Source organism: Camelimonas abortus (assembly GCF_042432745.1).
GTDB classification, from domain to species: domain Bacteria; phylum Pseudomonadota; class Alphaproteobacteria; order Rhizobiales; family Beijerinckiaceae; genus Camelimonas; species Camelimonas abortus.
Genome location: NZ_JBHLWR010000006.1, coordinates 2,564,121 through 2,621,791, shown reverse-complemented (window position 1 = coordinate 2,621,791; position 57,671 = coordinate 2,564,121). Strand labels below are relative to the sequence as shown.

Below are 57,671 nucleotides of genomic sequence, written 5' to 3'. Positions count from 1 at the left end.
CGCACCATGCGCCCGGCGCCGCCGCCCCGGGCCGGGGCCCCGTGGAGCGCCCGGCTGGCGGCGATCCAGCCGCCGCCGCACGCCGGCGCCGTCACCCGCGCCGGGCGCTTCCTGCGCCGCAGCCGGCTGGACGAACTGCCGCAGCTGTTCAACGTGCTGGCCGGCGACATGTCGCTGGTCGGCCCGCGGCCGCACATGTACGAGCTCGACGCCCTGTTCGCGGCCGAGCTGCCGCATATCGTCCTGCGCCGGGCCGCGCTTCCGGGCCTCACCGGCCTCGCCCAGATCCGCGGGCGCATCGGCCCGACCCCGGACGCGCGGGCCATGGCGGCGCGTCTCGACGACGATCTCGATTACATCCGCCGCCGCTCGCTGCTGCTGGACGTCGGCATACTGCTGGCCACGCCGCTGGCGCTGCTGCGCGCCCCCGGCCGCGGACGCGCCCCCTTCGCCCTATCCATCGGCCGCCATCCCCGGTAAGAAAAGGCGGCGCGCCCGCCCCGGACGGCTCCGGAGCGGCGCGCGACGGCCGCTGTCCGCCCGGCCATGGGGCGTGCGCGGACCGCCAGACGGCCGCCTGGCCACGGATCAGCCGGACCGGGCGCAGAGCGCGACATTCTTACGGAGCATCCATGCGCGTGGCGATGATCGGAACCGGCTATGTCGGGCTGGTGTCCGGAACGTGTTTTGCAGATTTCGGCCACTCCGTCGTCTGCGTGGACAATGACGCCGGCAAGATCGCGGGTCTGCGCGACGGCAGGCTGCCGATCTACGAACCGGGTCTCGCCCAGCTGGTCACCAGCAACGTCCGCCAGGGCCGGCTCAGCTTCACTACCGATCTCGCCGGCGCGGTCGCCGACGCGGAAGTGGCGTTCATCGCCGTCGGAACGCCCTCGCGCCGCGGCGACGGCCACGCCGACCTGACCTATGTGCGCCAGGCCGCCGCCGAAATCGCCCGCGCCATCCGCGGCTATACGGTGGTGGTCAACAAGTCGACCGTGCCCGTGGGCACGGGCGACGAGGTGGAGCGGATCATCCGCGAAACCCGGCCGGAGGCGGAGTTTTCCGTCGTCTCCAATCCCGAATTCCTGCGCGAGGGCGCGGCGATCGAGGACTTCAAGCGGCCGGACCGCATCGTCATCGGCGTTGAGGACGAGCGCGCCGCGGAGGTGATGCGCGACCTTTACCGGCCGCTGTTCCTCAACCAGGCCCCGCTGGTGATGACCGGCCGGCGCACCGCCGAGCTGACAAAATACGCCGCCAACGCCTTCCTCGCCATGAAGATCACCTTCATCAACGAGGTGGCGGACCTGTGCGAGAAGGTGGGCGCCAACGTGCAGGACGTCGCCCGCGGCATCGGCCTCGACCGGCGCATCGGCGCCAAGTTCCTGCACGCCGGGCCGGGCTACGGCGGCTCGTGCTTTCCCAAGGACACGCTGGCCATGGTCCGCACGGCGCAGGAATATGGCAGCCCGCTGCGCCTGGTGGAGACGACGGTGGCGGTCAACGACGCGCGCAAGCGCGCCATGGCCGGGCGGATCATCGCCGCCTGCGGCGGCGACGTCGCCGGCAGGCGCATCGCCGTTCTTGGCCTGACCTTCAAGCCCAACACCGACGACATGCGCGACGCGCCCTCCATCGTCATCATCGACGAGCTGCAGAAGGCCGGCGCCAGCATCGTCGCCCATGATCCGGAAGGCATGGAGCAGGCGCGGCAGATCCTGCGCGACGTCGCATACGCCCCAGACCCCTATTCCTGCGCCGACGGCGCCGACGCGCTGGTGATCGTCACCGAATGGGACGCATTCCGCGCCCTCGACCTGCGCGAGCTGCGGCGGCGCCTGCGCCAGCCGGTTCTGGTGGACCTGCGCAACATCTATCCGCCGGAGGACGCCGCCGAAGCGGGCCTGCTGTACTCGAGCGTCGGGCGCCCCTGACGCCGGCGCCGCGCCCGCGCCAGGCGGCCGGACGTGACTTCGCCGGCCGCGCGCCGTCCGCGCTTGCCGGAACGTGACATTTGCACCATTGTCCCTGCCCCAGAACAGCAACATCAGGACCGGACTCCGATGAAAGGCATTATCCTGGCGGGCGGCGCCGGCACCCGGCTGCATCCGCTGACGCTCGTCACGTCCAAGCAGCTGATGCCGGTTTATGACAAGCCAATGATCTATTACCCGCTCAGCGTGCTGATGCTGGCGGGCATCCGCGAGATCCTGATCATCTCGACGCCGCACGACCTGCCGCAGTTCCAGCGGCTGCTGGGCGACGGCGAGCGCTGGGGCGTGTCGTTCTCCTACGCCGAGCAGCCCAGCCCGGACGGGCTGGCGCAGGCCTATGTCATCGGCGCGGATTTCGTCCGTGGCAGCAATTCGGCTCTGATTCTGGGCGACAACATTTTCTACGGCCACGGCCTGACCGGGCTGCTGGACAACGCGGCGGCGCAGGAGGAAGGCGCCACGGTGTTCGCCTACAACGTCACCGATCCGGAGCGTTACGGGATCGTCGAGTTCGACGGGCAGGGCCGGGCGCTGAGCATTGAGGAGAAACCGGAGCGGCCGCGCTCGAACTGGGCGGTGACCGGCCTCTATTTCTACGACCGCCAGGTGGTGGACATCGCCGCCAGTCTCAGGCCGTCCGCCCGCGGCGAGCTGGAGATCACCGACGTCAACCGCGCCTATCTGGAGCAGGGCAAGCTCAGCGTGCAGAAAATGGGCCGCGGCTTCGCCTGGCTCGACACCGGCACCCATGACAGCCTCGTCGACGCCGCCAACTTCGTGCGCACGCTGGAGAAGCGCCAGGGCCAGCGCATCGCCTGCCCGGAGGAAGTGGCCTTCGAGAAGGGCTTCATCGACGCCGCGCAGCTGGAGCGGCTCGGCGCCGCGCTCGGCAAGAGCGGCTACGGCCAGTATCTGATCCGCCGCGCGCGCGAAGGCCGTTCGCCGGCGCAGGGCTGACCCGGGCGGCCACCGGCGGCGGCTTTTTCGCAGGACGCGGGCCCGTGGCCGCCGGCATGGGCGCCCCGGGCGCCTTTTCCGCCCGCCGCGCGCCGCCGCCGACATGCAGCGACAGGAGCTGATCCGTGGCGTTCCGTTTCGTGCATGCCGCAGACATCCATCTCGACTCGCCGCTGCGTTCGCTGGCGCTGCGCGACCCGGCGGCCGCCGCCCTGGTGGGCGACGCCACGCGCGAGGCGCTGCGGCGGATCGTCGACCTGTGCCTCGAGGAGCAGGCGGACGCGCTGGTCCTCGCCGGCGACCTCTATGACGGCGCCCAGACCTCCATGAAGACGGCGCTGTTTCTGGCCGGCGAGCTGCGCCGGCTCGATGAGGCCGGGGTGCGGGTCTATCTCATCCGCGGCAACCATGACGCCGCCTCGCGCATCACCCGCGAGCTGAGCCTGCCGCCCAACGTGCACGTGTTCGACGGCCGCGCCACGCCGGTGGAGGCGCCGCGCCCGCCCGGAGCGACGCCGGTTTTCATTCACGGCGTCAGCTTCGCGCAGCCGCACGCCCCGGAATCGCTGCTGCCGAAGTTCCGTCCGCCGGTTCACGGGGCCATCAACATCGGCGTCATGCACACCAGCCTCGGCGGCGCCGAGGGGCATGACGCATACGCTCCCTGCGCGCTCGCCGATCTCGACGCCCACGGCTTCGACTACTGGGCCCTCGGCCACATCCACAAACGCTCCGTGCACCGGGGCCGCTCGGTCATCGTCATGCCGGGCAATCCGCAGGGCCGCGACATCAACGAGCCGGGGCCGCGTTCGGTCACGCTGGTCGCCATCGGCGACGACCGCTCCGTGACCCTGGAGGAGCGGGTGACGAGCGTGGCGGAGTTCGCCCGCGCCGAGGTGGATCTCACTGGCGTCGACAGCCGCGCCGGGGTCAACGCCCGCCTGCACGAGGCCCTGGCCGCCCTGCGCGCCGGCGTCGCCAGCCCGTATCTGCTGGCGCGGCTGCGGCTCGGCGGGGCCACGCCCCTCGCCGGCTGGGCGCGACGCGACGCCGACCGCCTGCTCGGCGAGGCCATGGAGGCGGCGCAGCGGCTGGAAGGCTGCTTCATCGACCGGCTGGAGATCAGCCCGCAGCTGCGCGAGCCCGCCGCGCCCGCCGGCGATGGCGCTGATCCGCGCCATGAGCTCGCCGCCATCGTGGAGTCGCAGGTGCTGGCGTCGCCGGCCTTCGCCAATGTCGCGCGCGGGCTGCTGGACGCCATCGTCCCGCAGCTGCCGGCGGAGCTGCGCGACGCCTTTGATCCTGGCGCGGAGGAGGGACGCGCCGCCCTGCTGGCGGAGCTGGCCCGCGAGGGCGCGGCCGAGACCCTGGCGCATCTGGCGGCCGAAGACGAAGGAGCCGGCGACTGATGCGCATCGAACGGCTTGAGCTCACGCGCTACGGCAGGTTCACCGGCCAGACGCTGGATTTCGGTCCGCCGCGTCCGGGCCAGCCGGACCTGCACGTCGTCTATGGCCCGAACGAGGCCGGCAAGACGACCCTCCTCAACGCCTGGCTCGACCTGCTCTACGGCATGGCGCCGAACACGCCCTTCGCCTTCCAGCACGGCTACGACGCCATGCGCATCGGCGCCCGCCTCGCCCTGGCCGGCGGCGCGCAGGACTTCGTGCGCGTGAAGCGCGCCAGGAACAGCCTGCTCGACGCCGCCGGCCATCCGCTGCCGGAGGAAACGCTGCTCGCCGCCATGGGCGGGCTCAGCCGCGCCGCCTACGCCAACATGTTCTCTCTCGACGCCGCGGCGCTGGAGGCGGGCGGCCGCGAGGCGGCGGAAAGCCGCGGCCAGCTCGGCGAAATGCTGTTCGCGGCCAGCGCCGGCCTTGGCGCGCTCTCCCGCCGGCTGGCGGCCCTGCGCGAGGAGGCGGACGCGTTCTGGCGCCCGCGGGCGCGCAAGTCCGCCCTGGCGCAGCTCAGGGCGGAGCTGCTGGAGCTGCGCCAGCAGCGCGACGCCATCGACACGATCGCCTCCCGCCATGCGGCGCTGAACGCCGAGCTGCAGCGCTGCGTCGCCGGCCATGACGAGGCCGGCCGCACCCTCGCCCGGCTGAAACAGCGCGCCGGGACGGTGCGCGACATGCTCGCCGCCCTGGCGCTGGCGCCGCGGCTGGCGGCGCTGCGTCAGGAACGGGCGACCCTGCCCGCCTTTCCGCCCGCGCCGCCGGAATGGAGCGGACGCGCCGCCGCCCTGCGCGAAGCCGACGCCCGCGCCCGGGCCCTCATGCAGACGCTGCGCGAGCGCGAGCAGGAGCTCACGCGCCGGCTCGACGAACGCCCTGACGACGACGCCGGCTGCACCCTCGCTCCCGAGCTGGAGCAGCTGGCGGAGCTGCACAGCCGCCACGCCACCGCCATCCTCGACATTCCCCGGCTGGGGCACGACCTGGAGGCCAGCGACCTGCGCCTGCAGGAGCTGGTGCGCCAGCTGGGGCGCGCCGCCGGCGAGGACGCCGCCAGCCTGCTGCTGCCGGCGCACCAGAGCCAGGCGCTGCGCGAGCTGATTGACCGGCGGGTCTCGCTGGACGCCCGGCTGCACGAGGCCCGGCGCGAATGCGCCGAAGCGCACGCGGCCGCCGAAGCGTGCGCCGCCGCCGTCAGCGCGGACGGCGGGCAGGACACGGACGGCGCCGACGACGCCGCATGGCTCGCCCGGCTGGACGCCATAACCGAAGCCATCCGCCAGGAAGCGCCGGACCAGCGGGTCAGCGCCGCCCGCCGCGCCGTTGCTGCGGCGGAGGAGACGCTGGAGCAGCGCATGCAGCTGCTGGCGCCATGGCGGGGCGACGCCGCGACCCTCGCCGCCCTGGTCACGCCGGCGGCGGCCGCCGTCGACGCCCTCGCCAGCGAGCGCGCCGAAGCCGGCCGCGGCCGCGACCTGCTGCGCGAGCGCATCGATACGGTCCGCGAAGACGCGGAGCGGCTCGCAGCCGAACTCGCCGGCCTCGCCGCCATCGCCGGCGAGGCCGGCGACACCGCCGCCGCCGAAGCGCGCGCCCGGCGCGAACAGGCCTGGGCCGCCCATCGCCGCGCCCTCGACGAAGCCACCGCGGACGCCTTCGAGGCGGCCATGCGCCACGACGACATGGTGGCCGAAAAGCGCCTCACCCGGCAGAAGGAGCTGGCGCGGGCGGCGCAGCTGCGCCAGGACCTGGCGACGCGCCGGCATCTGCTGGCGCAGCTGGAGGCGCGCCTGCGTGAGGCGGAGGCGCGCATCGACGCGGCCAGCCGCGCGACGCGGGAGCTGGCGGCCGGCGTTTCGCCGCTGCTGGCCGGCGTTGACGCCCCGGAAGCGCTCGCGGCCTGGCTGCAGCGGCGCGAGGCGGCGCTGGCGGCGCGCGAGCCGCTGCTGGCGGCCCGCCAGCAGCTGGAGGAGGCGCTGGCGCGGCGCGACGAGGCGGCGGCGGAGCTGCGGCGGCTGCTTGGCGCCAGCGCGCCGGATGACCTGCCCGCCCTCATGGAGACCGCCAGCCGCATGCGCCGCGCGGCGGCCGCGCAGCGGCTGCGTCGCGAGGAGCTGGCCCGCGCCCGCCGCAATCTGGAGCAGCGCCGGCGGGCGCTGCAGGCGCTGGAGGCGGAGGAAGCGGCGTGGCTGGCGGAATGGCGGAGCGCCTGCGGCGCCTGCTGGCTGGGGGAAAACGGCGAGGCGCCGCCGGTGACGGCGGCGCGCGCGGCGCTCGAGCTGCTGGCGCGGCTGGAGGCGGAGCTGGCGAAACGGCGGGACCTGGCGACGCGCATCAGCAAGATGCAGCGCGACCAGCAGCGGTTCACCGCCGCCATCGCGGCGCTTGTGGCCCGCGTCGCCCCGGAGGAGGCCGCGCCGGAGCTGACGCCGGACGCCGCCTCGGCCGGGTTCCGCCGTCTGGAGGCGCGCGCCGCCGCCGCCCGGGAGACCCGCCGCCTGCGCGCGGCGCTGGAGCAGGAGCTGGAGCAGACCCGCGACAGGCTGCGCGAAGCCGCCGGCGAGCGGCTGCAGCTGGACGGCGAGATCGCCGCCATGGCCGCCCACTTTGGCGTCGAAACCCTTGCGGAGGTGGAGAACGCGATCGCCGCCGCCGCCCGCCGGGCCAGCCTTGACGAGCAGATCGGCCAGCTGGAGCAGCAGATGCTGGCCCTCACCGGCGCGGCCACGGTCGCCGCCGCCGACCACATGCTGGCCGGCGCCGACCGCGCCGCCCTGACGGCCGAGGCCGCCGCCATCGAGACGGAGCTGGCCGACGCCCAGCAGCGCCTGCAGGAGACCTACGCCCGACGGCGGGAGGCGGAGAAGGCGCTGGCGGCGATCGGCTCGGACTCCTCCGCCGCCCGGCTGGAGACGCGCCGCCAGACGCTGCTGCTGGACATCGCCGGGAAGACCCGCGCCTGGCTGCGGCTGCGGCTTGGCGTCGCCGCGGCGGAAATGGCCCTCGCCGCATGGCGCGACAGCCACCGCAGCAGCCTGCTGCGCCAGGCCTCCGAGGCCTTCCGGCGCATGAGCTGCGGCCGCTGGGCCGGCCTGACGGCGGAGCCCGGCCCCAACGGCGAAATGCTGATGGCGGTGGCCCCGGACGGGGCGCTGAAGGCGACGCCGGACCTCTCCAAGGGCGCGCGCTTCCAGCTGTATCTGGCGCTGCGCGTCGCCGCCTATCACGAATTCGCCGGGGAACGCACGCCGCCGCCCTTCGTCGCCGACGACGTCATGGAGTCCTTCGACGACGACCGCGCCGGCGCGGCGCTGGAGCTGCTGGCCGAAATGGCCGGCAAGGGGCAGGTGATCTATCTCACCCACCACAGCCACCTCTGCGACATTGCGCGCCAGCGCTGCCCGGAGGCGCTGATCCACCGGCTTCCTGACTGAGCGCGCCGCGCCGGCCCCGGCGCGGGCGGCGCATTCCCCCGGAATTTCCGGGGTTTCGCCGGCGGCCGCCCCCAGCCGGGCCGGCACGATCCATAATCAAAACGGAATGTTTGCGGAAAAATCTGCGATTGGACCTCGCCGCGCCCGGCATGCCATAACCGCGTCCAGACGGGGAGAAAATGAACAGGACGGCTGCCCGCGGGCGCTGGCGTGAGCATAAGGTCTCGCGATAGAACGGGATCCATGACCGCCGGCGCCCCGGGCCTTCCCCCGGCCGCCGCGCGCGGCCCCGCCGCGACGCCCCCTTCCCTTGCCCCCGAACGGATTTTGCGCAGGCCCGCAACGCCGCCCGCAGCGGCGCGCGGGGCCGCGTCCGCGCCGCCATGCGGCGCCCCCGGCATCCGGCGGCCCGCGCCGCCAAGAGGCCGCGCGCGGCGAACGGGCCGCCGCGCGGCGCAGCAGGCCGCCGCGCCGGCGACAGCCGGCGGCGGCCGCCACAGGAGGACCGAAGGATGGATTTCGAACACAGCCCCAAGGTGCGCGAGCTGATCGCCAGGCTCGAGCGCTTCATGGACGAGCACATCTATCCGAACGAGAAGGCGCACCATGACTGGGTGCGCGATCCCGCCAACCTCTGGAAGCCCTGGCCGAAGATCGAGGAGCTGAAGGAGAAGGCGAAGGCGGAAGGGCTGTGGAACCTGTTCCTGCCGCATGAATACGGGGAGTTCTCGCCCGGCCTCACCAACCTGGAATACGCGCCGCTGGCCGAGATCATGGGCCGCGTGCCGTGGTCGTCGGAGGTGTTCAACTGCTCCGCGCCGGACACCGGCAACATGGAGGTGCTGGCCAAGTACGGCACGAAGGAGCAGCAGGACCAGTGGCTGCGCCCGCTGCTGAACGGCGAGATCCGCTCGGCCTATCTGATGACCGAGCCGCAGGTGGCCTCCTCCGACGCCACCAACATCGAGACCGAAATCCGCGCCGAGGGCGACGAATACGTCATCAACGGCCGCAAGTGGTGGATCTCCGGCATCATGGATCCGCGCTGCAAGGTGCTGCTCCTGATGGGCAAGACCAATCCGGAGAACCCGCGCCACCGCCAGCAGTCCACGGTGATCATCCCGCGCGACACGCCCGGCGTGAACATCGTGCGCACCACCACCGTGTTCGGCAACCTGCACTCGCCGGGCGGCGAGGCGGAGCTGCGCCTTGAGAACGTGCGCATTCCGAAGTCGAACATCATCCTTGGCGAAGGCCGCGGCTTCGAGATCGCCCAGGGCCGCCTTGGCCCGGGCCGCATCCACCACTGCATGCGCTCCATCGGCCAGGCCCAGCGCGCCCTGGAGATCATGGCGCGGCGCGTCGACAGCCGCGTCGCCTTCGGCAGGAAGCTGGCCGACCAGAGCTCGATCCGCCAGGACATCGCCCGCTCGTTCTGCGAGATCGAGATGGCGCGCCTGCTGACGCTCAAGGCCGCCGACGCCATGGACCGCTACGGCAACAAGGAGGCGAAGGACCTGATCGGCGCCATCAAGATCATCGCGCCGCAGATGGCCCAGACGGTGATCGACCGCGCCATCCAGGCCCATGGCGGCATGGGCGTGAGCGACGACACCCCGCTCGCCTATTTCTTCACGCTGAACCGCTTCCTGCGCATCGCCGACGGTCCGGACGAGGTGCACATGTCGCAGCTCGGCAAGCTCAAGATCCAGGAATACGTCAACAATCCGAAGCCCTGAGGCTTGCGCGACCATCTGGAAGCACACTGGAAGGCCGGGACGCCGCAAGGCGCCCGGCCGTTTTTTCGCGCCGGTCTCCGTTCCGCGGGGACAGCGGAGAAGCCATGAACGGCGGGCGCGCCGCTCACGCCGGCAGGCCCCCGCCCGCTCCCGCCGCAGCCGGCGGCGCGGCTATTTGCGGTAGCGGTCGCAGGCGCCAAGCAGCTGGCGCAGGGGCGAAGCCTCGGGCCACTGGTAGATTTCCTCGCGCAGGAAGCGCAGCTCCTCCTCCTCCGCCTCCGCCGGGACCTCGGTCCACCAGGCGCGCGGGCGTCCGTCGGAGCCGTCGTTCCAGCGGTAGCCGCGCGCCTTCAGCTGGTCCTTCATGTCGAAGGGGCTGCGCTCGGCCCAGATGCGCACGCTCATGCGGCGGCTGGAGGCCAGCAGCGCCGCGAACGGCGTGGCCGGACCGTCGCCCGCGGCGGCGGCGGGCGCCGGGCGCAGCAGCACCTCCAGCAGGGCGTGGCAGTCGTCCACGGCGCGGTGGCCGTCGTGGAACAGGCCGGCCTGGCCCACCAGATAGCCGAGCTTCGCGCCCTCAAAGCCGTAGTCGCTCCACGGAATCTCCCGCGCCGAGCATGCCCAGGGCAGGCTGGCGAAAACCGGCGACAGCCCCTCGCAGAACGGCCGGTCGAAGGCGGCGTTATGGGCGATGACCAGATCGGCGCCGCTGGCGATGCGCTCCACCTCGGCCACGTCGATGCGCCGGCCGGCGACCATGGCGTCGGTGATGCCAGTAAGGCGGGTGATTTCAGGCGGGACCGGAACCGCAGGCTGCTGCAGGGCGCCGTAGACCGCAACCACGTCGCCGGCGGCGCCGTCGTCGGCGAAGGTGAAGGCGACGAGGCCGATCTCGATGATCTCGTCGACGCCATGGCGCAGGCCGGTGGTCTCGACGTCCACCACCACGCCGAGGCGCGGATAACGGCTTTCGCGGCGGGGAATCACCGGCCGCGGCCGCAGCCGGCGCAGCACCCGGTAGTCGTGGCTCTGTTCGAGGGCGCGGGCCATGGCCTCAAGGTCCGCCGGCGCGTCCGGCCGCGCCAGCGCGCGCGGCGCGCGGCGGCCGCGCGCCGGGGCTAGCTGCTGCTCCGGCTGCTGCGGCGCGGGCGCGTCAGCGAACAGGTCGAACTGCAACGCGGCGCGGCTCATGACGGAACGGCCCCCGCCTGTCCCGTCCCGTGCGGTTTCCGGAAAATGACGTTCATGCCCGACCTGCCGTTACGGAGCTGACGTCGCGCTCGCGACGGCGCGCGGCCCCTTGCCCGAACGGCATGGTGCATGAGCCGCCGCCGCGCGCAAGCGCCCGGCGGCCGCTTTTCCGGAGCAGGCCGCCGCCGCGCCCGATTTGACGCCTCGCCCCGGCGGCCGGACAATGCGGCGGACCGGCGTCGCCACGGCGGGCGGCTCCCGCCGGCGATGCAAGACAGGAGGCGATCCATGGGCGCCGACAGCCCCCGCATGCGCATTGAAAAGGACGCCCTCGGTCCGGTGGAAGTGCCCGCCGACCGGCTGTGGGGGGCGCAGACGCAACGCTCCCTCAGCAATTTCCCCATCGGCGTCAACCGCTTCCGCTGGGGACGGGAGGTGATCCGCGCCCTCGGCGTGGTGAAGAAAGCCGCCGCCCTGGCCAATGGCGAGCTCGGCGAGCTGCCGCCCGAAAAGGTGAAGCTGATCGTGGCGGCGGCCCAGGAAGTCATCGACGGCCGGCTGGATGACGAATTTCCGCTGGTGGTCTGGCAGACCGGCTCCGGCACCCAGACCAACATGAACGCCAATGAGGTGATCGCCAACCGCGCCATCCAGATGGCCGGCGGCGTGGTGGGCTCCAGGCATCCCGTCAACCCCAATGACGACGTCAACCATTCGCAGTCGTCCAACGACACCTTCCCCACGGTGATGTATGTGGCGGCGGTGGAGACCATCGCCAGCCGCCTGCTGCCGCCGGTGCAGCGGCTGCGCGACGTGCTCGACGCGAAGGCGAAGGCCTACGCCGACGTGGTGATGATCGGCCGCACCCACCTGCAGGACGCCACCCCGCTCACCATGGGGCAGCTGGCGTCAGGATGGGTGGCGCAGCTGGACCACGGCCTCGCCGCGGCGCGCGCCGGCATGGAGGGCATGTACAGTCTCGCCATCGGCGGCACGGCGGTGGGCACCGGCCTCAACGCCCATCCGCGCTTCGGCGCGCTCGCCGCCAGCTTCATCGCCCGCGAGACGGGTTTTCCCTTCGTCGCCGCCGCCAACAAGTTCGCGGCGCTCTCCGCCCATGACGAGATGGTGGCGGCGAGCGGGGCCATGCGCGTGCTCGCCGGAGCGCTGATGAAGATCGCCAATGACGTGCGCCTCTACGCCTGCGGGCCACGGGCGGGCATCGGCGAGCTGCTCATTCCGGAGAACGAGCCGGGCTCCTCGATCATGCCGGGCAAGATCAACCCCACCCAGTGCGAGGCGCTCACCATGGTGTGCGCGCAGGTGTTCGGCAATGATCACGCCGTGGCCTTCGCCGGCTCGCAGGGCAATTTCCAGCTCAACGTCTACAAGCCGGTGATGCTGCACAACGTGCTGGAGTCGGCGACGCTGCTGGGCGAGGCCTGCCAGTCGTTCACCGACCGCTGCGCCTGCGGCATTGCGCCCAACCACGCGCGCATCCGCCAGAATCTCGAGAATTCGCTGATGCTGGTGACGGCGCTCAACCCGCACATCGGCTACGGAAAGGCGGCGGAAATCGCGCTCACCGCCCACCGCGAGGGCCTCACCCTGCGCGAGGCGGCGCTGAGGCTCGGCTATGTCACCGACGAGGAGTTCAGCCGCTGGGTGCGGCCGGAGGACATGGTGGGACCGCTGAAGCCGGCGTAAGCCCGGCCGGGGCGTCCCGGCCGTCGCGCCTCAGGCGGCGACGAGCGCGTCCGCGCCCGCCGGCGCGCGCGCAGCGGCCGCCGGCGCCGCCACGACCTCGCGCCGGGCCTGCATGCTGTGCAGGACGAAGCTCATCAGCGTCTGGTCCACCTGGGGGACGGAGCGGCTGACCTCGATGACCACGCGCAGGCCGTTGTCGGTGACGCCGCCGGCGTCGAGGGTGGTCATCAGCCAGTTGGCGGTTTCGCGGTCCACCTCTCCGGCCGCGGCGGCCACGGAGACGACGAAGGTCACCAGCAGGTCCACGAACACGTCGTCCCACGCCGCCGGGCGGTCGCTCACCAGCCGGTCGAGCGCGGCCAGGGCGTCGGCTTCGGCGCGGCTGCGCACGCCATGGGGCAACACCTCCGCGACGAGGCGGGCGACGTCCTGCGCGCCGAGGCGTCCGTCGTCGAGGGCGGCGTCAATGAAGTCCCGCAGCTCCTGTCCGATCATTGCGTTCTCCAGATCCCGGGAGCCGGCCGGGGCGGACCGCAGGCGCGCCGCCCGCTCCCGCCCGCACCGACAAGGCCCCGGGCGAAGCTTCCTGTCACGGGGCCAGCATTGCCGCCGTCCGTCGCCAGGAAGTTAACGCGTCATGGTGAACAACGGTTCAGGTTAAGCGTTTGTCACCGGGCGCGGCGCGCCGGAAGGCCCGGCGCGCCCCGGCTCCGGCTCAGCCGTCGTAGTGGGTGGCGGCGCCGCCGACGCTCTCCCAGGCGTCGAGATCAGCGAGGAACGCCTGCAGCTTGGCGCGGGCGCGCGGATAGGCCTCCTTGCCCAGCACCAGATGCAGCGGCGGGTTCTCCGCGTCCATGGCCTTCAGGATCACCGCCACCGCCTTGTGCGGGTCGCCGCCCTGGCGGCCGTCGTCAGCGGCGGCGTAGGCGCGGGTGGCGCCGGCGGTCTGCGCGTAGTCCCCGATCACCTTGGCGGCCATGCTGATTGAGCGGCCGAGGAACTCGGTGCGGAACGGCCCGGGCTCGACGACCAGCACGCGCACGCCGAAGGGCGCCATTTCCTGGGCCAGCGCCTCGGAGAAGCCTTCGACCGCGAACTTGCTGGCGTTGTAGTAGCCGAAGCCGGCGCGGCCGACGACGCCGGCGATGGACGACATGTTGACGATGCGCCCGCCGCGCGAGCGGCGCAGCGCCGGCAGGGCGGCGCGGGTGGTCTCGATCAGGCCGAACAGGTTGGTTTCGAACATCGGCCGGTATTCCTCCGGCGTGGCCTCCTCCACCGCGCCGACAAAGCCGAAGCCGGCGTTGTTGACGAGGACGTCGAGCCGGCCGAAGCGCTCCTCGGCCAGGGCCACGGCCGCCGCCGCGTCGCCCGGGCGCGTGACGTCAAGGGCGCAGGTCGCCAGCTGTCCGGGCCGGGCGCGCAGGTCCCCCAGCGTTTCCGGCCGGCGGGCGGTGGCCACGACATTGTCGCCGCGATCGAGCGCGGCCTGGGCGAGGATCTTGCCGAAACCGGTCGAGCAGCCGGTGATCAGCCATGTGCGGGGGGCGGATGTGCTCATGCGGCGTTCTCCCTGTCATTCCAGGCGCATATTGACGTCCGGCGGGCGCGCCGCCAAGCGCCGGGGCGCGCCGTGTCCGCGCGCGCCGCTGAACCGGGATTCTCCCCAGCAAGAGATTGTACATCGTACCTGCGCGTGACATTATCCGGCAATTGACTATCAGATTGCATATGACAATTACTTATAACTTTCGGGATTATTATGGACATCTTTGGAAATATTATTGGCGCCATCAATTCTTTTATCTGGGGCGACCTGCTCGTCTACCTGCTGATCCTCGCAGGCGTGTGGTTCACCTTCCGGCTGCGCGCCATCCAGTTCCGCCATTTCTCCGAGGTGTTCCGCACGCTCATCCGGCCGCGGCAGGATGATCCGGGCGGCATCTCGCCGTTCCAGGCGTTCTGCGCCAGCCTTGCGGCGCGCATCGGCACCGGCAATGTGGCGGGCGTGGCGGTGGCCATCTATCTTGGCGGCCCGGGCGCGGTTTTCTGGATGTGGCTGGTGGCGGCGCTGGGCATGGCCACCGCTTTCGCCGAAAGCACCCTCGCCCAGGCCTACAAGGTGCGAGACTCCCGCGGCCGCTACCGCGGCGGACCGGCGTTCTACATCGCCCGCGGGCTGAAGGCGCCGTGGGCGGCGGTCGCCTTCTCCTTCTTCCTGATCCTCGCCTTCGGCCTCGTGTTCAACGCCGTCCAGGCGAACTCCATCGCCGACGCCATGAACGCCGCCTTCGCCATCCCGCACCTGTGGACGGCGATCGCCGTCACTGTGTGCTCGGCTCTGGTCATCATCGGCGGCATCCGCGGCGTCGCCCGTTTCTCTGAGGTGGTGGTGCCGGTCATGGCCGGGGCCTACCTGCTCGCCGCCATCGCCGCGATCGCGATGAACATCTCCGCCGTGCCGGGGGTCCTCCGGCTCATCGTCACCAGCGCCTTCGGCTTCGGCCCGGCCGCGGGCGGCGTCGCCGGCGGGCTGATGGCCGCCATGATGAACGGCGTGAAGCGGGGCCTGTTCTCCAACGAGGCCGGCATGGGCTCCGCCCCCAATATCGCCGCCACGGCGACGCCCAATCCCCATCATCCCTGCGCCCAGGGCTTCGTGCAGGCGTTCGGGGTGTTCGTCGACACTATCCTGGTGTGCACGGCCACCGCCATGCTGATCCTGCTTTCCGGCGTGCTGCAGCCGGGCTCGGGCGTCACCGGCATCAACCTCACCCAGCAGGCCATGACGGTGCATTTCGGCGCCTGGGGCTCGCCATTCGTCGCCATCGCCATCCTGTTCTTCGCCTTCACCTCGATCGCCGGCAATTACGCCTATGCGGAAGGGGCGATGGCCTACCTGCGCCTCGACGACGGCGTGAGCCTGGCGACGCTGCGGCTGCTGCTGCTGGCGGTGGTGCTGTGGGGCGGGATGTCGCCGGTGACCACCGTGTTCGAGGTCGCCGACCTCGCCATGGGGCTGATGTCCACAATCAACATTGTCTCGATCATGCTGCTGTCGGGGGTGACGGCGCGCCTCGCCCGGGACTACATTGCCCAGCGCAGGGCCGGGCTGGAGCCGCGTTTCGACCCCGCCGCCCATCCGGAGCTGGAAGGCAGGGTCGATCTGACGGTCTGGGCCCCGGAGGCGACGCCGGAGCCGGCGGCGCGGACCGCCTGACCGTCCGCCCCGCGGCCGCAGCGGAAAGGAAAGGAGCGGAATGGACCGTCCGCGCATCGAGATCGAATTCTGCACCCTGTGCCAGTGGATGCTGCGCGCCGCATGGATGGCGCAGGAGCTGATCTCGACCTTCGGACAGGACCTCGGCGAAGTGGCGCTGCAGCCGCGCGCCGGGGGCGTGTTCCGCATCCGCGTCGACGGCGCCGTCGTCTGGGACCGGACCGTCGACGGCGGGTTCCCTGACGCAAAGACGCTCAAGCAGCGCGTACGCGACCGCATTGCCCCCGGACGCAGTCTCGGCCACGCCGACCGCGCCGCCGCGGAACGCAGCACGGAGGGCTGAACCAGCGCGGATCGCGGCCCCGGGAGCCGCGGCCGCGCGCCTGAACCGGGGCGCCGGGGGGCTTCCCACTGGAACAGGAAAACCGCATGTCGCATGGCTCCTGGCCAAGAACCACCCCGTTCCTGCGGCGCAAGAGTCTCGCCGCCGCGGATCCCGCCGTCGCGCCGGCCGGCGGGCACGGCCTCAAACGCTCGCTCGGCGTCTGGCGGCTGGCCCTGATCGGCGTCAGCAGCACCATCGGCACCGGCATTTTCTTCATTTTCAGCGTGGCCACGCCGCTGGCCGGCCCGGCGGTGGTGCTGGCCTTCCTGGTCGCGGGCCTCGCCGCGGCCCTGAGCGCGCTGTGCTATGCGGAGCTGGCCTCCGCCGCGCCCACCGCCGGTTCGGCCTACACCGCGGCCTACGCAGCCTTGGGCGAAGGCCTCGCCTTCGTGCTCGCCGCCTGCCTGCTGCTCGAATATGGCGTCGCCACCGCGGCCATCGCCGTCACCTGGGCGCAGTATCTCAACGAGTTCGGCCGCATCACCCTTGGCACCAGCCTGCCGCACGCCCTGTCGGCGGCGCCTTCGGAGGGCGGCCTCATCAACCTGCCGGCCGTGGCGCTGGTGGCCCTGGTCACGGCCCTGCTGGTGCGCGGCGTGCGCGAATCGGCCACCGCCAACGCCATCATGGTGGCGATCAAGGTCGGCGTGCTGGCGGTGTTCGTGCTGGCGGGCGCAGCCGGCTTCAACGCCGCCAACCTGCATCCTTTCATGCCGAACGGCTTCTCCGGCGTCGGCGCCGCCGCCTCGCTGATCTTCTTCGCCTTCATCGGCATCGACTCGATCGCGACGGCGGGCGAGGAGGCCATCAATCCGCGGCGCACGCTGCCGCTGGCCATACTGCTGGCCTTTCTCATCGTCACCGTGGTGTATCTCTCGGTGGCCATCGTCGCGGTAGGCGCGCAGCCGGCCGAGGCCTTCCGCGGCGCCGGCGGCAACCTCGCCGCCATTCTCGCCGCGGTGACAGGCGCGCGCTGGCCCACGGCGCTGATTTCGGCCGGCGCGGTCGTGTCGATCTTCAGCATCGCCCTCGTGCTGGTTTACAGCCAGACGCGGGTGCTGTTCGCCGTCAGCCGCGACGGCCTGCTTCCCGCCCCGTTCAGCCGGGTCAATCCCCGGACCGGCGCGCCGGTGACGAACACAGTGACGGTGGCCGCCATCGCCGCGGTGATGTCCGGCTTCCTGCCGCTGGGCGTGCTGGCGGAGATGGTGTCGGTGGGCACGCTGGGCGCCTTCATCCTCGTGGCGGTCAGCGTCATCGTGCTGCGGCTCACGCAACCGCCGTCGCCGCAGCAGTTCCGGCTGCCGCTGTTCCCGGTGATCCCGCTGGCCAGCATCGGCCTGTGCCTCTATCTGCTGACCGGTCTCGCCGGGGTGACGCTGTGGATGTTCGCCGGCTGGCTGGCGGCGTCCGTCGCTGTCTACCTGCTGTATGGCGCGAAGCGCTCCCGCCTCGCCCAGGCGCCCTGCGGCTCCGGGGCGGCCGACGCGGGCTGAGCCGCGCGACGCCGGCGCGCCCCCGGGCGCGGAGCGTCCGGAGGCGCGTCAGGTCAGGAGGCTGTCCGGGGGGGCCCGGCGCCGCGTCAGTCGCAGACGCGGACGACGCGGTAACGGATCAGCCGGCCCCAACGGTCGACGACGGGCTCGCGCACGTCGTAGCAGACGGGGGCCGCGTAGGCGGAGGCGGCGAGCGCCCCGAGGGCCAGGCCGCCGATGACGCCGGCGGCGCCGTAACCCCAGCCATGGCGATGGAAGTGGCCATGGTGATGATGATGCCGGTGGCCATGGCCGGGCGCGGCGCTGGCCGGCGCGGCCAGGGAGAGGGCGCCGCCGCCGATGAACAGGGCGGTGAAAGCGGCGAGGCCGGCGCGGCGGGTGAAGTCGCTGATGTTCATGACCGTTCTCCGTGCTTGCTGGCGCCTTCCGTCGGGAGTGGCGGCTCCGGCGCGTTCATGCCTGTAAGTCGCGGCGACGCGGACAGCGGTTCATGCGCGCCCGAAAAAATTTCAGGCCGGGCGCGGCGGCGGCGCCTTGACGGGCCGCGCCGCGCGTTAAACCCTCATGACCGTGACGCCGCCCGCCAGCACGCCGCCCGTCCCCGGACGGCGGCTCCACATCCGCCCTGACCGCGCGCCCGGCGACCCCGGCGCCGACGCGCCATGGCTGCGCGAGCCCCTGCCGGAGCCGTTCGCCGGCTGGTTCCGCCGGCGCGGCTGGTCGGCGCGACCGCACCAGCTGGCGATGCTGCAGCTGGGGCGGGAGGGGCGCCACGCCCTGCTCGTCGCCCCTACCGGCGCCGGCAAGACGCTCGCCGGCTTCCTGCCGTCGCTCGCGGAGCTCGCCGGCGCGCAGCGGCCGGCCCGGGCCGGCCTGCACACCCTGTACGTCTCCCCGCTCAAGGCGCTGGCCGTGGACGTGGCCCGCAACCTGGAGACGCCTGTGGCCGAAATGGCGCTGGACGTGCGGGTGGAGACGCGCACCGGCGACACGCCCCCGCACAGGCGCGCCCGGCAGATGCGCGCCCCGCCGGACGTGCTGATGACCACGCCCGAACAGCTCGCCCTGATGCTGGCGCACCCTGACGCGGAGAAGCTGTTCGCCGGCCTGCGGCGGGTGGTGCTGGACGAGCTGCACGCGCTGGCGCCCTCGCGCCGCGGCGACCTGCTGGCGCTGGATCTGGCGCGACTGCGGCGGCTGGCGCCGGGCGCCGCCGTCACCGGCCTCTCCGCCACGGTGCGCCAGCCCGAGGCGCTGGCGCGCTACGTCGCCGGAACCGGGCCGGACGCCCCGCCGGTGGACATCGTCACGGTCGTGGGCGGCGCGCGGCCGGAGATCGCCATTCTCGCCTGCGACCACGGCCTGCCCATGGCCGGCCACACCGCCGCATGGGCGATGCCGGCGGTGTATGAAGCGATCCGCGCGCACCGCATGACGCTGGTGTTCGTCAACACCCGGCTGCAGGCGGAGTTCGTGTTCCAGGAGCTGTGGCGGCTGAACGACGACGCGCTGCCCGTCGCCCTGCATCACGGCTCGCTGGACGCGACGCGGCGCCGGCGCGTGGAGGCGGCCATGGCCGCAGGGAAACTGAAGGCGGTGGTGTGCACCGCCACCCTGGATCTCGGCGTCGACTGGGGCGACGTGGACCTCGTCATCAATATCGGCGCGCCCAAGGGCGCGAGCCGGCTGATGCAGCGCATCGGCCGCGCCAACCACCGGCTCGACGAGCCTTCCCGCGCCTGGCTCGTGCCGGCCAGCCGCTTCGAGGCGCTGGAATGCGAGGCGGCGGTGGAGCTGGTGGAGGAGGCGGCGCAGGACACGCCAGACCCGCGCGAGGGCGCGCTCGACGTGCTGGCCCAGCATGTGCTGGGCATGGCGGTGGCGGGCCCGTTCAGCGCCGGCGACCTCTATGAAGAGGTGCGCTCCGCCGCCCCTTACGCCGGCCTCTCCCGCGCCGATTTCGACGACGTGCTCGCCTTCGTGGCCACCGGCGGCTACGCCCTGCGCAGCTACGCGCAGTTCGCCCGCATCCGCCAGGACCGCCACGGCCTGTGGCGCGTCGCCACCCCGGCCGACGCCCGGCGTTACCGCCTCAATGCGGGCGTCATCGTGGAGGCCGCGAAAGTGCGGGTGCGGCTGGCGAAACGGCCCCGCGCCCGGCGTCCTGACGGCCGGCCGGGCCTCGCCCCGCAGGGGCGCCGCAACGCCGGCCGTCTCCTCGGCGAAGTGGAGGAAGATTTCATCAGCCAGCTCGCTCCCGGCGACACGTTCATCTTCGCCGGCGAGGTCCTGCGCTTCGAGGGGCTGTCCGCCGACGAGGCGCTCGTGACCCGCGCCGCCGGACAGGATCCGAAAATCCCCGCCTGGGCCGGCGGGCGTTTTCCGCTCTCCACCTTTCTCGCCGCGCGGGTGCGCAGCCTGGCCGCGGATCCGGCGCAATGGCCGGCGCTGCCGCCCGAAACGCGCGCGCTGCTGCAGTGGCAGCGGGCGTTCTCCGCCCTGCCGCCGCCGGACGGGCTGCTGGCGGAGACCTTTCCGCGCGCCGGGCGGTTCTATCTGGCGCTGTGGCCGTTCGAGGGGCGGCTGGCGCACCAGACCCTGGGCGTGCTGCTCGTCCGCCGGCTGGAGCGGGCGCGGCTGCGGCCACTGGGCCATGTGGCCAGTGATTACGGCGTGGCCGTGTGGGCGGCGGAGGACATCGCGGCGGCGCTTTCCGGCGCCGGCGGGCGCGGCCCGCGCCTGTCGCTGGACGCGTTGCTCAGCGAGGACATGCTCGGCGACGATCTGGAGGAATGGCTGGAGGAGACCACGCTCATGCGCCAGGCTTTCCGCCAGTGCGCCGTGGTCTCCGGCCTGGTGGAGCGGCGCCATCCCGGCGCGCCGCAAAAAACCGGCCGGCAGGTGATGTTCTCCACCGACCTCGTGTTCGACGTGCTGCGCCGCCACCAGCCTGATCACGTGCTGCTGCGCGCCGCCCGCCAGGAGGCGGCCGCAAACCTGCTGGACGTGAAGCGCCTCGCCGGCATGCTGGCGCGCATCCGCGGCCGCGTGGTCTGGCGGGCGCTGGAGCGGGTGTCGCCCCTGTCGGTGTCGCTGGTGCTGGAGATCGGCCGCGTGGCGGCGCCGGGCGATCCCGACGCCCTGCTGGCCGAAGCCGAAGCGGCGCTGCTGGCCGAAGCGCTGGGGCAGGACGGCTGAATGGTCCGTTGCGCCGTCCCCGCCGATTCACTTTCGCCGCAAATGGCGTGTACCGGCAGGGCGCTGGTCCGGCGCGTCCGGACGCTGGCCGGGGGGCGAAGGCGGTGACGGCGAAAGCGCTGCAGGCTAAGGACGTGACGGACGGCGGCGGGATGGGGGCGCGAATTGCGCTGGCCGGCGTCGCCTTTCTCGCCGACCCTTCCGGCGCGCTGTTTGATCCCGCCGCCGGGCTGATGCTGGTGGCGGACCTGCACCTTGAGAAGGGCTCCGCCTTCGCCGCCCGCGCCGCGCTGCTGCCGCCTTACGACACCCGCGCCACGCTGCTGCGCCTCGCCGGGGCGGCGGAGCGGCTGCGGCCGCGCGCCATCGCCGCCCTGGGCGACAGCTTCCATGACCGCCGGGGCCCGGCGCGCCTCGCCGGCGACGACCGGCGACTGCTGGCGGAACTGCAGCGCGGCCGCGACTGGCTGTGGATCACCGGCAACCATGACCCGCAGCTGCCGGAATGGCTGGGCGGCGAAGTCCACGCCGAGGCGCGTCATGGCCCCCTGACGTTGCGGCATGTTCCCGGGACGGCGGCGGATGACGGCGCCTGGATCGCCGGGCACCTGCATCCGGCGGCGCGGCTGCGGCTGCGCGGACGCACGCTGCGCCGGCGCTGTTTCGTGTCCGATGGCCGCCGCTGCGTGCTGCCGGCCTTCGGCGCCTACGCCGGCGGGCTCAACGTGCGTGATCCGGCGTTCCGGCCGCTGTTTCCGCAGGGCATGGAGGTGCGGCTCGCCGGCGAGAGGCGGGTGTTCGCGGTGCCTGTCGCCATGCTGGCCCCCGACTGAGCCCCGGCCCCGTTCCAAAGCGCCGCCGCTTCGCTAAGATGCCGGCCAACCAGAACGCACGCCGGAGCGAACGCCTTGTCCATCCCCGCCGTTTCCCGCGAAATCCGCCTCGCCTCCCGCCCCGTGGGCATGCCCGCCCCGGAGAACTTCCAGCTGGCCGAAACGCCGGTGCGCGCCCCGCAGGAGGGCGAGGTGCTGGCGCGCAACCTGTGGATGTCGGTCGACCCGTACATGCGCGGGCTGATGATCGACCAGAAAAGCTACGCCCAGCCGTTCCAGGTGGGCGAGCCGCTCAACGGCCGCGCCGTGGGCGTGGTGGTGGAGTCCCGCCATCCGGACTTCCGCCCCGGCGACCACGTGTTTCACATGCTCGGCTGGCGCGAATACGCCACGGCGCCGGCGCAGGCGTTCGAACTCATCGACGTCACGGCCGCGCCGGCGCAGGCCTATCTCGGCGTTTTGGGCGCGCCGGGGCTCACCGCCTGGGTCGGCCTGACGCGCATCGCCGGGCTGAAGGAGGGCGAGAACGTCTTCGTCTCCGCCGCCGCCGGCGCGGTGGGTTCGGTGGCCTGCCAGCTGGCGAAGGCGCGCGGCTGCCGCGTGGTGGGTTCGGCCGGCTCCGACGGGAAGTGCGCCTGGCTGCGCGACGTGGCGAAGGTGGACGTGGCCATCAACTACCGGACCTGCGGCGACCTCACCGCCGCGGTGGGCGCCGCCTTCCCGGACGGCATTGACGTTTGTTTCGAGAACGTGGGCGGGGCGCATCTTGAAGCGGCGCTCACCCACATGAACGTCTTCGGGCGCATCGCCCTGTGCGGGATGATCTCCGGCTACAACAGCGTGGAGCCGCCGCCGGGGCCGTCCAATCTGGCGCTGGCCATCACCCGCAGCCTGCGGCTGGAGGGGTTCGTGGTGCGCAACCACATGGACCTGCGCCCCCAGTTCCGCGCCGAGGTCAGCGCCCTGATCCGCGAAGGGCGCATGCACTTCCAGGAGACGGTGGAGCACGGCATCGAGCGGGCGCCGGCGGCGTTCCTGAAACTGTTCACCGGCGGGAACGCCGGCAAGATGCTGGTGCGCCTCGCCGGTTGAAAGCAGGCGGCCGCCGGCGGCGGGCCGACAAAGGCCTACGGCTGCGGCCGGATGCCCGGGGCAGGCCCGGGCATGACGCTGGCGGGAGCGGAGCCGGCGGCGCGGCTTTCCGCAGGCGGGCCGGAGCGGACGGAAAGCGCGGTGGGTAACGCGCGATGACGCATGGCCTGGCGTGGGGCGGCCAGCGCGCGCTCCTGCCGTCGCCACGGCGTCGCGGCCTCCCGCGCCAGGGCGCGACAGGCCCCACGCGCAGATTACCGAAATGTAATCTTGCCCCATCCTCCCGGAAATGCGCGCCTTCCCGGATTGTTTTGAATTGATAAAACTTTAAACAACATCAACGCAGTTGACGCCATCACCGCAAGTCTGCACAACACCCGCCAGGTTTAACCGGCCAGAACCAGAACAGGCGTCGCGCGCCCGCGGCGACGCCCCACAGCGCAGGCGTCGCACCTTGTCCATTCCAGCCGACATCGTCAGCCTCGACGACTACGAGCGTCACGCCCGCAGCCGCCTGCCGGAGGCGACGCTGGCCTATGTCGGCGGCGGCGCGGCCGGCGAGACGACGCTGCGGCGCAACCGCGACGCCTTCGCGGCCCGCCGGCTCTACGCCCGCGGCCTCGCCGACTTCCGCAACGCCAGCGCCCGGCTCCGCCTGTTCGGTCTCAGCCTGGAGGCGCCCATCGTCGTCGCCCCCATGGCGCTGCAGCGGCTGGCGCATCCGGAAGGCGAAATCGCCATGGCCACCGGCGCCCGCGCCGCCGGATGCGGGATGACGGTGAGCTGCGAGGCCAGCGTCGATTTCGCCCGCATCGCCGCCGCAGCGCCGGAAAGCCTGTGGCTGCAGCTGTATCTGCAGCCCCGGCGCGCCGACACCCTCACGCTGCTGCGCCGCGCCGAAGACTGCGGGTACCGCGCCGTCGTCCTCACCATTGACGCGCCGGTGAACGGCGTGCGCGACGCTGAACGGCGCGCCGGCTTCACGCCGCCGCCGGGCGTGAGCGCGGTGAACCTCGCCGGCTTCCGCCAGGCGACGGCGGCGCGCGTCGCCCCGGCCCGCAGCCCGGTGTTCCGTGGCCTGCTGGACGGCGCCCCCTGCTGGGACGACGTGGCCTGGCTGCGCGACCAGACCCGCCTGCCGCTGCTGCTCAAGGGCGTGACCCATCCGGACGACGCGGAGCGGGCGCTGGCGCTGGGCGCGGACGGGCTCATCGTCTCCAATCACGGCGGGCGCACGCTCGACATGCAGCCGGCCGCCATTGACCTGCTGCCGGCGATCGCCCGCCGGGTGGCGGGGCGGGTTCCGCTGCTGGCGGACGGCGGCGTGCGGCGCGGAACCGACGCGCTGTGCGCCCTCGCCCTCGGGGCCTCGGCCGTGATGGTGGGCCGGCCCCTGTTCTGGGCGCTGGCCGTGGGCGGCGCGGCGGGCGTGGCCCACGCGCTCGCCCTGCTCGCCACCGAGCTGGAGGCGGCGATGGCCCTCACCGGCCGGCCGACCCTGGCCGACATCGACGACAGCATCTTCGTTCCGGACGCGCCGGCGGACGCCTGCGGGCGCGCCGCAGCCGCGCCCGCAACGCGGACGCGACGACAGCCCGCCGCCGCAGCCCGCGCGCCGCGTCGCCTGAGCCGGCTGGCGCCCATTCCAACCCCGGAGAGCCTGGACCCATGATGATCTCTCGCAAAACCTTCTGCGGCATGCTGCTGGGCCTCGCCGCCTTCGCCGCCACGCCGCTGGCCGCGGCGCCGCTCACCGTGAAGCACGCCTCCGGCGAAACCACGATCAACGGCACGCCGAAGAAGGTGGTGGTGTTCGATCTCGCCGCCCTCGACACGCTTGACGCGCTCGGCGTCGACGTGGCCGCCGTGCCCACCGGCGGCAAGCCGAAGTATCTGGCCAGGTACAATGACGACCGTTACCCCAAGGTCGGCACGCTGTTCGAGCCGGACCTGGAGGCGGTGAACGCCCTGCAGCCGGACCTGATCATCATCGGCGGCCGCTCGCAGCCGAAATATGCGGAGCTGGCGAAGCTCGCCCCGACCATTGACCTCACCCCCGACAACAGCGCGCCGCTGGAGAGCGTCCGCAACGGCGTCCTCCAGCTCGGCCAGATCTTCGGCAAGGAGGACAGGGCGAAGGAGCTCGTGGCGGAGATCGACGCCGGCGTCGCCGCCCTGAAGGAAAAGGCGCAGAAGGTCGGCAAGGGCCTGCTGATCCTCACCGTGGCCAACCGCATGAGCGCCTACGGCCCCGGCTCGCGCTTCGGCATGCTGCACGACGTGTTCGGCGTGCCCGCCGCTGTGCCGGACCTGAAGATCGGCCGTCACGGCCAGCCCGTCACCTTCGAGTTTATCCAGCAGGCCAATCCGGACTGGCTGTTCGTGATTGACCGCGACGCCGCGCTCGGCAAGCCGGACAACGCGCGGAAGATGCTGGACAACGAGCTGGTGGGCCAGACCACCGCGTGGAAGAAGAACCAGGTGGTCTATCTGGATCCGGCCAACTGGTACCTGATCGGCGCCGGCGCCCAGGCGATGAAGCAGAACATCGACCAGCTCAGCAAGGCCTTCGACGCGGCGGGCAAGTAAGCCGCCGCGCCGGCCGTCCGCGCCCGCGCGATCTCCCTTCACCCCGGCAAGGCGTGGCGCGGACGGCGTTTTCCTGATACAGCCTGCGCGGATTTCGCAGGAACATCCCCGCCGCCTGCGGGCGGCGCAGCCGGGCGGGCCCGCGGCGCGGGCGGTGCCCCATGTCCGTTTCGACCTGGCCGCATGTGTTGCGGAAGCGCGCCCGCCGCCCTTCCGCGCCATGCCTGCCCCGGAGCCACACGCACCGACCCATGCGCACGACCGCGGCGGCGCTGGCCGTCTTTCTCCTGCTGTCGCTCGCCAGCCTGTTCACCGGGGCCGGCCCGGTGTCGCCCGGCGCGGTGCTCGCCGGCGACCCGGCCGCGCTGCAGCTGTTGCTGGCCAGCCGCGGGCCGCGCACCATCGCCATCATCCTCGCCGGCGGCTCCATCGCCATCGCCGGGCTGATCATGCAGATGCTGGCGCGCAACCGCTTCGCCGAGCCCTCCACCTCCGGCGCCGTGGACGCCGCCAGCCTGGGCATGCTGTGCGCCACGCTGCTGCTGCCGGAATGGCCGGTGATGGGCAAGATGCTGGTGGCGGCGGGCTTCGCCATGGCCGGCTCGGCGCTGTTCCTGGGCGTGCTCAGCCGCATTCCGCTGTCCTCGCCGCTGGTGGCGCCGCTGGTGGGCATCATGCTCGGCAACGTCATCGGCGCGGCCGCCACCTTCATCGCCTACCGGGAAGACATGATGCAGACCTTCCTGGTGTGGACCAACGGCGATTTCTCCGCCGTGCTGCGCGGCCGCTACGAGCTGCTGTGGGTGGCCTTCGCCATGGCGGCGGCGGCGTGGTTCACCGCCGACAGGCTCACCGTGGCCGGGCTTGGCCATGACTTCAGCGTCAACCTGGGACTCAGCTACCGCGCCACCCTGGCGCTGGGCCTCGCCATCGTCTCGCTGGTCACCGCCATGGTGGTGACCACGGTGGGCATGATCCCCTTCCTCGGGCTGGTGGCGCCCAATCTCGCCAGCCTGATGCTGGGCGACAACATGCGGCGGGCCATACCGCTCACCGCCGCCCTCGGCGCCGGTCTCGCCCTGGCCTGCGACCTGCTCGGCCGCATCATCAACCATCCGTTCGAGATCCCGATCGGCACGATGATGGGGGTGATCGGCAGCGTCGTCTTCCTGTTCCTGCTGTTGCGGAGGCGCGCCCGTGTCGGCTGACGGATCCGCTTGGACGTGGCCGGCGCGGACCGGCGAGAAGCGCGTCGTGCTGCTGCTGCTGGGGCTGGCGCTGGCCGCCTGCGCGGCGTTCATGACCGTCGGCGTCACCGGCGGCTGGGCCTTCGTGCTGCAGCTGCGGGCGGTGAAGCTGGCGGCGCTGGCGCTGGTGGCCTGCGCCATCGCGCTCTCCACGGTGGTGTTCCAGACGGTGACGGCCAACCGCATCCTCACGCCGTCGATCATGGGCTTCGACGCCCTGTACATGCTGATCCAGACGGCCACGGTGTTCGCCATCGGCGCCAGCGACTACAGCCAGCTGGACAGGCGGCTGATGTTCGTGGGACAGGCGGCGGTGATGACCGCCTTCGCGGCGCTGCTCTACCGCTGGCTGTTCACCGGCGCCGTGCGCAGCCTGCACCTGCTGCTGCTGGCGGGCGTGGTGCTGGGCATGCTGTTCCGCTCCATCAGCTCGGTGCTGCAGCGCATGATCGACCCCAATGACTTCGTGGTGCTGCAGGACCGGTTCTTCGCCAGCTTCAACACGGTGGACAGCGCCCTGCTGGGCGTGGCCGCCGCCGTCATCGGCGCCTGCGCCGTCGCCATCTGGCGCATGCGGGCGGAGCTGGACGTGCTGGGGCTGGGCCGCGACACGGCCATCGCCCTCGGCGCGCCCTACCGGCGCGTGACCATGAACTGCCTGCTGCTGGCGGCCGTGCTGACCAGCGCCTCCACGGCGCTGGTGGGCCCGGTGGCGCTGTTCGGCCTGCTGGTGGCCAACATGGCCTATGCGCTGGTCCCCTCGCACCGCCACCGCTGGACGCTGCCGGCGGCGGCGCTCATCGCCGTCATCTGCCTGGTGGGGGGCCAGACCATCCTGGAGCGCGTCTTCGCCTTCAACACCGCCCTGGCCATCATCGTGGAGTTTCTGGGCGGCGTCCTGTTTCTTTACATGCTGGCGCGGGGAGCCGTCCGGTGATCGAGATCCGCAACGTCCGCAAGTCCTATGGCGACACGGTGGTGGTCGACGACGTCAGCCTGACGCTGCCGGGCGGCGGCGTCACCGCGGTGATCGGCCCCAACGGCGCCGGCAAGTCCACGCTGCTCACCATGATCGGCCGCCTGCTGCCCATGGACAGCGGGCAGATCCTGGTGGACGGGCTCGACGTGACCCGCGCGCCCAGCGGCGAGCTGGCCCGGCGCCTTTCCATCCTGCGCCAGGAGAACCACATCGCCGCCCGCCTCACCGTGCGCGACCTGGTGGCCTTCGGCCGCTATCCGCACTCGGGCGGGCGCCTCACGCCGGCGGACCGCGCCCATGTGGAGCGGGCCATGGACTTTCTCGGCGTGACCCATCTCGCCGGGCGCTTCCTGGACGAACTTTCCGGCGGCCAGCGCCAGCGCGTCCATGTGGCCATGGTGGTCTGCCAGGACACCGACTACGTGCTGCTGGACGAGCCGCTCAACAACCTCGACATGAAGCACGCGGTGCAGATGATGCAGCTGATGCGCCGCATGGCCGACGATCTCGGCAAGACCATCGTTGTGGTGCTGCACGACATCAACTTCGCTTCGGTCTACGCCGACCATATCGTGGCCATGCGCCATGGCCGCGTGCTGCGCCAGGGACCGCCGCGCGAGATGATGACGCCGGAGGCCATGCGCGAAATCTATGACATCGACATGCGCATCGAGGAAATCGGCGGCGACCGCATCGGCGTATATTACCGCCAGCCGGCGTAGGGCGGGCGGCGCGGGAGGCGCCGGCAGGGCAAGGCGTTTTCGTGGCGGGCGCGCTCAGCCCCCGCCGGGCTCGCGGGGCCCCACGGCGGGCGCGCCGGCAGTGCCCGGCGTCCGGTGGTGCGGACCGGCGCGGCGCTCCGCCTCCGCCACGCGCTGGCGGGCCTGGCGGGCCAGCGGCGCCAGCTCCGCCATGCCGGACTCCTCCAGCGCCGCGGCCATGGCCCGCCAGAAGTCGGGAAATCCGGCGGCCAGCGCCTTTTCGAACCAGCCGCGGGCGAGCGCCGTCTCGCCCGCCTGCGCCAGCAGCCGGCCGAGGTTGAAGGCGCCCCAGCAGTCGCCGCCCTTCGCCGCGGCGTGGAACAGCTCCGCCGCCGCCTTCAGGTCCGGCGGGCCGAACCGCCCCTCTTCCCGGAACAGGCCCAGCATGTTCAGCGCCTTGGCGTTGCCGCGGCGCGCCGACCGGGCGTAGAGCCCGAAGGCCGCCTCCGGATCCGCCGGCACGCCATGGCCGCGGCAATAAAGGTCGGCGAGGTTGAACATGGCCCAGGCGTCGCCCATGGCCGCGGCGCGGCGGAACCAGTCCGCCGCCATGGCCGGATCGGGCTTCACGCCCCAGCCGCGCTCGTAACACCGGCCGATCATGTTGAACGCGCGGGCGTCGCCGCCGCGCGCCGCGGCGCGAAACCACTCCAGCGCCGCGCGGCCGTCGCCGCGGTCCAGCGCCGACTGGCCAAGGGCCAGCTGCACCTCAACGGTCGTCCTGACGCGCGCGTCGCTCACAGGTCCGCCCAGCGGCGCAGCAGGTTGTGATAGTGGTTGACCAGCGACAGCGTCACCGGACTGTCGTCGCCCAGCTGCTGGCGCGCGCCCATGATGGCCACGTCGAGATCATAGAGCATGGCGCGCTCGGTGTCGTCGCGCACCATGGACTGGGCCCAGAAGAACGAAGCCCAGCGGCTGCCGCGCGTCACCGGCATCACCCGGTGCAGGCTGGAGGCGGGGTAGACCACCATGTGGCCCGCCGGCAGCTTCACCGGATGGGCGCCGTAGGTGTCCTCGATCACCAGTTCGCCGCCGTCATATTCATCCGGGTCCGACAGGAAGATGGTGGTGGAGACGTCGGCGCGCATGCGCGAGCCGTCCGGCAGCATGCGGATGGCGTTGTCGACATGGGCGCCGAAGGTCATGCCCGCGTCATAGCGGTTGAACATGGGCGGCAGCACCCGCAGCGGCAGCGCCGCCGAGGTGTAGACCGGGTTGCGCGCCAGCGCCCGCAGGACCAGCTCGCCCAGTTCGCGCGCCACGGGGCTGTCCGCCGGGATCTGGAGGTTGTTCTTGGCCCGCGCCGCCTGGTCGCCGGCGGTGACGCGCCCGTCCACCCACTGGCTGCGCTCGAGCGTCTCGCGGCAGCGCCGCAACTCCTCGGGTGTCAGAACGTCCGGAACGGTAACCAGCATGGCGTCCTCTCCTCATGCATCTGCGCCGGCGCCGCCCGCCCTGCGCGGCGGCCTGACGCGCGCACGCCCGGACCGGAGGCCCGGGCGCGCGTGTTTTCCGGGCCGGCGCGGCGGCGGCGCGCCAGGGGTCAGAACGAGCTGAACGTGGCCGACACGCTCAGCAGCACCGTGCGGCCGGAAGCCGGAACCGCGCGGGCGGCGTTGAAGGCCGAGGCGTAGTTCACCCGGTCCGTCAGGTTGTAGGCGTTCACCGCGACGCGGAGGTTCTCGTACTTCCAGGCCACCATCGCATCCAGCGAGAAGGTCTGCGGGATCCGGGCGGTGTTGGCGTTGTCGGCCCAGTAGGACGAGGCGTAGAGCAGGCCGCCGCCGATGGTGATGACGCCCGGGATCTTCGTCACCTCCTGGGTCAGGTCATAGCTGGTCCACAGGGAGACGTTGTTGCGCGGGGTGGCCGGAGCTTCGTTGCCGGCGGTGCCGTCGACGGTGCGGGTGACCTTGCCGTGCAGCCAGGCGTAGGCGGCGTTGACCGACCAATTCTCCGTGATCCTGCCGCTGGCGCCCAGCTCGACGCCCTGCACGCGGCGACCCTGGCCGGCCTCGCTGAAGCCGGAGACGATCTCGCCGGTCGCCGGGTCGAAGGTAAAGGAGTTCTTCTTGTCGATGTTGAACGCCGCGGCGGTCAGGCCCAGACGGCCGTCCAGCACGTCGACCTTGGAGCCGATCTCGTAGACGTCCGAGCGCTCCGGCTCAAGGTTGGCGCCGGACTGCGGCACCTCGCTGGCGACGCCGCCGACAGCCACGGCGATGTCCGCCCCCACCGGGCGGTAGGCCCGCGAGAACGAGGCGTAGACCGTCGCGTTGGGCAGCGGCTCCCAGATCACCGCCACCGACGGACTGGTCTTGTAGGAGGTGGCCGTGCCGCCAAAGGTGTAGGGCGCGTTGGTGAACTTGGAGCGGAAGTAATCCCAGCGCACCGCGCCCTGCACCGAAAGGGTCTCGGTCAGCCACAGGCGGTCATTGGCGAACAGGCCGACATTGCTGGAATTGGCGAGGCGGCGGGTCGCGCCATAGGTGGCGAAGGCGCCCGGATAGGCGTAGCGCGGATTGTAGATGGTCTGGTCGTTGAGACGGCCGGTCCACGCGCCGAGCTTGCGCTCGTCGTCCTGGTAGCTGGCGTCGACGCCCATGACCAGACGGTTGCGGAAGCCCCCGACGTTAAAGTCGGCGCGGGCCGTCAGCACGTCCTGGATGGCCCAGCCGTACTGCCTGTAGGTCATGCCGCCGCCGGCGCCATAGGCGAGCTTCGGGTTGAGGCCGCGGAAGAAGTCCCTGCGGCACCACACCTGCGGCGTCGCCGTCGCGTCGTCGATGCAGGCGGCCGGATTGGTTGCCGACCAGTCGCGGTAGAACCAGGTGTAGCGGGTGTCGTTGGTGATGGTCAGCCAGTCGTTGACCTGGTGCTTCAGGTTGGAGGTGACGGCGTGGATGTCGCCCCGGTCGCGGTCGGTGCTGCGCACGTAGGAGGTGTTGCGCGGCACGCCGAATTCGGTGACCGGGCGGAACAGGCCGTCATGGCCCCGCACCAGCGGCACGCCCATGTCCGGCACGTTGTCGTTGTGCTGGTAGCGGTAGTTCAGGCGCCACTCGGTGGGCGAGCCGATGCCGGTGGCGAAATCGAGGGCGAAGCCGGAACGCCGGTTTTTCACATGATCGCGGTCCGCCACGTCCTGATGGTGGTACACGCCGTTGACGCGCACCGCGGTAGTCTCGCCGATGCGGTAGTTGCCGTCGACGGTGGTGCGGGAGAGGAAGCCCGTGCCGACGCCCTGCTCGACGGTGAAGAAATTGCTGAGCTTCGCGCGCTTCGAGGTCTGGTTGATCAGGCCGCCCTGGTTGCCGATGCCGAAGCCCTCGCCGGACGGGCCCTTGATGACCTCGACGCTCTCGGTGTCGAAGGTGTCGCGGACATAGGCGCCGAAGTCGCGCAGGCCGTCGACGTAGATGTCGCCCTTGGCGGAGATGCCGCGGATGCGGAAGCTGTCGCCGTTGACGCCGCCGTTACCCTCCCCGGTGGAGAGGGTGATGCCGGGCACGTTGCGCAGCGCCTGCTCCAGGGTGGTGGCCTGCTGCTGCTCGATCAGCTGCTGGGAGACGACGTTGACCGTCTTGGGCGTCTGGCGCAGCGGCTCGGGCATGCGGGAGACGCCGAGGCTGGCGTTGTTGGCGTTGCCGGAGCCAGCGCCTGCGCCCTGCACGGTGATGGTGTCGAGCGCGACCTCGGCGGAGCCCCCGCCGGATCCGGCGGCGTCTGCGGCGCCCTGGTCGCGGGTCTGGGCCTCGGCGGCTGCGGTGAGACCGGCCACGACGCCCGTTGTCAGCGCAAGACCTGACATCAGCGGCCGCAACGACATGGAAACGCGCTCGGGATTCATCAATCGCTCCTCAGGAAACCGACGGCTGCAGTGCATGCTTCGTACAAGTCGCTGGTTGCTTAGAAATGACGCCGGGCCTTTGCAATTGTCATGTTTCAGAACTGTTCCAGACTGTGTCCGCGCCATGCCCGGGCGGATGCAGGCGCACACAGGCCGCGCAGTTTTGAATGAAGACAGGAAGGCGGGAACGGCGCGCCCGCACAACTGCTTATGCGCGCTTCCATTATTTGAACTGTTCTGAAAAACCTCCGGAAATTCAGTATGTTGCACAAAGGCAACAACAACCGGAAATGTGTCCGGTCCCCGCTAGGGGCGGGCGTCCGGAGCGCGGCGGCGCGGCGGCGGGCCGCTCCCATGTTCATGGCTGTCCTCCTGTCCGGCGCGGGCGTATCCTCTGCGTGTGCAAAGGCGGGATCAGGCACGATGGCATCACAGGGCGACGGCGGCCGGCAGGAGCTCATCACCGTTCTGCTCGTGGAGGACGACGCGCCCACGCGCGAGCGGCTGCGCGACGCGCTGGCCGGCGCGTCCGGCTTCGAGGTGACGGAGGCCGGCGCCGTCGGCGAGGCGCGCGCGGCCCTCGCCCGGGCGACGCCGCGGGTGCTGCTCACCGACCTGAAGCTGCCGGACGGTCATGGCGTGGACCTGATCCGCGAGGTGCGCGCGCGCTGCCCGGAAACGGAGATCATGGTGATCTCCATCCTCGGCGACGAGGAGAGCGTCATCGCCGCCATCGGCGCCGGCGCCACCGGCTATCTGCTCAAGGACGCCTTCCCGGACGACATCGCCGCCACCGTGCGCGACCTGGTGGCCGGGCACTCGCCCATTTCGGCCTCCATCGCCCGCTTCATCGTCCGCCGCGCCCAGCGCCAGGCCGATTCCGCCCAGCCGGCGCCGGTGAACGCCGCCCGCCTCACGCCGCGCGAGATTGACATCCTGTGGGGCATCGCCAAAGGCTTCAGCTATGCGGACATCGCCGCGCACCTTGGCCTCTCGCGCCAGACGGTGCCGGGCCACATCAAGAACATTTACCGCAAGCTGGAGGTGAACACCCGGGGGGAAGCCGTGTTTGAAGCGGTGCAACAGGGGCTGATCCGGCTTTGACCGGCGCGGCGCTCACCCGGCCGGCCGCGCGGCGCCGGTTCGTCACGCCAGCGCTGGTGCAGCTGGCCGCCGCCCTGCTCTGCCTGCTGTTCGTCGCCGCCCCCCCGCCCGATCCGCCCGCCCGCTACGCCGTCACCGAAGGTTTCGTCACCGGCCCTGACGGCGGGCAGGCTCCGGTGTCGCTGCCGGCGCGTTTCTCCGCCGGCGCCGCGCCCCATGTGGAGGAGATCTCCGCCACCTTCCGGCGTGACGCCGGCGCGGACGGGGAATGGTCCGTCATGCTGCCGCGCTTCATCAACGCCGCCCAGGCGCTGGTGAACGGCGTGGTCGTGCTCGACACCCGGCGCGACGTCCGCAACAGCCGCGCCGGCCGCAACCTGCCGGACATCGCCGTCATTCCCGAAACGCTGCTGCGCCCGGGCATCAACCAGCTCACCGTCCGCCTTTACGTCTGGGGCCCGGTGAGCGGCTATCTGGACCGGCCCTTTGTGGGTCCGGACAGCGCCCTGCGCCCGGCCTACGAGGCGCGCATCGCCCTGTTCGACACCATGCCGCTGGTGCTCTCCTCCTGGCAGATGGCGCTGGCGCTGGTGCTCGGCATCATGTGGCTGAAGCGGCGGCAGGAGAAAACCTACGGGCTGGTGGCGCTGGCGCTGGCCATTGGCGCGGCGCACATCTTCCAGCTTCCGCCGGAGCCGGACAGCTGGCTGCCCGGCCTGCGCGCGGCGCTGGTGGGCACGGCGCCGCTGGAGGTGGGCCTGCTGCTCATGTTCGCCATACTGTTCACCGGCGGGCGGCTGACGCCGCTGGCCACGACGGTGGCGCTGGCGCCTGGAGCGGCGGTGTTCGTCGCCGGCGTCATGGCCGGACCGCACGCGGCGCGGCTGGTTTTCCTGGTCGTCGGCATGCCGGCGGTGGCTGCGTTTCTCGCCGTCATATGGCGGTGGGCCAGCCAGGCGGCGCTGGCGGCGCCGACGCCGATGAACGTGCTGTTCTCCGGCGCGGCGACGGTGCTGTGCGTGTGCTTCATGTGGGACATCGCCACGCTGGCCGGGCTCAATGGCGGCGGCAGCATCTTCGTGTCGCGCATCGCCTGGGCGCTGACCCTGGCGGTGACCGGCGCCTGCCTGACCTGGCGGTTCGCCAGCGCGCTCAACGAAGTGGACAGTTTCGCCGTGCGGCTGGTGGGCCAGGTGCGCGAGGCCGAAGAAAAGCTGCGCGCCAGTTTCGCGCTTGAGGAGCAGCGCAAGCGCGCGGCGGCGCTGGCTGCCGACCGGGCCCGGCTGACGCGCGACCTGCACGACGGCCTCGGCGGCCAGCTGGTGAGCATCGTCGCCCTGGCCGAGCGCAGCGACGTCAACGGCGCGCTCATCGGCGAGGCCGCCCGCAGCGCCCTGCGCGACCTGCGCCTCGTCATCGACGCCCTCGACGAAATCGACGGCGACCTCATGCTGGCGCTGGGGGCATGGCGCGAGCGGACGGCGGCGCGGCTCAGCCCGCACAACATCCGGCTGGAGTGGCGGGCGCTGTCGCCCGGCGGCCTGCCGGTGCACGAGGAGCTGCGGCCCTGGCACGTCATCCAGCTGCTGCGGCTGATGGACGAGGCGGTGACCAACACCGTCAAGCACGCCGGCGCCAGCTGCATCACCGTCAGCTTCGGCGCGACGGAAGGTGGGGACGGCGTGCGGCGCGGGCGCATCATCATCGCCGACGACGGCCACGGCTTCGCCGCCGCAAACGCCGCGGACGCGGACGGCCGCGCCGCCGGCGGCCAGGGCCGCGGCCTCGCCAACATGCGCCGGCGGGCCGAACGGTGCGGCGCGCGCGTCGCCGTGGAGAGCGACGCCGACGGCACGCGCGTCATCATCGACCTGCCGGAACGCTTCCCCGAGTCCGACGGCGGCTGACCGCCGGTCCGGAGGCGACGCGCCCGGCGCTGGCGCCGGCCGCCTTCTCCCCGTTCCCTCCCCGGCGCCATGAACATGGCATGGGCCGGCGCCGCGGCCTGCGGCAACATTCCAGGCGTCCCGGACGGACGCTCCGCCAGGGAGCGGCTCGCGGGGAAAGCGCGCGGAGGCTGTCCGGAACGGCCGCCACCGGGCGCGGCCCCCGCGCTCCATGCCCGCGCCGCGGACCGGGGCCGGCCGCATTCCCGCCGCAACGGCCGGAACGGTCCCGCCCCGCGCTGCAACCGGGCGCCACGGAACAGCCGGCGCGCCCACAACAGGCCAGGAAACCATCATGAAGGGCAAGCTTGTCGCCGCGGTCGCCTTCGCCGCCATGTGCGGCGCCGCGTTCAGCGCCGGCCCCGCAAACGCCGACGCCCGCTCGGCCTGCAAGGCTGACGCCGAGAAATACTGCGCCTCGGCCATTGGCGACAGGAGCAAGGTCGTCTCCTGTCTCAAGTCCAACCAGGACAGGATCAGCGACGCCTGCAGGCAGGCGATCGCCTCGCGCTGACGCGCGTCACGGCGCCGGCGACAGGCCGGCGCCGGCCGTGCGTCCGCAGGGCGCGGCGCGCCAGGGGCCGGACCATGGGCCGTCTGGTCCCGGACGGGCCGGTTTTCCGGGCGGAACGGCCAGAAGAAAGGCGCGCAAAACATTGTGACGGGCCTGATGCTTGTTGCGTATTCGCCAAATTACGCGAACAATGCTGTCCGCCCATGAACAGAAATGCAGGATAAGGGGCGGAAGGGGCGCATTCCGGAGGAAATCCGGGCGCTCCGCCATCCCACGGCGGACGGCGCCCCGCGCCGGCGCGTGAAGCGGGCGGGCGCCGGGCGGGCGGGCGTCGGACAAGTGCGGGATTGGCGCGGACCGCGGCCGGCAGGAGCGGCGGCGCCCGCGATGGGAGGCGTGAGTGAGCACCACTACCTTCGAGCGGCGTTCGGCGCTGGCCGCAGCGCTGGCGCTGGCGCTGGCCGTCTCAGCCTGTAACGACAGGCAGACCGCAGCGCCGCCTCCCCCGCCAGAAGTGCTCGTGGCCACGCCGGCGCGACGGGCCGTGACCCAGTACATTCCGGCCACCGGCCAGGCGCAGGCCCTGCAGCAGGTGGATCTGGTGGCCCGCGTCCAGGGCTATCTCACCGACATCAGATATCGCGACGGCGCCGTGGCGAAGAAGGGCGACGTGCTGTTCGTGATCGAGCAGGAGCCATACCAGATCAGCCTGGAGCTCTCGCAGGCCGCCCTCGCCCAGCAGCAGGCGCAGCTGAAGAACGCCGAAACCGAGCTTGAGCGCCAGACCCAGCTCTACGCCAAACAGGCCGCCTCCCAGGCGGCGCGGGACGACGCCCTCACCAGGCGCGACGCGGCCCAGGCGGCGGTGGACCAGGCCAGCGCCCAGGTGAAACAGGCGCAGCTCAATCTTTCCTATACGGAGGTGCGCGCGCCCTTCGACGGCGTGGTCACCAACCACCTTGTCGACGTGGGCGCGCTGGTGGGCGTGGGCGGCCCCACCAAACTGGCCGCCATCGTGCAGAGCTCACCGGTCTACGTTCAGTTCTCGCTCGACGAGAACCTGGTGCAGCGCATCCGCGAGGCGATGCGCGCGCGCGGCGTCGCCTCCGGCGCGGCGGAAGGGCTGCCGGTGGAGATCGGCCTCTCCATCGACAGCAACTATCCCTACAGGGGCAAGATCGACTACGTCGCCCCCACCATGGACCAGTCCACCGGCACGCTGCTGGTGCGGGCCATCGCCCCCAACGCCGACAACGCCATCCTGCCCGGCAATTTCGTGCGCCTGCGCATTCCGCTGCCCAATCCGCAGCAGGCGCTGCTGACGCCGGACAGCGCGCTTGGCTCAAGCCAGGGCGGCCGCTACGTGCTGGTGGTCAACAAGGACAATGTGGTGGAGGAGCGCATCGTCACCCCCGGCCAGCTCACTGACGACGGCATGCGGGTGATTCTCGACGGGCTCAGTGGCGACGAGCAGGTGATCGTGGGCCAGGCCATGGGCGCCGTTCCCGGCGCCAGGGTCACGCCGAAACCCGCGCCGCAGGCGGCCGGAACCGGCGACGGGAAAGCGGCGGGCAAATGACGAAGTTCTTCATCGAACGGCCGATCCTGGCCAACGTCATCGCCATTCTCACCATCCTGCTCGGCATGGTGGCGGTGTTCAACCTGCCGGTTGCGCAGTACCCCAACATCGTGCCGCCCACCGTGCAGGTGACGGCCCGCTACCCCGGCGCCAGCGCGGAGGTGGTGGCGCGCGAGGTGGGCCTGCCCATCGAGCAGAAGGTCAACGGCGTGGAAGGCATGATCTACATGTCCTCCACCAGCGCCAGCGACGGCACCTACACGCTCACCGTCACCTTCGCTATCGGCTCTGACCCGGACAAGAGCCAGATCCTGGTGCAGAACCGGGTGTCCACCGCCCTGGCGCAGCTGCCCTCCGTGGTCCAGAACCAGGGCGTGCAGACGGTGAAGCGCTCCACCTCGATCCTCGAGATCATCACGCTCACCTCCACCGATCCGCGTCAGGACAGCCTGTACCTGTCCAATTACGCCACCATCAATCTGGTGGACGAGCTGTCGCGCCTGCCGGGCGTGGGCGGGGTCACCGTGTTCGGCGCCGGCCAGTACGCGATGCGCGTCTGGCTGGACCCGCAGAAGATGCAGGCGCGCAGCCTCACGCCCGCCGACGTCGCCGCCGCCATCAACGCCCAGAACCGGCCGGTGGCCTCGGGACAGCTGGGGGCGCCGCCCACCTCCGGGCCGGGCGCCTTCCAGTACACGCTCAGGCTGGACGGGCGCCTCGAGGACGTCAGCCAGTTCGAGAACATCATCCTCAAGGCCGCCAATGACGACGGCGGCCGGGTGACGCGCCTCAGCGACGTGGCCCGGGTGGAGCTGGGGGCGCAGACCTACTCCCAGGATTTCCGCCTCGACGGCCAGGCCGCCGCCGGCGTCGCCATCTTCCAGCTGCCGGACGCCAACGCCCTGCAGGTGGCGGAGACGGTGAACGCCCGCATGGCGGAGCTCGCCAGGAGCTTCCCGCCCGGCATGAGCTGGTCGGCGCCGTTCAACACCACGCTGTTCGTGCAGGCGGCGATGAACGACGTCTACCACACGCTGGTGGAGGCGGCGGTGCTGGTGCTGCTGGTGATCCTGATCTTCCTGCAGGACTGGCGCGCCACGCTGGTGCCGGCCACCACCGTGCCGGTGACCATCATCGGCGCCTTCGCCGCCATGGCGGCGCTGGGCTTCACCGTCAACATGTCGACGCTGCTGGCCATCGTGCTGGCCATCGGCATCGTGGTGGACGACGCCATCGTGGTGGTGGAGGGCGTCGCCAAGCACATGGAGCGCGGGCTCTCCTCCCATGACGCCACCATCCTGGCGATGAAGGAGCTCACCGGCCCCATTCTCGGCATCACGCTGGTGCTGATGGCGGTGTTCCTGCCGGCGGCCTTCCTGCCGGGTCTTTCCGGCCAGATGTACCGTCAGTTCGCGCTCGTCATCGCCGCCACGGCGCTGATCAGCGCCATCAACGCCATGACGCTCAAGCCGGCGCAGAGCGCGCTGTGGCTGCGCCCGCCGAAGCACGTGCACGAGCGCAACGTCGTGTTCCGCGCCTTCGAGGCCTGCTACCAGGCGTGCGAGCGCGCCTATGTGCGGATGATGCAGGCGCTGACGCGCCATTACCGCGTCGTGTTCGTTGCGACGCTGGGCCTCGTGGGGCTCTCCGCCTTCTCGCTCAGCCGCGTGCCCACGGCGCTGCTGCCGGTGGAGGACCAGGGCTATTTTCTCACCTCGGTGCAGCTGCCGGACGGCGCCACCCTTGACCGCACGCGCCAGAGCCTGGCGACGCTCTCCGAGCGGTTCCGCAAGGTTCCGGGCGTGACCCAGGTGATCGCCATCGCCGGCATTTCGCCGATGAACGACAACGCCAGCCTCGCCAACGCCGGCGTGCTCTACGTGATGCTGAAGGACTGGAGCGAGCGCGGACCAGGCGAGAACCTGCCGGGCATGTACCGGGCGCTGTCCGCCGCGGCGCAAAACCTGCCGGACGGCATGGCCACGGTGCTGCCGCCGCCGCCGATCCAGGGCATCGGCAACGCTTCGGGCTTCACCATGAAGGTGGAGCTGCGCGACGGCAGCTTCGACTATGTGAAGCTGCAGCGCGCCGCCAGCGCCATCGCCGCCCGGGCGCTGGCCACCGGCGACTTCGTCTCCGCCGTCAACACCTTCAGCGCCCAGGCCCCGCAGGTGACGGTGAACATCGACCGCACCCGCACCGAAACCCTGGGCGTGCCGTTCAAGGACGCCGCCGACACCCTGGGCGCCTATGTCGGCTCCAGCTATGTGGGCCAGTTCATCAAGTTCGGCCGGGTGTTCCAAGTGTACACGCAGGCCGACGCCAGCCAGCGCGCCGACCCCAACGTGATCGGCGCGCTGATGGTGCGCAACAAGGAAGGCAGGATGACGCCGCTCGGCGCCGTCGCCGACATCGAAAGCACCACCGGCCCGTCGCTGGTGAGCCTCTACAACATGTATCCGGCCGCCACGCTGGTGGGTTCGCCGGTGCAGGGCGTCAGCTCCGGCCAGGCCATGCAGGCGCTGGCGCGCATCGCCGGCGAAACGCTGCCGCCGGGCATGGGCTTTGACTGGAGCGCCATGTCCTATCAGGAGGCGGAGGTCGGCAACCAGATCTTCATCGTTTACGCCATCAGCCTGCTGCTGGTGTATCTGGTGCTGGCCGGGCAGTACGAGAGCTGGTACGCGCCCATGGCCATCATGCTCTCGGTGCCGCTGGCGCTGCTGGGCACCGCCAGCGGCCTGCTGGCGCTGGGTCTGGCCAGCAATCTCTACACGCAGATCGGCCTGATCCTGCTCATCGCGCTCTCGGCCAAGAACGCCATCCTCATCGTCGGCTTCGCCCGCGACCAGCACCTGCAGGAAGGCAGGCCGGTGATTGAGGCGGCGGTGGAGGCGGCGCGGCTGCGCCTGCGACCGATCCTGATGACCTCGCTGGCCTTTGGCCTCGGTCTCGTGCCGCTGGTGCTGGCCGACAGCGCCGGCGCCAACGCCCAGCGCTCGATCGGCTTCGCCACGCTCACCGGCATGCTGGGCTCGACGCTGCTGTCGATCACCGTGACGCCGTCGCTGTTCATCGTGCTGCAGAATCTGGAGAACCGCCGCAAGGCGAAGAAAGCGGCGACGGCGGCTCCTGCCGGCGGCGCGGCCCACTGAGCGGCGGCGCGGCCGCCCTGCGCCGGCGAGGCGCTGGCGCCGTCCACGCCCGCCAGGCGGCCCTGCAGGCCGGGGGCATGGAAAATCCCGGCGGCCGCGCCGCGTCACCGGGACCCGCGCCGCCATCGGCCGGTCCGCGCCCGGCGCGTTCCGTCACGGACGCGCGGCCCGCGACACGGAATCGGCGCGCGACGCAGACAAATAGTGGCGCGGCCTCCGGATCCACGCCGCCAGCGCGGCGGGCCCTGCTGCAAGGCGGCGGGCCGGCCCTCGCCCTGCCCTGCGCCCGTATCCTGACGCCCGCCGCCGGGCGCGTCCGGGACGCCCTGCGCTCCCCGGATTACTCCGCGGCCTTGCCCGCCGGCCGGGTCTGGAAGACCTCGAAGCCTTCGAATTCCGGATGGCCGATGGTCATCGGCCCACTGGCCGGCTGCCCCGCCCGCTCATGCGCCTTGCGGAACTGCTCCGACTTCGTCCAGGCGTCGAAATGCGCCTTCGAAGCCCATTTGGTGAAGGAGGCGTAGAGGATGTGATCCTCGCGCTCCGGCCCGCGCAACATGTGGAACTCGATAAAGCCGTCCAGCTCATGCAGGTGGGATTCGCGATTCAGCCACATCTGCTCGAAGTCAGCGGCGCGGTCCTTGCGGACCCGGAAACGGTTCATGGCGATAAACATGTCTCTCTCCTGCCCGGCCAGGCGCGCCGCTCCGCCCGCCTGACGGCCGGCGGCGCGTCCGCAGACGGCGCGCGCCCCTGCCGCCGGCTGCGCCGGCCTCGCCCCCGGCGCGCCGGCAGGCGGCGCCCTTGCCGCCCCGGCGCGATCCTGCGACGCGGCGGCCCGGCGCGCGTCCCTGGCCACAGTCCCCAGGCGCATGCGGCGGGGCTGTCAAATATATTGCGTAAATACATTTGAAAAACTTCAAACAAACGCCATTCCCGGAATGATTTTAATTAAAGGTCATGGCTTTTTTCAGAACGGATCCAGGCTGAAGTACTGCCGGCGTAGCGCGCCGGCGCGCTGCGCCGGCAGGCGGCGCCCGCCGCGCACGACTGTCGCGCCGGCCGGAGATCGCCTTGTTTCAATATATTTTTCATAAACTTGCAAGGACGCCGCCTTCCCGACGCCCGCGCCTCGCCCTGCCGGGGGAACGTGCGGATTGTCCGCGCGTTCCAAAGATTAATTGTAACTGCGCCGCGATTTTCTGTATGAAATCCGCGCCGCCATATTTTTCGCGAGCGCACGGAACGCCGCCCATGATCCGCCTGCCCCCTGACCCTCGCGCTGCATCCGTCGCCGGCGGCGCTGGCGCTCGTCGCCGCGCCGGCGCTGGCGCGCGGGCTCAACGCGCTGCTGCTGGGCGAGGCGGAAGCCTATCACATGGGCGTGGCCGTGCAGCGGGTGAAGCTGCTGGCCATCGTGCTCACGGCGCTGGCGGTGGGAGCCTCGGTGGCCGCCTGCGGCGTCATCGGCTTCATCGGCATCGTGGCGCCGCACGTCATCCGCCTCGCCGCCGGACCGGACCACCGCGTCCTGCTGCCGGCCAGCGCGCTGCTGGGCGGGGCGCTGCTGGTGACGGCCGACGTGCTGGCGCGCCTGCTGGCGGCGCCGGCCGAGCTGCCCATCGGCATCCTCACCGCCACGCTCGGCGCGCCGTTCTTTCTGTGGCTGCTGCTGCGCCGCGGCCGGGAGGAGACGGCATGAGCCTGCTCCAGCTCCGCGACGCCGGATATGCAACGCGCGGCAGGACGCTGCTGGCGGCGGTGAATCTCACCCTTGCGCCGGGGACGTTCAAGGTTGTTCTGGGGCCCAACGGCGCCGGCAAGTCCACGCTGCTGCGCCTGTGCTGCGGCGAGCTGGCGCGCACCGCCGGCGCGGCGCTGTGGGAGGGAGCGGACCTCGCCGCCACGCCGGCCTGGCGGCTGGCGGCGGCGCGCGCGGTGCTGCCGCAGGCCTCCAGCCCTGGCTTTCCCTTCACTGTGGGCGAGGTGGCGCGGATGGGCGCGGAGACGGTGGGGCGCAGGCTGCCGCGCCGGACCATCGCCGCCATCGTGCGTGACAGCCTCGAACGGGCGGACATGGCCCATCTCGCCGGCCAGCGCTATGACACGCTCTCCGGCGGCGAGCGCCAGCGCGCGCACTTCGCCCGCGCCCTCGCCCAGCTGGCGGCCGGGCGGGCGGCGGCGGACGGGCCGCTGCGCCAGGCGCTGTTTCTGGACGAGCCCACCGCCAGCCTCGACATCCGTCACCAGCTGCTGCTGCTACGCGAGGCGCGCCGGCTGGCGGACGACGGCCTTGCGGTGATGGCGGCGCTGCACGACCTCGCCCCCGCCGCCTGCGCCGACGACATCCTGCTGCTGCGCGCCGGCCGCCCGCTGGCGCTGGGCGCGCCGGACGAGGTGCTGGCGCCGGCGCTGCTGCGCGCCGCGTTCGGCGTGAAGACGGAGACGCTGCGCGGCCGCGACGGCGCAAGGGCGTTCATCCACCGCCTGCCCTGAGGGCGGCGCGCCGCCTTTCATTCGCCAGACAGCCGGCGTTTTCCCCGTCTCGGGCGCGCCTCGGCGGGCGGCGACGCCCGACGGAAGGCGCGGTTGCTTTCATGCGCGGATACTGCAAGCTTCGTGCGGGGAAGAAACAGCAAGGGCTGAAATGGAGAAGCGCATCCGGCGGCTGATGGTCGCCAACCGCTCCGAGATCGCCATCCGCGTGTTCCGCGCGGCCACGGAACTCGGCATCGAAACCGTCGCCATTTATGCTGAAGAAGACAGGCTGTCGCTCCATCGCTTCAAGGCGGACGAAGCCTATCGTGTCGGCGCCGGCAAGGGGCCGCTGCAGGCCTATCTCGACATCGAATCCATCATCGAAACCGCGGTGAAGGCCCGGGTGGACGCCATCCATCCCGGCTACGGCTTCCTTTCGGAAAGTCCCGAGTTTGCGGAAGCCTGCGCCGCCGCCGGCATCATCTTCATCGGCCCATCGCCGCAGACCATGCGCCAGCTCGGCGACAAGGTGGCGGCGCGCAACCTCGCCATCTCCGTCGGCGCGCCGGTGATGCCGGCCACCGGCCCGCTGCCGCGCGACGGTGAGGAAATCCGCCGCCTCGCCGCCGGCATCGGCTATCCGCTGATGCTGAAGGCCAGCTGGGGCGGCGGCGGACGCGGCATGCGCCCCATTGAAAGCGAGGCGCAGCTGCTGGACGCGGTCGCCACGGCCCGCCGCGAGGCGGCCGCCGCCTTCGGCAAGGACGAGGTCTATCTGGAGAAGCTGGTGCGGCGCGCCCGCCATGTGGAGGTGCAGCTGCTGGGCGACGCCCACGGCAATCTCGTCCACCTGTTCGAGCGCGACTGCACCATCCAGCGCCGCCACCAGAAGGTGATCGAACGGGCGCCCGCGCCCTATCTCGACGACGCCGCCCGCCAGAAGCTCGCCGAAGCGGCGCTGGCCATCGGCCGGGCGACGAACTACGCAGGCGCCGGCACCGTCGAGTTCCTGATGGACGCCGACAGCGGCGATTTCTACTTCATCGAGGTCAATCCGCGCATCCAGGTGGAGCATACGGTGACCGAAGTGGTCACCGGCCTCGACATCGTGAAGGCGCAGATCCGCATCGCCGGGGGCGGGCGCGTCGGCGTGGTGGAGGAGACGGGCGTTCCGCCGCAGGAGGCGATCCGCCTTTCCGGCCACGCCATGCAGTGCCGGGTCACCACCGAGGATCCGGAGCGCGGTTTCGCGCCGGACTATGGCCGCATCACCGCCTATCGCGGCGCCGCCGGCTTCGGGGTGCGCGTCGACGGCGGCACGGCCTATTCCGGCGCGGTGGTCACGCCCTTCTATGACGCCATGCTGGAGAAGGTGACCGTGTGGGCGCCGACGCCCGGAGAGGCCATCGCCCGCATGGACCGGACGCTGCGCGAGTACCGCATCCGCGGCGTGGCCACCAACCTGCCGTTCCTGGAGGCGGTGCTGGCGCATCCGCGCTTCCAGGCCATGGACTACACCACCCGGTTCATCGACGAGACGCCAGAGCTGTTCAACCTGCCGCCGCGGCGCGACCGCGCCACCAAGCTGCTGCGCTCCATCGCCGACGTCACCGTGAACGGCCACCCGGAGATGAAGGGCCGCGCGCTGCCGCCCCGCGACCTGCGCGCTCCCGAGGCGCCCGCCTTCCCCGGAACGCCGCCGCCCGGCACGAAGCAGCTGCTGGACCAGCTGGGGCCGCGCGCCTTCGGCCGCTGGATGCGCGAGCAGCAGCGCATCCTCATCACCGACACCACCATGCGCGACGCCCACCAGTCGCTGCTGGCCACGCGCATGCGCAGCTTCGACATCGCTCCGGCCGCCGGCGCCTACGCCGCCGGCCTGCCGGGGCTGCTGTCGCTGGAATGCTGGGGCGGCGCCACCTTCGACGTGGCCATGCGCTTCCTCACCGAAGACCCGTGGGAGCGGCTGGCCGCCATCCGTGAACGGGCGCCGAACATCCTGCTGCAGATGCTGCTGCGCGGCGCCAATGGCGTGGGCTACACCAACTATCCGGACAATGTGGTGAAGTTCTTCATCCGCCAGGCGGCGGAGGCGGGCGTGGACCTGTTCCGCATCTTCGACTGCCTGAACTGGGTGGAGAACATGCGCGTCGCCATCGACGCCGTGGCCGCGGCGGGGAAGATCGCCGAAGGCGCCATCTGCTATACCGGCGACGTGTTCGATCCGGACCGGGCGAAATACTCGCTGTCCTATTACGCCGGCCTGGCGAAGGAGCTGGACGCCGCCGGCTGCCACGTGCTGGCGATCAAGGACATGGCCGGCCTGCTGCGGCCGCCCGCCGCCCGCGCCCTCATCCGGGCGCTGCGCGACGTTACCGACCTGCCCATCCACCTGCACACCCACGACACCTCCGGCGCGGCCAGCGCCACTGTGATCGCCGCCATCGAGGCGGGGGTGGACGCGGTGGACCTGGCCGCCGACGCCATGTCCGGCGCCACCTCCCAGCCGTGCCTCGGCTCGGTCGTGGAGGCGGTGCGCGGCACGGAGCGGGACGCCGGCCTCGACGCCGACGCCATCCGGCGCATCAGCTTCTACTGGGAGGGGGTGCGCGCGCTCTATGCGCCGTTTGAGAGCGACCTGCGCTCCGGCGCCTCGGAGGTGTATCTGCACGAGATGCCGGGCGGGCAGTTCACCAATCTCAAGGAGCAGGCCCGCGCCCTCGGGCTGGAGAGCCGCTGGCATGAGGTGGCCCGCGCCTATCGCGAGGCCAATGACCTGTTCGGCGACATCATCAAGGTGACGCCCTCCTCCAAGGTGGTGGGCGACATGGCGCTGATGATGGTGGCCCAGGGCCTGACGCCGGAAGACGTGCTGGATCCGGAGCGGGAGATCGCCTTCCCCGCCTCGGTGGTGGAAATGCTGCGCGGCGACCTCGGCCAGCCGCCGGGCGGATGGCCTGAAGCGCTGCAGAAAAAGGCGCTGCGCGGCGAGAAGCCCATCACCGTGCGGCCGGCGTCGCTGCTGGGCGAGGCCGATCTCGACGCCGCGCGCCGGCAGGCGGAGGCGGACGTCGGGCGCGCCGTCTCCGACCAGGAGCTGGCCTCCTGGCTGATGTATCCGAAGGTGTTCGCGGAGTTCGCCCGCAAGGCCGAGGCCTGGGGGCCGGTGCACGCCCTGCCGACTCCCGTGTTCTTCGGCGGCATGCGGCCCGGCGACGAGGTGGTGGCGGAAATCGAGCCTGGCAAGACGCTGATCATCCAGCTGCAGGCGATCGGCGAGCCGGAGCCGGACGGGCACGTGAAGCTGTTCTTCGAGCTGAACGGCCAGCCGCGGGTGATCCGCGTCGCCGACCGCAGCCGCGTGGTGGCCGCCGCCCGCCGCAAGGCCGACGACGGCGACCCCACCCATGTGGCCGCGCCCATGGCGGGAGCGGTCTCCTCCATCGCCGTGCGCAAGGGCCAGAAGGTGGAGGCCGGCGCGCCGCTGCTGACGCTGGAGGCGATGAAGATGGAGACCACCCTCGCCGCGCCGCGCGCCGGCGTGGTGAGCGAGGTGCTGGTGGCGGTGCGCGACAATGTGGAGGCGCGCGACCTGCTGCTGGTGCTCACATAGGCCGCGGACCGTGGCGGTCGCCGGAGGGGCGCGCCCCTCCCCATCCTGGCGCGGCGGCGGCGGCCTGCGAAGCGCGCTGGCGCACGTCGCGGAGCCGCCTCCCGGCGTTTTGATGGAGGCAGGAAGAACGCTTCCAGAGGCTTCCATGAACGCGATCAGGACTATCGGCTCCATCATGTTCGCCACGCCGATCGGCTGGGCGCTCATCGTCGCGGCGGCCGTCGCCGTTTACGCGCTGCAGCACTGACGGCGCGGGCGCGGCGCGCGGCGACGCGTCCGTGACGGCGCCGGCGCATCGAGGGGCGGAGCGGCTCCCGGAACGCGGGCGCGCGGGCGCGGGTCACGCCTGCGCCGGAGCGGCGGCGGCCGCGTCCCGGCCGGCTGCCTGTCCGGCCTCCCCCTGGACGAGGGCCTTCAGCACCTGCTCCATGAACTTGGCGGCGGCCACCGGCAGGGTGCGGCCGCGCAGGTGTCCCACCACGATCTGCGCCGGCGCCATGTCGCGGGGGTCCACCACGCGGGCGGCGAGGCGCGGATCGTTGCGCGGAATGCCGCCCCGGATCTGGAAACTCACCGCATGCTCCGCCAGGGCGAAACCGCGCATCACTTCGAATGAACCGGTCTCCAGCGCCACCTGCAGCGGCGCCGACATGCGCATGCGCGCCGCGTCCAGCAGATGGCGCAGGGCGAGGCTGCGGTCCGGCATGATCACCGGAAAGCGCAGGCACTCGCGCAGGCGCACCGGCCCCTCCCTGCCCGCCAGCGGATGGTCCGCCGCGAACAGCGCGCACACCGGCTCGTCCAGCATCAGCAGGGTGTGGAACTCCGGCGCCGGCGGCGGCTTCAGCGCCACGGCGAAATCCGCCTCATGGCTGGAGAGCACCGGCATCAGATTGTCGTAATCCCGCACCATCAGGCTGAACGACACCAGCGGATGCTCCCGCCGGTAGGCCGCGACCTGCACAGGCAGGAACTCGTTGGCGAAGGCCTGGCTGCAGGCCACCGAGACATGGCCGCGCCGCTCCCCGGACAGGTCGGCGATCTGCGTGCGCACGCGCTCGAAATCCGACAGCTGGTCGCGGATGTGGCGCACGACCAGCTCGCCCGCCGGATTGAGCCGCATGCCGTGGGGCAGGCGCTCGAACAGCTCCACGCCCATTTCCTGCTCGAAATCCTGGATCTTGCGCGTCAGCGCCGAGGGCGTGAGGGCGAGGCGCTCGGCGCTTTTGCGGATCGAGCCGGTCTTCGCCACGTCGAGAATGCACGCCAGCGTCCGCAGGTGCTTCACCGCCGTTCCCTCCTGGTGGCCGCTCCATCCGGCCGCGCGTCGCAATTTCCGGTCGAAGGCGGACGGCATCCTGTTGTCATCACGAAAGAATTTTCACGCTGTTGCGATTATGGAAACAGAACGTTCGCAATTCAGCAATAGACGTCAACAGCCGCTGCAGTCAATCTCGCCGTCACAAGCCAGCAGCCGACGGAGACAGCGATGCCTGCAGCGTTCCCCAAGCCTCCCTTCGCGGACATCCCCTCGCGGGTCGCCGCGTACCGGGCCGGGCGCGACGCGGCCGCGGACCTGAAGGAGACCTGCGCCGCCGTCGCCGCCGCCGCGGACTCGCACGCCTTCATTTCCGTGACGCCGGTGGAGACGGCGCTGGAGATGCTGGCGGCCGCCGCCGCCCGCGCCGCCGCCGGCGAGGAGCTGCCGCTCTTCGGCGTGCCCTTCGCGGTCAAGGACAACATTGACGTTGCGGGCCTGCCCACCACCGCCGCCTGCCCCGCCTTCGCCTACACGCCGGCGCGCTCCGCCGCGGCGGTGGAGCGGCTGGTGGCCGCCGGCGCCATTCCGGTGGGCAAGACCAACCTCGACCAGTTCGCCACCGGCCTCAACGGCACGCGCTCGCCCTATGGCGCGCCGGCCTCCGTGTTTGATCCGGCGCGGGTTTCCGGCGGCTCCAGCTCCGGCTCGGCGGTCGCCGTGGGCGCCGGCCTCGTGCCCTTCGCCCTCGGCACCGACACCGCCGGATCCGGCCGCGTGCCGGCGGCCTTCAACAATGTCGTGGGGCTGAAGCCGACCCGGGGCCTGATCAGCACGGCCGGCGTCGTCCCGGCCTGCCGCTCGCTGGACTGCGTCTCGGTTTTCGCCGGCTCGACGGCGGACGCGCTGCTGGCGACGCGCGTCGCCGCCGGCTTTGACGCCAACGATCCCTGGTCGCGCGAGGCGCCCGCAGGCGCCCTCGCGGCGCCGCAGCCCGGGCCGTTCCGCTTCGGCGTGATCGACGCCGCGACCCTGGCGGAATGCGCCCCCGGCTACCGGCAGGCCTATGAGGCGTGCGTGGCGCGGCTCGCCGCGCTTGGCGGCGCGCCGGTGGCGGTGGACTGGTCGCCGCTGCGCGAGGCGGCGACGCTGCTCTACGGCGGCCCATGGGTGGCGGAGCGGCTGGCGGCCATCCGCGACTTCATGGCTGGCGCCGCAGACGAAGTGCATCCGGTTGTACGCGCCGTCATCGCCGGCGGCGAAGCCTACAGCGCCGTGGACGCCTTTGAGGGCCAGTATCGCCTGCAGGCGCTGGCGCGCGCGGCGCAGACCATCTGGCGGGCGGTGGACCTGGTGCTGCTGCCCACCGCCCCGGGGCATCCGTCGATCGCCGAGGTGCTGGCGGATCCTGTCGGCGCCAACGCCCGGCTCGGCCTGTTCACCAATTTCGTCAACCTGATGGATCTCGCCGCCCTGGCGGTTCCGGCCGGGATCGGGGCGGACGGCCTTCCCGCCGGCGTCACCCTGGTGGGGCCGGCGTTCAGCGACGGCCGGCTGGCCGCCATCGGCGACCTGCTGCACCGGGCGGCTCCCGAGGCGCGCATCGGCGCCACGCCCGCGCGCCTCGCCGAAGCCGTCACCGTGGCGGAGCTGGGCGACGCCGCCCTGACGGGCGCCGGCGCCGCGGCCGACGGCATCATCCTCGCCGTGGTTGGCGCGCATTTGCGCGGCCAGCCGCTCAACTGGCAGCTCACGCAGCGCAATGCGGAATTTTTGGGCGCCGCGCGAACGGGCGCCGGTTACAGCCTCTACGCCCTGCCCGGAACCGCGCCGGCCAAGCCGGGCCTGATCCGGGACGGGGGCCCGGGCGGGGTGGAGCTGGAGCTCTGGCGTCTCGGTCCGGCGGAGTTTGGCACGTTTGTTGCAGAGATACCGGCGCCGCTGGGCGTCGGCTCGGTCGAACTCGACGACGGCAGGGTCGTCAAGGGCTTTCTCTGCGAGGCATGGGCCCTGAAGGGGGCCCGCAACATCACCGCGTTCGGCGGCTGGCGCGCCTACCGCGCTGTCGCAGACGCCGCCTGAAGAACACCGGAACAGGAGCACACATCATGATCCAGCGCAGACAGTTCCTGATGGGCGCCGTCGCCGGCCTCGCCGCCCCGGCCATTCTCGGCCGCAGCGCCTTCGCCCAGGCGAAGCCCGTCGTGATCCGCATGGGCGCGCTCAAGCTGATCCATTCGATCGCGCCGTACTTCTACGAGCAGTTCACGCCCGCGGGTTACAGGATCGAGGTCGTGCCCTTCGAAAGCCCCACCGAAGGCAAGAACGCGGTGGTCACCAGGTCTGTCGATTTCGGCATGTTCGGCATCGCCGCGGGCCTGCTCGGCGCCTCGGCCGGCGAGCCGGTGGCCCTCATCGCCGGCGCCTGCAACAAGGGCGTGGGCGTGGTGGCCCGCAAGGACAGCGACATCAACACGATCAGGGACCTCAAGGGCAGGCGCGTCGCCATCTGGCCGGGCTCCACCCAGGAGATGTTCATCCTTGAGCGCCTGAGCCAGGAGGGCATGAGCATCCGCGACCTCACGCCGGTGCGCATCTCCTTCTCCGAGATGCACGCCGCCCTCGCCCGCGGCGACGTGGACGCCTATGTGGGCGCCGAGCCGGCCCCGGGCGTGAGCGTCTCCACCGGCGTGGGCAAGGTGGTGGAATATCCCTACGGCACGGCGCTCGGATCGCTGAACATGATCACCGCCACCCACCGGGACAACCTCACCGCCAAGGCCGAAGAGATGAAGGTGCTGCTCGAGGTGCACCGCAAGGCCTGCGAATACGCCATGGCCAACCCGGACCGCATGGCCGCCATGGCGGTGGCGAAGCTCGGCCAGAAGCCGGAGGCCATCGCCGTCTCCGTGCCCAACGTGGAGCTGGTGTGGGACTTCACGCCGGAAGACCGCAAGCGCGGCGAAACCTACGCCCGGCGCATGCTGGACCTGAAGCAGATCCGCCGCCTGCCTGACTTCGAGGCCTTCTTCCAGACCGCGGCGGTCGACAGGCTTGGAGGACGGGCATGACCATGGCCATTGAACCCGCCCGGGAAGCGCGCGCGGAAGGCGCCGCGCGCTTCCTCTTCCCCGGCTTCCGGGGCGTCGGCAGCCGCCTGGGCGACATCGCCCTGGCGCTGGCCTTCCCGGCCGCGATCTTCACGGTCTGGCATTTCGCCACCGTCGACGAGCCCTACTCGCTGGTGCCGCCGCCGGCGGAGGTGGCCCGCGCCATCTGGGACCTGGCCTTCGGCGGCGTCTATGACGACGCCTTCAGCGGGACGCTGCTCACGCACATTCTGGCCTCGGTGAGCCGGGTGCTCGGCGGCTTCTTCCTCGCCGTGCTGGCGGCCCTGCCGCTCGGCCTGCTGATCGGCCGCGTGCCGTTCGTGCGCCGGCTGGTGGATCCGACCCTGCAGATCCTGCGGCCCATTCCGGTCACCGCGTGGCTGCCGCTGGCGATGATCCTGTTCGGCATCGGGCCGCGCTCGGCCTTCTTCCTGGTGTTCCTCGGCGCGTTCTACCCGATCCTGGTGAACACCGTGTTCGGCGTGCGCAATGTGGAGCCGCGGCTGTTCGAGGCCGCGAGCATGCTGGGCTGCAAGGGCTCGGCGCAGTTCACCCGGGTGGTGCTGCCGGCGGCGCTGCCGGCGATCTTCACCGGCCTGCGGCTCGGCCTCGGCTTCGCCTGGGTGGTGATCGTCATCGGCGAGATGACCGGCGTGCAGACCGGCCTCGGCGCCATCATCATGGAGGCCCGCCAGCTCTCGCGCACCGAGATCGTCATCTCCGGAATGGTGGCCATCGGCCTCCTTGGCTTCATCTCCGACCGCCTCGTCATGATGCTGGGCCGTCGTCTGCTCTCGTGGAGTCCGAACCATGTCTAAGGCGACCACGCCAATCCTCGAGCTGCGCAACGTCAGCAAGGTCTTCGACTTCAACGGCCAGCGCGTCCAGGCGCTCAGCGGCGCCAGCCTCACGGTGGAGAAGGGCGAGTTCATCTGCCTGATCGGCGCCTCGGGCTGCGGCAAGTCCACCCTGCTGCGCATCGCCGCCGGCTTCGAAACGCCCACCTCCGGCGAGGTGCTGATGTGGGGCAAGCCGGTGGAGGGACCCGACCCGTCGCGTGGCATGGTGTTCCAGGATTACGGCCTGTTTCCCTGGCTCACCGTGCGCGGCAACATCGCCTTCGGCCTTGTCTCCCGCGGCCGGCCGAAGGAGGAGATCGCCGCCACCGTGAACCGCTACATGGACATGGTGGGCCTGCGGAAGTTCGCCGACGCCTATCCGCACCAGCTCTCCGGCGGCATGAAGCAGCGCGTCGCCATCGCCAGGGTGCTGGCCAACGACGCCGAGATGGTGCTGATGGACGAGCCCTTCGGCGCCCTCGACGCCATGACCCGCGACCGCCTGCAGGACGAGCTGCTCGAGCTGTGGGCGGCCACCGGCCTCACCGTGCTGTTCGTGACCCACTCGATCGAAGAGGCGGTGTTCCTCGCCGACCGGGTGGTGGCGATGTCGCCGGGACCTGGCCGCATCGACAGCGAACTGGCCATCGACCTCGCCCGGCCGCGCAACGTGGCCTCGCCGGAGTTCAACGTCATCCGCGCCGGCCTGAACCAGCGCCTGCACAGCCACCACGCCCGCAAGGCCGCCTGAGGCGCGCCATTTGCGGCCAGGGCGCCGGCGGCGGGCGACTCCGCTCAGGGTCGCGGGCCGGGTCCCGTTCCGTTCCGGGACCCGGCCAGTTTTCGCTGCTGCTGCGACGACGCCGCGCCCGCATCAGGGAGGCTCCGCCATGTCCGCGACATCCGTGTCGCCCGCACCCCCGCCGGCCGCGCAGGACGGCGACTGGCGGCTGATGGACCAGACCGCCCGCGACGCCGCCTACAACAACGCCGCCGCCGTGGCTGACAGCGCCGGCTGGCTGGCGCGCTGGAGCGAGCGCAGCGCCCGCCTGCGCGCCAGCCGCCCGGAGCTGCTCGACGTTCCTTATGGTCCACGCCCGCGCAACCGCATCGACATACTGCGCAGCGGCGCGGCGGGAGCGCCGCTGTTCGTGTTCATTCACGGCGGCTACTGGCAGCGCAACAGCAAGGAGATCTTCACCTGCATGGCCGAGGGACCGCTGGCGCGCGGCTTCGACGTCGCCCTGCCCGGCTACACCCTGGCCCCGGAGGCGACCCTGACGGACATCGTCTCCGAAACGCACGCCGCCGTGCGCTTTCTGCGCCGCAATGCGACAGGCCTGGGATTATCATGTAGCCGGCTTATCGTCTCCGGATGGTCGGCCGGCGGTCATCTCGCCGCCAGCTGTCTGGAGCTTCCGGAAGTTGACGCCTGCCTCGCCATCTCCGGCGTATTCGAGCTGGAGCCGCTCGCCCATACCTTTCTCAACGCGGCGCTGCGGCTGACGGAGCAGGAAATCGCCAGCCTGAGCCCCATACGCCGGCCGCCCGTGGGCGCTGGACCCGCGACCTTCGCATGGGGAACGCAGGAATTGCCGGAACTGCAGCGCCAGTCGCGCGCGGCGGCGGCGGCGTGGAGCGCGGCCGGCGTGGCCTGCGAAACCGCGCCGGTGGAGGGAGCGAACCATTTCAGCATTCTCGCCGGCCTGACCGCGCCGGACGGCGCCCTGACCGCGGCGCTGCTGGCGCTGTGTCAGCGCTGCTGACCTTCCTGCAGGCCCCAGGCGCTCTCGCGGCGGCGACCGGAATGTGGCATGAGAGGCCGCAGGCGCAGGGCGGCGCCTGACCGGTTCATTCGCCGCCCGCGCGCTTTCCGGGCAGGCGGCGCGCCGCCTGTGCGCGAAGGCGACGCGAAATTTACAGGCCGAGGGAGCGCGGACGCCGCGCCTGCGCGCTCCCGCCTGCGGAGCCTTGCCGATGAAAATTGCGCCCGGGCCTGATTTCAGGGCCAACCTGCAGCTGCTGCCGCCAGTCACCGACGTGCTGCGCATTGAGCTTGCCGACGCCAGCGGCGCGCCGGCGGGGGTCATCGAGAACCAGCCAGGCAAGCAGGGATCGCTGGCGGTGTACCAGTATCTCGCGCAGTGCTTCGGCGTGATTGACGCCGCGGCGGCGGAGCATGGCCTCGCCGTGTTCGGCGAGCATGTCGCCGACGCCCGCGCCCGCCCCGGCGCGCATCCCAACATCGACCGCCTGCTGGCCATCGCCGCCGGCGGCGCCCCGCTTCAGGTCCGGATCGTCCGCGTCTGAACCGCGCGGCGCCGGACGCGTGTGTGCCTGAAAAGTGGTCAGCGCGATCCGGGCCGGGACAGATATAATGGTTTTCCGGGTCTCCAGGCGCCCTGCGTCACGGCTGACGCGCAGGTCAGCCCTGAAGCGCACGGATCTGCAACTGACGCTGGCGGCGCCTGACCTGTCCGGCCGGCGGCTCCGCCCGGGCTACCTGCAGGCGGGGCGGACGGTCATGGGGCAGACCGCCTGCCGGTTCCGGGCGTCCGCCCGGACGACGGCGACGTCCCCTGCCCGTCAGGGAAGATAACCTTCCCGACCGGGACGCATGCGCGCCGCGCGCCATGCGGCGCGGTTTTCTGCGAACCGCCTCTGGCTGACGGGGCGCGAGAAGGAAGCGTTGAGGAGAAAGAGCATGTCGCGACTTCGGTCTCTGGCGGCGGCGGGCGGCCTCGTGATGCTCCCGGGCGCGGCCTTCGCCCATCCGGGCTCCGGGCACGCCCACGGCTTCGTGGACGGTTTCATTCACCCGATCACCGGTCCCGATCACATGCTGGCGATGCTGGCGGTGGGCCTGCTCGCGGCCCGTCTGCGCGGCCGCGCGCTCTGGCAGGCGCCGCTGGCCTTCGTCGCCATGATGGCGGCCGGCGGGGCGCTGGCCTTCGCCGGCGTCAGCCTGCCCTTTGTCGAGGCGGCCATCCTGCTCTCGGTCGGCGTGCTCGGCGCCGCGGTCGTGCTGCGGCTGAACATGCCGTCGATCCTCGCCGCGGCCCTGGCCGGCTTCTTCGCCGTGTTCCATGGCCACGCGCATGTGGCGGAGATGCCGGCCCATACCGGCGTGCTGGCTTTCGGCCTCGGCTTCATCGCCGCAACCGTGCTGCTGCACGCCGCCGGCGCCGGCGTTGGCTTCGCCATCGGCCGCTTCACGCGGCGCCGCAGCGCGCCGGCGCCGGCCTGACGGCCCGCCCCTGTCCACTTCCGCAACTGGCGGGATAGCCGCTTCGCCCGAACGCAGGCGCGCGACGCAATGGCGCCTGCGCCCGGGCGATGTCGCGCTGGACAGTCACGCTGGTCCAGTCGCAGGGCAGGAAGAGCTGACCGATATTACGAAAATATTCCCAGCACGATATTCCCAGCCCGCCGGCGTCGGGAAAAGCGGTCGCGTTACTGAGACCAGCTGTCGCCAGCGTCGGCGAACGCCGGCGACGCCAAGCCTGCCGAAAGAACCGGCGCCGGCAGCCGGCAGCCAGGCGGCCGGCGCGAACGGAACGGTGGAGCCGGGAACAGCCCGGCTGCGCGTCAGCGCGATCCCATGAAGAACGCCTGGCCGACGCCCTCAGGCAAACCGCAACGGGTTCATTCCCTTCCGCTCTGCAGCCGTCGCGCCCCCTCACCTGCGCGGCGCCATGCGGCGGACCGTTCAGCGCCAGAGCCAGCGCGCCGCGACAGTGCGGTTGCGCGCCTCCTCGCGCACGATGCGCCAGAAGCGGCGCGCCTCCTCGCGCACGTCATAACTTTCAATCCCGACCACCCGCAGAACGAGGCCGGCCCGGTCCGGCAGCCGCGACACGCCGGCCATGGCGCGCCGCTCGCTTGGCGGCGGAAACAGCGGCTCGAACCGGGCCTGGACGCGCTCCGCCACATCCGGCGGCGTCAGGCACAGGATGCTGGCGAAGGCGTCGAACCCGCCCATGCAGGCGCCGAAGTTGACGCACGGGTCGCCGCCCTCCAGCAGCAGCTTCTCCGCGAACAGCGCGCGCCCGTCCGGCCGGCGCACGCGCACCGCCATCGACAGCAGGTCGAGGCCAAAACGCTCGTCCGCGCGGTGATGCTTGCGCCCGCTCATCACCATCTCGCCGTAAAGCACGGTGGCGTCTTCGGCGACGACGATGTCCGTGTCGTTGATGAAGCGCGAATTGCGGGAGGGAATGGTGAAGTCCGGCAGGTGCTCCAGATATCCCCCCGCCTCCACGACAATGTTCTGCCGCTGGGAGGCGTAGTTGGCGTCCATCTGGTGGATGCGCGTGGCGCTCTGGGTGGTGACGTGGGCGCAGGCGCCGGCGCCCACGCTGATGTCGATCGTGTAGCGGTCGCCCTGGAGCATGCCGCCGCCCAGCGAGATGACCTGCACCACCGGCAGCTCCGGCATGGCCTCGTCGCAGTAGAGCGCCTGCTGCGCCAGCAGCGGCGCGGCGCGATAGAGGTCATGCAGCACGCAGCGGCCGTGGCGCAGCGCGAACCCGAGGCGCAGCGCCCCCACCTTGCCCGGCGCCGCCGCGCGCATCTGGCGCGGCTGGCTCTGGTAGGCCTGCACCTCGCGGGCGGCGTCGAGACGGGCGAGCGCTTCGGGCAGGGACATGGCTTAACCCGCAGACCGCGCCGCGGCGCGGGCGCGGGCGACGGGAAGGTCAAACAGCGCCATGTCGAGGATGAGACCGATCAGCTCGTCAACGCCCTCGCCGGTCTTGCAGTTGGTGAAGACGTACGGGCGGCAGCCGCGGACGATCCTCGAATCCCGGTCCATCACCTCAAGGCTCGCGCCGACATAAGGAGCGAGATCCTTCTTGTTGATCACCAGAATGTCCGACTGGCACACGCCCGCGCCGTTCTTGCGCGGAATCTTGTCGCCGCCGGCGACGTCGATGACGTAGATGTAGAAATCGGCCAGCGCCGGGCTGAAGGTCAGGGTGAGGTTGTCGCCGCCGGACTCGATGAAGATCACGTCGCTGTCCGGATATTTCTCCTCCAGCTCCTCCACCGCGGCGATGTTCATGGAGGGGTCTTCGCGCACCGCCGTGTGGGGGCAGGCGCCGGTCTCCACGCCGACGATCTTCTCCTCCACCAGCACGCCCTTCAGGGTGCGGCGCACCTGTCTGGCGTCCTCGGTGGTGACCACGTCATTGGTGATGATCAGCGGCTTCACGCCAAGCCCGATCAGGCGCGGCGTGATGGTCTCGATGATCGCCGTCTTGCCTGAGCCCACGGGCCCGCCGATGCCGATGCGGGTTATTCGCTTCATGTCGTCCGGTCCATTCGTCGCCAGTCTGCGGTTCGCGGAAAGGTCACAGCGCGGTCAGTTCATGAACAGGCGCACGTGCGCCGTCGTGTGATGCGCGACGAGCGCATCGAACACTGGCGCGAAACCCGCCATTTCGTCGAGGGAAAGGGCGCGGACCGCCTCATAGTCCGCCGCCACGCGCTGCTGCGTCTCGAACAGGATGCGCTGCGTCTCCACATGGTCGACGCGCATCAGCCGCACGGCCGCGCCCAGCGTCATGGCGGCCGCGCCGTACTGGTGCAGCACGAAAGCCTCCTGTTCCGAGGCCCCCAGCTGCGCCAGCGCCGCCGCCTGGCCCACCGGATAGCAGCCGGGCGTCGCCCCGGCGCGGATGTCCGCCAGCCAGCGGGCCAGCAGCGGCAGCCCGGCGACGTTCAGCGCCAGCTCGGCGAACTTCCGGCCCATGCGGGCCAGCATCAGCTGCTGCTCCTCTCCCACGCGCCGGCGCCACAGGGCGGCGTCCGCCGCCAGCAGGCCGTCATAATCGCCGGCGCAGGCGGCGCGGTGCGCGTGCAGCGCCGCCACCCCGTCCATGCGCGCCGCCTGGCGCACCACCAGGGTGACGAACTCCTTCAAAGTGGCGGCGTCGCGCACCA

General features: G+C 71.6%; 45 protein-coding genes and 1 pseudogene (2 of these 46 cut by a window edge). 33 read left to right on the top strand and 13 right to left on the bottom strand.

What is annotated here, in order from left to right; all coding sequences use genetic code 11:
- The 6 genes from ACFFJB_RS13640 to ACFFJB_RS13615 all read left to right on the top strand — a co-directional run.
- Window positions 1-480: the 3' portion of a sugar transferase gene (locus tag ACFFJB_RS13640; protein ID WP_376832100.1), read on the top strand. The gene continues 276 nt to the left of window position 1, outside the view; the window shows 480 of its 756 coding nt (coding positions 277-756); its start codon lies off the left edge, out of view; its stop codon occupies window positions 478-480.
- Between the two features lie 152 nt (window positions 481-632).
- Window positions 633-1,937, top strand: a complete 1,305-nt coding sequence (locus ACFFJB_RS13635) for a UDP-glucose dehydrogenase family protein (protein WP_376832098.1) — start codon at window positions 633-635, stop codon at window positions 1,935-1,937.
- 129 nt (window positions 1,938-2,066) lie between these two features.
- On the top strand, window positions 2,067-2,954 hold the full coding sequence (gene rfbA, locus ACFFJB_RS13630) for a glucose-1-phosphate thymidylyltransferase RfbA (protein WP_376832096.1): 888 nt from the start codon (window positions 2,067-2,069) through the stop codon (window positions 2,952-2,954).
- A gap of 125 nt (window positions 2,955-3,079) precedes the next feature.
- Window positions 3,080-4,363: a metallophosphoesterase family protein gene (locus tag ACFFJB_RS13625; protein ID WP_376832094.1), complete on the top strand. Its 1,284-nt coding sequence runs from the start codon at window positions 3,080-3,082 to the stop codon at window positions 4,361-4,363.
- Window positions 4,363-7,842, top strand: coding sequence for an ATP-binding protein (locus ACFFJB_RS13620; RefSeq protein ID WP_376832092.1), 3,480 nt, complete (start codon window positions 4,363-4,365; stop codon window positions 7,840-7,842). Before ACFFJB_RS13625 ends, ACFFJB_RS13620 begins: the two co-directional genes overlap by 1 nt.
- A 512-nt stretch (window positions 7,843-8,354) precedes the next feature.
- Window positions 8,355-9,581: an acyl-CoA dehydrogenase family protein gene (locus tag ACFFJB_RS13615; RefSeq protein ID WP_376832090.1), complete on the top strand. Its 1,227-nt coding sequence runs from the start codon at window positions 8,355-8,357 to the stop codon at window positions 9,579-9,581.
- A 171-nt stretch (window positions 9,582-9,752) separates the two neighbouring features.
- Here ACFFJB_RS13615 and ACFFJB_RS13610 read toward each other — a convergent pair whose 3' ends face one another.
- Complete coding sequence (locus ACFFJB_RS13610; protein ID WP_376832088.1) at window positions 9,753-10,772, bottom strand: 3'-5' exonuclease; 1,020 nt, start codon at window positions 10,770-10,772, stop codon at window positions 9,753-9,755.
- A gap of 288 nt (window positions 10,773-11,060) precedes the next feature.
- On the opposite strand from ACFFJB_RS13610, the gene fumC reads away from it, so the two are divergent.
- On the top strand, window positions 11,061-12,479 hold the full coding sequence (fumC, locus tag ACFFJB_RS13605; RefSeq protein ID WP_376832086.1) for a class II fumarate hydratase: 1,419 nt from the start codon (window positions 11,061-11,063) through the stop codon (window positions 12,477-12,479).
- A gap of 30 nt (window positions 12,480-12,509) precedes the next feature.
- On the opposite strand, the gene ACFFJB_RS13600 is transcribed toward fumC, so the two are convergent.
- The gene (locus ACFFJB_RS13600) at window positions 12,510-12,974 is read right to left on the bottom strand and encodes a hypothetical protein (protein WP_376832084.1); all 465 of its coding nucleotides are present in this window, start codon (window positions 12,972-12,974) and stop codon (window positions 12,510-12,512) included.
- 220 nt (window positions 12,975-13,194) lie between these two features.
- A complete protein-coding gene (locus ACFFJB_RS13595; protein WP_376832082.1) occupies window positions 13,195-14,040 on the bottom strand; it encodes an oxidoreductase in 846 nt (281 codons plus the stop codon).
- Between the two features lie 201 nt (window positions 14,041-14,241).
- On the opposite strand from ACFFJB_RS13595, the gene ACFFJB_RS13590 reads away from it, so the two are divergent.
- The 3 genes from ACFFJB_RS13590 (at window position 14,242) to ACFFJB_RS13580 (ending at window position 17,580) form a co-directional block, all read left to right on the top strand.
- On the top strand, window positions 14,242-15,699 hold the full coding sequence (locus ACFFJB_RS13590) for an alanine/glycine:cation symporter family protein (protein ID WP_376832080.1): 1,458 nt from the start codon (window positions 14,242-14,244) through the stop codon (window positions 15,697-15,699).
- A gap of 40 nt (window positions 15,700-15,739) precedes the next feature.
- A complete protein-coding gene (locus ACFFJB_RS13585; RefSeq protein ID WP_376832078.1) occupies window positions 15,740-16,042 on the top strand; it encodes an Rdx family protein in 303 nt (100 codons plus the stop codon).
- A gap of 86 nt (window positions 16,043-16,128) precedes the next feature.
- On the top strand, window positions 16,129-17,580 hold the full coding sequence (locus ACFFJB_RS13580; RefSeq protein WP_376832076.1) for an APC family permease: 1,452 nt from the start codon (window positions 16,129-16,131) through the stop codon (window positions 17,578-17,580).
- A gap of 86 nt (window positions 17,581-17,666) precedes the next feature.
- On the opposite strand, the gene ACFFJB_RS13575 is transcribed toward ACFFJB_RS13580, so the two are convergent.
- Window positions 17,667-17,978: a hypothetical protein gene (locus ACFFJB_RS13575; protein ID WP_376832074.1), complete on the bottom strand. Its 312-nt coding sequence runs from the start codon at window positions 17,976-17,978 to the stop codon at window positions 17,667-17,669.
- 166 nt (window positions 17,979-18,144) lie between these two features.
- Between ACFFJB_RS13575 and ACFFJB_RS13570 the strand changes: the two genes are divergently transcribed.
- From ACFFJB_RS13570 to ACFFJB_RS13535, 8 genes are all read left to right on the top strand, one after another.
- Window positions 18,145-20,778 carry a ligase-associated DNA damage response DEXH box helicase gene (locus ACFFJB_RS13570; protein WP_376832072.1) on the top strand — a complete coding sequence of 878 codons (2,634 nt, stop codon included), beginning with the start codon at window positions 18,145-18,147 and terminating at the stop codon, window positions 20,776-20,778.
- A gap of 152 nt (window positions 20,779-20,930) precedes the next feature.
- On the top strand, window positions 20,931-21,611 hold the full coding sequence (gene pdeM, locus ACFFJB_RS13565; RefSeq protein WP_376832070.1) for a ligase-associated DNA damage response endonuclease PdeM: 681 nt from the start codon (window positions 20,931-20,933) through the stop codon (window positions 21,609-21,611).
- Between the two features lie 75 nt (window positions 21,612-21,686).
- Complete coding sequence (locus tag ACFFJB_RS13560) at window positions 21,687-22,703, top strand: NADP-dependent oxidoreductase (protein ID WP_446680584.1); 1,017 nt, start codon at window positions 21,687-21,689, stop codon at window positions 22,701-22,703.
- A gap of 454 nt (window positions 22,704-23,157) precedes the next feature.
- On the top strand, window positions 23,158-24,375 hold the full coding sequence (locus ACFFJB_RS13555; protein WP_376832068.1) for an alpha-hydroxy acid oxidase: 1,218 nt from the start codon (window positions 23,158-23,160) through the stop codon (window positions 24,373-24,375).
- Window positions 24,375-25,292: a siderophore ABC transporter substrate-binding protein gene (locus ACFFJB_RS13550; RefSeq protein WP_376832710.1), complete on the top strand. Its 918-nt coding sequence runs from the start codon at window positions 24,375-24,377 to the stop codon at window positions 25,290-25,292. The genes ACFFJB_RS13555 and ACFFJB_RS13550 overlap by 1 nt, the downstream gene beginning before the upstream one ends.
- A 251-nt stretch (window positions 25,293-25,543) precedes the next feature.
- Window positions 25,544-26,500 (top strand): ABC transporter permease, encoded by a 957-nt coding sequence (locus ACFFJB_RS13545; RefSeq protein ID WP_376832065.1) that lies wholly within the window; start codon window positions 25,544-25,546, stop codon window positions 26,498-26,500.
- Complete coding sequence (locus tag ACFFJB_RS13540) at window positions 26,490-27,476, top strand: iron chelate uptake ABC transporter family permease subunit (protein WP_376832063.1); 987 nt, start codon at window positions 26,490-26,492, stop codon at window positions 27,474-27,476. Before ACFFJB_RS13545 ends, ACFFJB_RS13540 begins: the two co-directional genes overlap by 11 nt.
- A complete protein-coding gene (locus ACFFJB_RS13535) occupies window positions 27,473-28,240 on the top strand; it encodes an iron ABC transporter ATP-binding protein (protein ID WP_376832061.1) in 768 nt (255 codons plus the stop codon). The genes ACFFJB_RS13540 and ACFFJB_RS13535 overlap by 4 nt, the downstream gene beginning before the upstream one ends.
- A gap of 54 nt (window positions 28,241-28,294) precedes the next feature.
- Here ACFFJB_RS13535 and ACFFJB_RS13530 read toward each other — a convergent pair whose 3' ends face one another.
- From ACFFJB_RS13530 to ACFFJB_RS13520, 3 genes are all read right to left on the bottom strand, one after another.
- A complete protein-coding gene (locus ACFFJB_RS13530; RefSeq protein ID WP_376832059.1) occupies window positions 28,295-29,020 on the bottom strand; it encodes a tetratricopeptide repeat protein in 726 nt (241 codons plus the stop codon).
- On the bottom strand, window positions 29,017-29,697 hold the full coding sequence (locus ACFFJB_RS13525) for a Fe2+-dependent dioxygenase (RefSeq protein ID WP_376832057.1): 681 nt from the start codon (window positions 29,695-29,697) through the stop codon (window positions 29,017-29,019). The genes ACFFJB_RS13530 and ACFFJB_RS13525 overlap by 4 nt, the downstream gene beginning before the upstream one ends.
- 128 nt (window positions 29,698-29,825) lie before the next feature.
- The gene (locus ACFFJB_RS13520) at window positions 29,826-32,132 is read right to left on the bottom strand and encodes a TonB-dependent receptor (RefSeq protein ID WP_376832055.1); all 2,307 of its coding nucleotides are present in this window, start codon (window positions 32,130-32,132) and stop codon (window positions 29,826-29,828) included.
- A gap of 423 nt (window positions 32,133-32,555) precedes the next feature.
- On the opposite strand from ACFFJB_RS13520, the gene ACFFJB_RS13515 reads away from it, so the two are divergent.
- The 5 genes from ACFFJB_RS13515 to ACFFJB_RS13495 all read left to right on the top strand — a co-directional run bounded on the left by ACFFJB_RS13515 (window position 32,556) and on the right by ACFFJB_RS13495 (window position 40,430).
- Window positions 32,556-33,236 (top strand): response regulator, encoded by a 681-nt coding sequence (locus ACFFJB_RS13515; RefSeq protein WP_376832053.1) that lies wholly within the window; start codon window positions 32,556-32,558, stop codon window positions 33,234-33,236.
- Window positions 33,233-35,143 (top strand): sensor histidine kinase, encoded by a 1,911-nt coding sequence (locus tag ACFFJB_RS13510; RefSeq protein WP_376832050.1) that lies wholly within the window; start codon window positions 33,233-33,235, stop codon window positions 35,141-35,143. Before ACFFJB_RS13515 ends, ACFFJB_RS13510 begins: the two co-directional genes overlap by 4 nt.
- A 334-nt stretch (window positions 35,144-35,477) precedes the next feature.
- On the top strand, window positions 35,478-35,696 hold the full coding sequence (locus ACFFJB_RS13505; RefSeq protein WP_376832048.1) for a cysteine rich repeat-containing protein: 219 nt from the start codon (window positions 35,478-35,480) through the stop codon (window positions 35,694-35,696).
- A gap of 400 nt (window positions 35,697-36,096) precedes the next feature.
- Window positions 36,097-37,275, top strand: a complete 1,179-nt coding sequence (locus tag ACFFJB_RS13500; protein WP_376832046.1) for an efflux RND transporter periplasmic adaptor subunit — start codon at window positions 36,097-36,099, stop codon at window positions 37,273-37,275.
- Entirely contained in the window at window positions 37,272-40,430 is a 3,159-nt protein-coding gene (locus ACFFJB_RS13495) for an efflux RND transporter permease subunit (RefSeq protein WP_376832044.1), read from the top strand. The genes ACFFJB_RS13500 and ACFFJB_RS13495 overlap by 4 nt, the downstream gene beginning before the upstream one ends.
- Before the next feature lie 340 nt (window positions 40,431-40,770).
- On the opposite strand, the gene hmuQ is transcribed toward ACFFJB_RS13495, so the two are convergent.
- Window positions 40,771-41,106, bottom strand: a complete 336-nt coding sequence (gene hmuQ, locus ACFFJB_RS13490; RefSeq protein ID WP_376832042.1) for a heme-degrading protein HmuQ — start codon at window positions 41,104-41,106, stop codon at window positions 40,771-40,773.
- Between the two features lie 294 nt (window positions 41,107-41,400).
- Entirely contained in the window at window positions 41,401-41,535 is a 135-nt protein-coding gene (locus ACFFJB_RS13485; protein WP_376832040.1) for a hypothetical protein, read from the bottom strand.
- A gap of 204 nt (window positions 41,536-41,739) precedes the next feature.
- On the opposite strand from ACFFJB_RS13485, the pseudogene ACFFJB_RS13480 reads away from it, so the two are divergent.
- The 3 genes and pseudogenes from ACFFJB_RS13480 to pyc form a co-directional block, all read left to right on the top strand.
- Window positions 41,740-42,132 (top strand): annotated as a pseudogene (locus ACFFJB_RS13480) (FecCD family ABC transporter permease); the annotation flags it as partial.
- Window positions 42,129-42,926, top strand: coding sequence for an ATP-binding cassette domain-containing protein (locus tag ACFFJB_RS13475; protein WP_376832038.1), 798 nt, complete (start codon window positions 42,129-42,131; stop codon window positions 42,924-42,926). The pseudogene ACFFJB_RS13480 and the gene ACFFJB_RS13475, both read left to right, overlap by 4 nt.
- A gap of 151 nt (window positions 42,927-43,077) precedes the next feature.
- A complete protein-coding gene (gene pyc, locus ACFFJB_RS13470) occupies window positions 43,078-46,521 on the top strand; it encodes a pyruvate carboxylase (protein WP_376832036.1) in 3,444 nt (1,147 codons plus the stop codon).
- Between the two features lie 340 nt (window positions 46,522-46,861).
- Here pyc and ACFFJB_RS13465 read toward each other — a convergent pair whose 3' ends face one another.
- Window positions 46,862-47,809: a LysR family transcriptional regulator gene (locus tag ACFFJB_RS13465; RefSeq protein WP_376832033.1), complete on the bottom strand. Its 948-nt coding sequence runs from the start codon at window positions 47,807-47,809 to the stop codon at window positions 46,862-46,864.
- Between the two features lie 201 nt (window positions 47,810-48,010).
- Here ACFFJB_RS13465 and atzF point away from each other — a divergent pair, with 201 nt between their 5' ends.
- The 7 genes from atzF (at window position 48,011) to ACFFJB_RS13430 (ending at window position 54,975) form a co-directional block, all read left to right on the top strand.
- A complete protein-coding gene (gene atzF / locus ACFFJB_RS13460) occupies window positions 48,011-49,861 on the top strand; it encodes an allophanate hydrolase (RefSeq protein ID WP_376832031.1) in 1,851 nt (616 codons plus the stop codon).
- Between the two features lie 26 nt (window positions 49,862-49,887).
- Window positions 49,888-50,850 (top strand): ABC transporter substrate-binding protein, encoded by a 963-nt coding sequence (locus tag ACFFJB_RS13455; RefSeq protein ID WP_376832029.1) that lies wholly within the window; start codon window positions 49,888-49,890, stop codon window positions 50,848-50,850.
- Window positions 50,847-51,707: an ABC transporter permease gene (locus ACFFJB_RS13450; RefSeq protein ID WP_376832027.1), complete on the top strand. Its 861-nt coding sequence runs from the start codon at window positions 50,847-50,849 to the stop codon at window positions 51,705-51,707. The genes ACFFJB_RS13455 and ACFFJB_RS13450 overlap by 4 nt, the downstream gene beginning before the upstream one ends.
- Window positions 51,700-52,479, top strand: a complete 780-nt coding sequence (locus ACFFJB_RS13445; protein WP_376832025.1) for an ABC transporter ATP-binding protein — start codon at window positions 51,700-51,702, stop codon at window positions 52,477-52,479. The genes ACFFJB_RS13450 and ACFFJB_RS13445 overlap by 8 nt, the downstream gene beginning before the upstream one ends.
- Window positions 52,480-52,618: 139 nt before the next feature.
- Window positions 52,619-53,494 (top strand): alpha/beta hydrolase, encoded by an 876-nt coding sequence (locus ACFFJB_RS13440; RefSeq protein ID WP_376832023.1) that lies wholly within the window; start codon window positions 52,619-52,621, stop codon window positions 53,492-53,494.
- Window positions 53,495-53,705: 211 nt separating this feature from the next.
- Window positions 53,706-54,038: a DUF2322 family protein gene (locus ACFFJB_RS13435; protein WP_376832021.1), complete on the top strand. Its 333-nt coding sequence runs from the start codon at window positions 53,706-53,708 to the stop codon at window positions 54,036-54,038.
- Between the two features lie 394 nt (window positions 54,039-54,432).
- Entirely contained in the window at window positions 54,433-54,975 is a 543-nt protein-coding gene (locus ACFFJB_RS13430) for a HupE/UreJ family protein (RefSeq protein ID WP_376832019.1), read from the top strand.
- Between the two features lie 462 nt (window positions 54,976-55,437).
- Here ACFFJB_RS13430 and ACFFJB_RS13425 read toward each other — a convergent pair whose 3' ends face one another.
- The 3 genes in view from ACFFJB_RS13425 to ACFFJB_RS13415 are tightly spaced (at most 54 nt apart) and all read right to left on the bottom strand, a layout consistent with a single transcriptional unit that may run on beyond the window.
- The gene (locus ACFFJB_RS13425; protein ID WP_376832017.1) at window positions 55,438-56,376 is read right to left on the bottom strand and encodes an urease accessory protein UreD; all 939 of its coding nucleotides are present in this window, start codon (window positions 56,374-56,376) and stop codon (window positions 55,438-55,440) included.
- A gap of 3 nt (window positions 56,377-56,379) precedes the next feature.
- Window positions 56,380-57,036, bottom strand: coding sequence for an urease accessory protein UreG (ureG, locus tag ACFFJB_RS13420; protein ID WP_376832015.1), 657 nt, complete (start codon window positions 57,034-57,036; stop codon window positions 56,380-56,382).
- A 54-nt stretch (window positions 57,037-57,090) separates the two neighbouring features.
- Window positions 57,091-57,671, bottom strand: the 3' portion of a protein-coding gene (locus tag ACFFJB_RS13415; RefSeq protein ID WP_376832013.1) for an urease accessory protein UreF. 136 nt of this gene lie beyond the right edge of the window; 581 of the gene's 717 nt are visible here — the last part of the coding sequence; its start codon lies beyond the right edge, outside the window; its stop codon occupies window positions 57,091-57,093.

Excerpts from the sequence above, each read along its gene's own strand:
- ACFFJB_RS13635 (WP_376832098.1), top strand. The coding sequence starts at position 633 with ATGCGCGTGGCGATGATCGGAACCGGCTATGTCGGGCTGGTGTCCGGA.
- rfbA (WP_376832096.1), top strand. The coding sequence starts at position 2,067 with ATGAAAGGCATTATCCTGGCGGGCGGCGCCGGCACCCGGCTGCATCCG.
- ACFFJB_RS13620 (WP_376832092.1), top strand. The coding sequence starts at position 4,363 with ATGCGCATCGAACGGCTTGAGCTCACGCGCTACGGCAGGTTCACCGGC.
- ACFFJB_RS13615 (WP_376832090.1), top strand. The coding sequence starts at position 8,355 with ATGGATTTCGAACACAGCCCCAAGGTGCGCGAGCTGATCGCCAGGCTC.
- ACFFJB_RS13610 (WP_376832088.1), bottom strand. The coding sequence starts at position 10,772 with ATGAGCCGCGCCGCGTTGCAGTTCGACCTGTTCGCTGACGCGCCCGCG.
- fumC (WP_376832086.1), top strand. The coding sequence starts at position 11,061 with ATGGGCGCCGACAGCCCCCGCATGCGCATTGAAAAGGACGCCCTCGGT.
- ACFFJB_RS13600 (WP_376832084.1), bottom strand. The coding sequence starts at position 12,974 with ATGATCGGACAGGAGCTGCGGGACTTCATTGACGCCGCCCTCGACGAC.
- ACFFJB_RS13595 (WP_376832082.1), bottom strand. The coding sequence starts at position 14,040 with ATGAGCACATCCGCCCCCCGCACATGGCTGATCACCGGCTGCTCGACC.
- ACFFJB_RS13590 (WP_376832080.1), top strand. The coding sequence starts at position 14,242 with ATGGACATCTTTGGAAATATTATTGGCGCCATCAATTCTTTTATCTGG.
- ACFFJB_RS13585 (WP_376832078.1), top strand. The coding sequence starts at position 15,740 with ATGGACCGTCCGCGCATCGAGATCGAATTCTGCACCCTGTGCCAGTGG.
- ACFFJB_RS13580 (WP_376832076.1), top strand. The coding sequence starts at position 16,129 with ATGTCGCATGGCTCCTGGCCAAGAACCACCCCGTTCCTGCGGCGCAAG.
- ACFFJB_RS13575 (WP_376832074.1), bottom strand. The coding sequence starts at position 17,978 with ATGAACATCAGCGACTTCACCCGCCGCGCCGGCCTCGCCGCTTTCACC.
- ACFFJB_RS13570 (WP_376832072.1), top strand. The coding sequence starts at position 18,145 with ATGACCGTGACGCCGCCCGCCAGCACGCCGCCCGTCCCCGGACGGCGG.
- pdeM (WP_376832070.1), top strand. The coding sequence starts at position 20,931 with ATGGGGGCGCGAATTGCGCTGGCCGGCGTCGCCTTTCTCGCCGACCCT.
- ACFFJB_RS13550 (WP_376832710.1), top strand. The coding sequence starts at position 24,375 with ATGATCTCTCGCAAAACCTTCTGCGGCATGCTGCTGGGCCTCGCCGCC.
- ACFFJB_RS13545 (WP_376832065.1), top strand. The coding sequence starts at position 25,544 with ATGCGCACGACCGCGGCGGCGCTGGCCGTCTTTCTCCTGCTGTCGCTC.
- ACFFJB_RS13525 (WP_376832057.1), bottom strand. The coding sequence starts at position 29,697 with ATGCTGGTTACCGTTCCGGACGTTCTGACACCCGAGGAGTTGCGGCGC.
- ACFFJB_RS13520 (WP_376832055.1), bottom strand. The coding sequence starts at position 32,132 with ATGAATCCCGAGCGCGTTTCCATGTCGTTGCGGCCGCTGATGTCAGGT.
- ACFFJB_RS13515 (WP_376832053.1), top strand. The coding sequence starts at position 32,556 with ATGGCATCACAGGGCGACGGCGGCCGGCAGGAGCTCATCACCGTTCTG.
- ACFFJB_RS13505 (WP_376832048.1), top strand. The coding sequence starts at position 35,478 with ATGAAGGGCAAGCTTGTCGCCGCGGTCGCCTTCGCCGCCATGTGCGGC.
- ACFFJB_RS13495 (WP_376832044.1), top strand. The coding sequence starts at position 37,272 with ATGACGAAGTTCTTCATCGAACGGCCGATCCTGGCCAACGTCATCGCC.
- hmuQ (WP_376832042.1), bottom strand. The coding sequence starts at position 41,106 with ATGTTTATCGCCATGAACCGTTTCCGGGTCCGCAAGGACCGCGCCGCT.
- ACFFJB_RS13475 (WP_376832038.1), top strand. The coding sequence starts at position 42,129 with ATGAGCCTGCTCCAGCTCCGCGACGCCGGATATGCAACGCGCGGCAGG.
- pyc (WP_376832036.1), top strand. The coding sequence starts at position 43,078 with ATGGAGAAGCGCATCCGGCGGCTGATGGTCGCCAACCGCTCCGAGATC.
- atzF (WP_376832031.1), top strand. The coding sequence starts at position 48,011 with ATGCCTGCAGCGTTCCCCAAGCCTCCCTTCGCGGACATCCCCTCGCGG.
- ACFFJB_RS13455 (WP_376832029.1), top strand. The coding sequence starts at position 49,888 with ATGATCCAGCGCAGACAGTTCCTGATGGGCGCCGTCGCCGGCCTCGCC.
- ACFFJB_RS13450 (WP_376832027.1), top strand. The coding sequence starts at position 50,847 with ATGACCATGGCCATTGAACCCGCCCGGGAAGCGCGCGCGGAAGGCGCC.
- ACFFJB_RS13445 (WP_376832025.1), top strand. The coding sequence starts at position 51,700 with ATGTCTAAGGCGACCACGCCAATCCTCGAGCTGCGCAACGTCAGCAAG.
- ACFFJB_RS13440 (WP_376832023.1), top strand. The coding sequence starts at position 52,619 with ATGTCCGCGACATCCGTGTCGCCCGCACCCCCGCCGGCCGCGCAGGAC.
- ACFFJB_RS13435 (WP_376832021.1), top strand. The coding sequence starts at position 53,706 with ATGAAAATTGCGCCCGGGCCTGATTTCAGGGCCAACCTGCAGCTGCTG.
- ACFFJB_RS13430 (WP_376832019.1), top strand. The coding sequence starts at position 54,433 with ATGTCGCGACTTCGGTCTCTGGCGGCGGCGGGCGGCCTCGTGATGCTC.
- ACFFJB_RS13425 (WP_376832017.1), bottom strand. The coding sequence starts at position 56,376 with ATGTCCCTGCCCGAAGCGCTCGCCCGTCTCGACGCCGCCCGCGAGGTG.
- ureG (WP_376832015.1), bottom strand. The coding sequence starts at position 57,036 with ATGAAGCGAATAACCCGCATCGGCATCGGCGGGCCCGTGGGCTCAGGC.